Genomic DNA, 57,671 nt, shown 5'->3' on the forward strand with positions numbered 1-57,671 from the left:
ACGCTCGGCCATCGGCTGCATCGACTTGCGCTTACCGTCCAGCATCAGCCCACGCAGATACAGCTCGCCCTTGGCCCGCTGGTCCCGACGCGCCAGCGAACCAAGCATCTCCACCGCGAACGCCTCCAGGCGCGGGCGGACCCTCTCCATCTCCTCAGGTGTCACACCTGACAGGACATCACAACGTACCTGACGACGATCAACCGGGGTAGCTAACAAAGCCCTACTAGTGCCGCGACCGGCAATGTTTGCCCGGTAGGAGCGTCGACCGGTGCGTGCGATCGCAAGGCGGCCGGAAGTCCTTGTAGCGGAGCTACCAGGGCTTTTGGCCAACGCAGCGAGCGTGCGTGCTGGGCGGCGCGACGGGGCAAAGCTTGCCGGGAGGGGCACTAGTCGTCGTCCCCGAGCACCGGTTCGGGGAGGGTCCCGGCGTTGTGCTCGAGCAGACGCCAGCCCCGCGCACCTTCGCCCAGCACGGACCAGCAGCAGTTGGACAGCCCGCCGAGCCCTTCCCAGTGGTGGGACTCGAGTCCGAGCAGACGGCCGATGGTCGTCCGGATCGTGCCGCCGTGACTCACGACGACGAGCGTGCCCGCATCCGGCAGCTTGCGGACGTGTTCCAGGACGACCGGGGCGGCTCTGTCCGCCACCTCGGTCTCCAGCTCGCCACCGCCCCGGCGCACGGGCTCACCGCGCTTCCACGCCGCGTACTGATCGCCGTACCGCTCGACGATCTCCTCGTGCGTGAGCCCCTGCCAGGCGCCCGCGTACGTCTCGCGCAGTGCGGAGTCGTGTGCGACGGCAAGGCCGGTGACCGAGGCGAGCTCGGCGGCCGTGGCCGCGGCCCGGCTCAGGTCGGACGCCACGATCGCGTCCGGCCCCAGCGAGGCGAGCAGCCGGGCGGCCCGGCGGGCCTGCCCGACGCCGGCCTCGGTCAGCTCGATGTCCGTGGACCCCTGGAAGCGCCGCTCCAGGTTCCACGCCGTCTGGCCGTGGCGCCAGAGGACGATCCTGCGGCCCCTGCCGCTCCTGCTGCCGTTCAGCTCTGCTCACCTTCCGTGCCGCCGTTGAGCTGGGCGTGCTCCTCAGCCTTGCCCCGCGTCCTGACCGCGTCCTCGGGGAGGGCGATCTCGGGGCAGTCCTTCCACAGCCGCTCGAGCGCGTAGAACACGCGCTCCTCGCTGTGCTGGACGTGGATCACGATGTCGACGTAGTCGAGCAGGATCCAGCGGGCGTCGCGGTCGCCCTCGCGGCGAACCGGCTTGACGCCGAGCTCCTTCTGCAGCCGCTCCTCGATCTCGTCGACGATCGACTTGACCTGGCGGTCGTTGGGAGCCGAGGCCACAAGGAAGGCGTCGGTGATCGACAGGACGTCACTGACGTCGTAGGCGATGATGTCGTGCGCGAGCCGGTCGGCCGCCGCCTGGGCGGCGGCGGTGATGAGCTCGATGGAGCGGTCCGTGGCGGTCACATGCAGGCTTTCGTCGGCGGTCAGATCAACCTCTAGGGTCTCACGGACCGCCGACAGCCCTTACGACGTCCGCTTCGGGATCTCGTAGTCCTGGCCGAGGACCACGGAGACGTCCGCGTTGGCGGCGGGCTTGCCCTTCTCGGCGGCACTCTCCGGCAGCCCGAGGGTCTTCGCGACCTCGATCGCCTTCGCCTTGTCCTCCGCGGCCCCGTAGACCACCGTGGACGACGGCGCCGTGTCCGCCTTGCCGCCGTCGACGAAGGCATAGCCGCCGTTGACCAGCTGGACCCTGGCGCTCTCGGTACCAGCGGTGCTGCCCGTGGCGTTCTTGATCCCCACGCGCACCGCCGCACCCTGGTCCGGCGCCTTCACCTTGCCGCCCAGGACGTCCTTGACGACGCTCTCGGTGGCACTCTCGGTGAGGGTGCCGTCGTCCTGGACCGGGAGCAGCTCCGTCTTGTAGTCACCGACCTTGGCGTGCCCGGCGAGCTTCGCCAGCGAGGCCCCCAGGTCCTGCTCCGGCAGGGACGGGTCGAGGATCTGCGCGAGCGTCTCGATCGTGACGGTCGCTGCCTTGGGGTCCTCCGAGAGCTTGCGCAGCACGCCGCGCATGACCTGTCCGAAGCGCGTGAGCTGCTTGGCCTCGGCCTCCCCCGGCGCCTGGTAGGTGGCGTACGCGACGGCCGCCTGGCCGCTCAGGGTCTGCCCCTCGCCCTTGCGCACCAGCGGCGAAGCGCCCTTCTCGGCGGCGGGAACCGCCGTGTCGGTGTCGACCTCGATGTTGCCCACGAGCTCGACGAGGTTCTCGAGGTAGGGCGTGTCGAGCCGCCAGGTGCCGCTGATGCTGGTGCCGAGCAGCGTGTCGATCGCCTCGCGGGTTCCGCTGGAGCCGTCGTCGTCGACGGACTTCCCGAGGGTGGTGGTGGAACCGTCGTCCCCGGCCACCGCGAGAGAGTTGGGCAGAAGGACGGTGGTGCCCTGCCCGGTGGTGACGTTGTCGACGAGCAGCGCCGTGGAGGTACCGCCCTTCTTGGTGTTGTGCAGGTGGACGACTATGACGTCCCTCTTCTGCGGGCCGGCCGCCGCGGCACTCCGTTCGTCCTCGCCCGAGACGCCCGGGATCTTCCCGGCGAACCAGAGGTATCCCGCCCCGCCGACGACCACGAGAGCCACGACGACTATGAGCGCGACCATGCGGTTGTGCCCGCGCCGGCGTGCCTCCTCGCGCCGTTCGCTCCTGCTCTCGGTGAACTTCAGCCAGTCGATGACATCTTCGGAGTTCTCGTCGGGCTCTTCGATGAAGGAGAACTGCTCGGTGCGGTAGTCGCCGTCGGCACGGCGCGGTCCGGGAACGCCGGGGCCTGCCTGCGGCTCGGGCTCACGCCGCTGCTCCGGCACCGGCGTCTCGGCGGTGATGGCGGTAGCGGGGGCCGGAGCAGGAGGGGCAGGGGCAGCGGCGGCCCACTGCTGGGTGGAGTCATCCACGACGGGTTGCTGTCCGGTGTCGTAGCCGTACCCGGTGTAGCCCTCGTAGCCGTACCCCTGCTGGGCCGCCTGCCCCTGCTGCTGCGTGGGCTGGGCCGCGTACGGGTCGTACTGCTGCGTACCGGCGTACGGGGCGTACTCATAGCCCTGCTGGGACTGCCCGTCCTGTTGTGTCTGCTGCGTCTGCTGGGTCTGCTGTTGCGCGTACGGGTCGTACTGCTGCTGCCCCTGCTGCTGGTAGACCGGCTGCCCGTACTCGTCGTAGCCGATGATCTGCGGCTGCTGCTGGTAGTACGGGTCGTACGGGTTCTGGCGGTCGGTCACAGGTGCCCCTCTCCGTGGCTCATTCGCCGCGGTACAGCTGGCGCTTGTCGATGTAGCGGACGACACCGTCCGGCACCAGGTACCAGACCGGCTCCCCTTGCGCGACCCTCGCCCGGCAGTCCGTCGACGAGATCGCCAGGGCGGGCACCTCCACCAGCGAGACACCGCCCTCGGGCAGTCCGTCGTCCGTCAGCACGTGGCCCGGACGGGTCACACCGATGAAGTGGGAGAGCGAGAACAGCTCTTCGGCGTCCCGCCAGGTGAGAATCTGGGACAGGGCGTCGGCGCCGGTGATGAAGAACAGGTCCGCGTCGCCGTGGGCCCTGCACAGATCCCGCAGCGTATCGATCGTGTACGTCGGACCGCCACGGTCGATGTCACTGCGGCTCACCGAGAACTGCGGGTTGGACGCTGTGGCGATGACCGTCATGAGGTAGCGGTCCTCGGCCGGGGACACCTGCTTGTGGCTCTTCTGCCACGGCTGCCCCGTCGGGACGAAGACGACCTCGTCCAGATCGAAATGGGCGGCCACTTCACTGGCCGCCACGAGGTGGCCGTGATGGATCGGGTCGAATGTCCCGCCCATCACGCCGAGTCGGCGCTTGCCGCGCCCGGTAGGCACTTTCTGCTCTCCCATGCGTGCAGACCCTACTGGCACAGCTGTTCGCCCTCCGCCTCAGCGGTCCCGGTTGAAGCGGGTGGTGACCCAGAGCAGGAGCAGCAGCACGAGGAGCGCGCCGCCTCCGGTGAGGTACGGGCTGAGGCTTTCGTGGTTACCACCCTGCTCACCTTCGGCGGCGAGGTTGACCAGCTGGTGCGCGGTGCTCGTGAGGCTCATCTTCTGCAGGACCTATCCATCGGGGATCTGGAGGGAGACGTCGCGCACATCGTATGCGGGCGTGGCGGGCACGCTCACGCCGACTCAGTCGTTGTTGTCGTCGTTGCGGTATCCGCGCAGCAGGAACCAGCCGAGCAGGGCGGCTCCCACGAGCGCGACGAGGAGCACGACGCGGAGCGTGTCGCCCGGTCCCTGGTCCTCGGAGACGGCGGCGAGCAGTACGGCGGTACGCGGCATTTCGGGCGCTCCTCAAAGTTATCCACAGCCCCCCGCACACCGTAGCGCCAGCGCATACGCTGGCTTTTGTCAGGGGGACGAGCGACGTCTCGTACGAACAGGGGGCATCCATGACCGACACCGGCCACGAGAGCGTGCCGAGCAGGCAGCGCAAGCGATTCCCGGGCATCTCGTCCCGGGCGTACGAGCACCCGGCGGACCGCTCGGCCCTGGTGGCACTGCGGAAGCTGAGCGGCTTCGACACCGTGTTCAAGGCGCTCAGCGGCCTGTTGCCCGAGCGCAGCCTGCGACTGCTCTTCCTGTCGGACTCCGTCCGGGTGAGTGACGCGCAGTTCGCCCATCTCAACGACATGCTGCGGGACGCCTGTTACATCCTGGACCTGAAGAAGGTCCCGCCGATGTACGTCACCCAGGACCCGAAGCCCAACGCCATGTGCATCGGCCTCGACGAGCCGATCATCGTGGTGACGACAGGGCTGGTGGAACTGCTCGACGAGGAGGAGATGCGGGCCGTCGTGGGGCACGAGACGGGCCACGCCCTCTCTGGTCATGCGGTGTACCGCACGATATTGCTCTTCCTCACCGGTCTCGCGCTCAAGGTCGCGTGGATCCCCCTGGGCAACGTCGCGATCATGGCCCTCGTGACCGCGTTGCGCGAGTGGTTCCGCAAGTCGGAGCTGTCTGCCGACCGGGCCGGACTGCTGGTGGGCCAGGATCTGCGTGCGTCGATGCGCGGCCTGATGAAGATCGCGGGTGGCAACCACCTCCATGAGATGAATGTGGACGCCTTCCTCGCCCAGGCCGACGAGTACGAGAAGGGCGGAGATCTCCGTGACTCCGTGCTCAAGATCCTCAATGTGCTGCCCCGGACGCATCCGTTCACCACGGTGCGTGCCGCCGAGCTGAAGAAGTGGTCGGAGTCGCGGGACTACCAGCGCCTCATGGACGGCCACTACCCAAGGCGGGACGAGGACAAGGACACCTCGGTGACGGACTCCTTCCGGGAGTCCGCCGCCCACTACGCGGACACGGTGCGCACGAGCAAGGACCCGCTGATGAAGCTCGTCGGTGACATCGCGGGTGGCGCCGGCGACCTCGGGGGTAAGCTCCGGGACAGATTCACAGGGGCGAGCGGTGGCAGCGCGGCAGGCGGCGGCGCCGCCGGCAAGGGCGGCGCGTCCGCCTCGGACACCACGACCGGCGCGGACGCTACGGAGGGCTCGGAGGGGACTTGGCGGCGCCCGGACCCCGAGGAGGGGCCGGGGTCCGGGGGCTGACCGCCAGAGTGCCGCAGAGGGCGCCCGTGGGCACCCCTGTGGCGTAGGGATCGGTGCCGGCGGGGCCCCGGGTGTCCGCCCGCTCGCCCGCGAGCAGCGGGCGCAGGACACCTGCCACAGCGGCGGAGCATGACTGAGGTCCGGCCTGGACGTAGGCGCTGCGCACCTCCAGCCGGTGGAGCCGGATGTCCTCGCGGTCGAGGAGGAAGCGCAGCACGCGGCGCACGGTGAACAGCGAGGCCCCGTCGGCCCGGTGGGGGCCGGCTGCGGCGGGGCGCAGTGTGTACGTGAAGGTGTGGTCGGACACCACCTCCAGGGTGTCCGCCCCCGCCTCCGCGTAGGTGAAGGTGCCCTGGACCCGGATCTCGGGATCGGCCAGTTCCACCTCGGCCGGGTCGAACCGCACCAGCCAGCCGGTCGCCAGGTGCTTGCCGTCGGCGACCGGTGAGCCCACGCTCTGGTCGAACTGGGCCGTCTGGTCCGGATCGAGGAGTCGTCCGACCGGCCGGACGACTCCTCCGGTGAGCACGTCGGGGTCGAGTGCGGATGCCACCAGGTAGTCCTTGACCGTGGTCAGGGCCATGGTCACCTGGCTGTCCGAGAAGTTCTTGGTCCTCCGTACGGCCGGAAGGTTGATGCCGGAGGCACCGGCGCGGAACCCCGCGGCCGGGCCGTCGTCCAGGAGCGACTCCGGCGTTCCCGCCGGAACGGATCCCTGGGGGGCGAGCGGGACGACGGTCGTCTGCAGCGGTTCGGCACGCCTGCCGACGGGGGCCGGATAGGGATTGCGGAAGCCCATGTAGACGGCTGTGGCGAACGCCAGGGCGATCAGCACGACGAGGACTATGCCGGCTCTGGAGCGGTGTCGGCGGGCCGCCCTGCCAGGGCGGGAGCGCACGGCGCGGGCCGGTTCGCCCATGCGTTCCCTGGCGGAGAACTCCTGCAGCCGGGCGGCGCGCACAAACGATTCGTCGAAGACGAGAGAGCGGTACTCGTCCTCCCCGCCCGAAGGGTTCTCGGGCGTCTCTTCCGGCGGATCTCCGCGGCCTGCCATGACTCCTCCCGATCTCCGCGCGCCACCGGTGAGCGCGGGCGCTGGGATCCGTCTCAGCCAGGCGGCTGTCTGCGGACCTGTCCGTCACGGGTGCGGCATCTGACCCTCTCCCCGGAGACGGGGACGGGAGGAGGGGTCACAAGGTCGTACCTTCAGATTGGGTCGATCGTCATCACGGTAAACGCCCAGCAGGTGGGAGCGCAGTCGGAAGCCCGGCCGTGACGCGGGCCGGCCGCCCCGCACCGCCCCGCCGGCCGGGTCCCCCTCCGCGCCGGTGTACTGCGTCCGGACGGGTGTCACTCACCATTGCCAGGCGCCCGCGCACCGGGGAAACGTGCCCCGGCGGATGTGGAATGCGCGGGCGGGGGGTACGTACGGACGGGCCCGGCGGTCCACTCACTCCTGCGCTCGGAGCTTGCGTGAGCCGCCATGTGCCCGAAGAGCCTGGGCCCGCGCCTGGACCGTGTGGCCGCCCGGCCCCGCAGTGTGCCCGCTGACCGTGCGTGCTCACGGAGCCGAGGGCGCATCGGGCGACTGGGGGCGAGTCGGCCTCACGGCGGCCGTTCTCGCGCCGACGCACACGCCGCCGTTGCTCCATTCGGGTTGCCCCGCCGGCCTGCGGTGCCGTGCCCGGGCCTTCGGCTCCTTGCGCTCCTGGGCACCGTGCGCGGCTCCCGAGGCACCGAGCGTCCCGGGAGGCCTCGACGCGTTGCGTCCGGCCGGGCGCGTTGAGGTCCGACCGCTGGACAGCCGTGGGGCAGGGACGGCTGCACGGGGAGCTGGTCGGCTCAGCGGGAGCGCGGGACCACGGAGACGGCCGGGCGGGAGTGCTCGGCAGAGAGCGAGGGGGCCGGGCCCGGCTTGTCCACGCCACTCGTGGCGGGCGGAGGCACCTGGTCCTGCCGGTTGTTCGCCGCGCCGCGGTAGATGGCGCTGAAGGCCAGCGCGATCATCCCGATGCCTATGAGCACGGCGAGCAGCCAGGCGATCGGCCGGTGCCAGCGTGCTGTGCCTCGGTAAGGCCGCAGAGCACCGCCATGAGGCCCGTAGGGGCCGTCGGTATCTCCGCGGGCACCGTCAGGGTCGTCGGGGTCCCAGAAGCCGCCAGGAGCCCTCTCGCGGCCGTACCCGCCGTCCGGCCCGTAGCCGTCCTCGTAGAGGTCGTCGTCGAGGGCCCCGCGACGTGAGCGTGCCCTGCTCGCCTCGGCCTCGGCGCGGGCCTCCGCGGCGGCGAGGAGGCGCTCCACCGCGCTGGGTTCGTGGATCTCGGCGGACCGCACGAAGTCCTCGTCGAACACCACGGAGGCGAAGTCCTCGTCCGCGCCCCCGCGGTCGTCGTCGGGCTCCCAGCCGTCCTGGAACGGCCTGCCCCCCACGTCGTCCGGCACGGAATCAGCCTAGCCCCCGGCAGGGCGATTCGGGCAGAGAGCGCACAAAATCGCCCGCACCGCCGAGGCCGCGCTGCTAACGGATGTGACCGTCCCCGGTGACGATGTACTTCGTCGACGTCAGCTCCGGGAGTCCCATCGGGCCCCGGGCGTGGAGCTTCTGGGTGGAGATGCCGATCTCGGCCCCGAAGCCGAACTGGCCGCCGTCGGTGAACCGCGTGGACGCGTTCACGGCGACCGTCGTGGAATCGACCAGCTGGGTGAAGCGGCGGGCCGCGGCCTGCGAGGTGGTGACGATCGCCTCCGTGTGGCCGGAGGACCAGAGCCTGATGTGCGCCACGGCTCCCTCCAGCGACTCCACGACAGCGGCCGCGATGTCGTACGAGAGGTACTCGGTCTCCCAGTCCTCGGGTGTCGCCGCCACCACCGTCGCCTTCGACCCCTCGGCGTACGACAGGACCCGCTCGTCGCCGTGCACCGTCACACCGGCGTCGGCCAGGGCGTCGAGGGCCAGGGGCAGGAACTCCGCGGCGACGTCCTTGTGGACCAGGAGGGTCTCGGCGGCGTTGCAGACGCTCGGGCGCTGCGCCTTGGAGTTGACGAGGATCTCGACGGCCATGCCGAGATCGGTCTGCGCGTCCACGTACACGTGGCAGTTTCCGGTGCCGGTCTCGATGACCGGGACCGTCGACTCCTCCACGACCGTACGGATGAGGGAGGCGCCGCCTCGCGGGATCAGCACGTCGACCAGGCCGCGGGCCCGCATCAGTTCCCGCACCGAGTCGCGGTTCTCCCCCGGCACGAGCTGCACCGCGTCCGCCGGAAGACCGGAGCCGCCGACCGCGTCACGGAGGACCCGCACGAGGGCGGTGTTGGAGGCGTACGCCGACGACGAGCCGCGCAGCAGCACCGCGTTGCCCGACTTGAGGCAGAGAGCGGCGGCGTCGACCGTCACGTTGGGACGGGCCTCGTAGATGATGCCGACCACTCCCAGCGGTACCCGGACCTGGCGCAGGTCGATGCCGTTGGGGAGGGTGGAGCCGCGGACCACTTCGCCCACCGGGTCGGGCAGGGCCGCCACGTCACGGGCGTCCGCGGCGATGGCGCGAATTCGCTCCGGCGTGAGCGTGAGCCGGTCGACGACGGACTCGCTCGTCCCGGCTTCCCTGGCCCGCTCGACGTCCTCGGCGTTGGCCTCGATGATCTCGCCGGTGCGTACCTCGAGCGCGTCCGCGATCGCCAGCAGGGCGTCGTCCTTCGCCGCGCGCGGGAGTGGCGCGATGTCGTCGGCGGCGGCGCGAGCCCGGTAGGCGGCCTGGGCGACCGGGGACATGTTGTCGTACGGCGAAAGCGTGGTCATGCCCGCAGGGTAGTGCGCACACTGCGGGCATCCGTCACGTATCCCGTGATGCGAGACAGGTGCGTCGGCGCCTGTGCACCCGGTCCGGTACGCCCGGTCAGTACGGGTGCACCCCGACCGGGGCCGCTGGTGGCGGGCCGTAGCCCTCGGCGATGCGCAGGTGGTACGTCTGCCGGTCGATGACCTCGAGGCCGACGATCTCCCAGGGTGGCAGCTTGGCGCTGGAGCGGTGTTCCCCCCACAGCCGCAGTGCCACGGCCGCCGCGTCGTGCAGGTCGCGGGCCTCTTCCCAGTAGCGGATCTCGGCGTGGTCGTTGGCATAGCGGCTGGTCAGCAGAAAGGGGTGATCGTGCGCCAGCTGCTCCAGTCCGCGCCTGACCTCGCTCAGCGGCGTCTCGCTGCCGGAGACACTGAGGGTGATGTGCCACAGCCTGGAACGGATCTGTTCCTCGTCCGTCCCCACCGGTTCCTGCTCGAGCGTCTGGTCGTCGGGGGCGTCGACGAAGTCGGCCCCCGCTCCGACGCTGGTCAGGGCGCGGCTGCCCGTCCCGCGGGGGAGCGCCCCCGGGCGCGCTCGTCTCACCGGCGGCCTCCTGTGAATGTGTAGCTGTGCTGACCCCTTTGTGTCCCCGTGACAAAGTTGACCAGTCCGGAGCGGGGTGTGGGGCGGTTTTCGTGAAGGTCTCTTCCCGAAGGCCGGACTTTCAGCCGTTTCGGGGGCCCGGGTGGGGCGTGAGGACGACGAGATCGTCCCTGTGTACGACCTCCCGCTCGTAGGCGGGCCCGAGTTCACGCGCGAGGTCGCGGGTGGACCTGCCGAGAAGCTGCGGGATCTCCTTGGCGTCGAAGTTGACGAGTCCGCGGGCGACCGCGTGGCCGGCGGGGTCCCGCAGCTCGACCGGGTCGCCGGCGGAGAACTCGCCCTCCACCGCACTGATCCCGGCGGGCAGCAGGGACGTACGGCGCTCGACGACGGCACGGACCGCCCCAGCGTCGAGGGTCAGGGCGCCCCGGGGCGTCGAGGCGTGGGCCAGCCAGAGGAGCCGGTCGGCCGAGCGGCGTCCCGTGCGGTGGAAGTGCGTGCCTGTGTCCCGCCCCGAGAGGGCGTCCGCCACCCGGCTGGCGGACGTGAGGACCACCGGAATCCCGGCGGCCGTCGCGATGCGGGCGGCTTCGACCTTGGTGACCATCCCCCCGGTGCCGACGCCCGCCTTGCCCGCACTGCCGATGACGACGCCCTCCAGATCGGCGGGGCCGCTCACCTCGGCGATGCGGGCCGTACCGGGCGTGCTCGGGTCCCCGTTGTAGAGACCGTCCACATCGGAGAGCAGGACGAGGAGATCCGCGTGCACGAGATGGGCGACGAGGGCGGCGAGCCGGTCGTTGTCACCGAACCGGATCTCGTCCGTGGCCACCGTGTCGTTCTCGTTGACGACGGGGAGGGCGCCCATCTCGAGGAGCTGGTCGAGCGTGCTGTAGGCGTTGCGGTAGTGCGCCCGCCGGCTGGTGTCGTCGGAGGTGAGCAGCACCTGGCCCACCCGGACGCCGTAGCGGGCGAAGGAGGCGGTGTAGCGCGCCACGAGCAGCCCCTGGCCGACGCTGGCGGCGGCCTGTTGGCGCGCCAGGTCCTTGGGCCGGCGGACGAGTCCGAGGGGAGCGAGCCCCGCCGCGATGGCGCCGCTGGAGACGAGGACGATCTCTCGTTCCCCACCGCTCCTGACCTTGGCGAGCGCGTCGACCAGTGCGTCGACCCGGTCGGCGTCGAGGCCTCCCGCGGCGGTGGTCAGCGAGGAGGACCCCACCTTGACGACGATCCTGCGGGCACCGGTCACGTCCGGCCTGAGCCCGGCGTCGCCTTCCGGGGGTGCGCCGAGTGCGCCTTCGGAATCCCTTGCCCCTGACACGTACGCCCGTCCCCATCACGTCGTCCTGCGCGGTTCCCCTCAATCTACGCGAGGGGCACGACCCGCACCGAGCCGTCTCAACTGCTGACGCAGCACAGAGACCGCAATACGGGTGCGCCACTCCAGCCGTCGTTCCGGCATGCCCCCGAATGGAGTCATTTACGCAATCTCCACGGGGCGTTCATCGGGCTACCCTCATCAGGTGACTGATGAACCCACCAGCCAGCGACGCATTCTTCTCCGATCGGGCAAAAGTCCATTCGATGTGGACACACTCGAACAATCGCTCCACAGAGATGTCTTCGCCACCAATACGGGCAACCTGATCTTCAGCGACGCGTCGCACAAGATCCTGACGACTCCCCGGGCGGAAGTCTTCTCCAACGGCATCCGGACGGATCCGTCGGCGGCCGAACGCATAAACGAGGAGTTCGACGTATTCGTCGTGCCTCTGGCGAACGCGTTCCGTCCGACCTTCGAGCGGCCTCTGAAGCGGATGACGCAGCTGATCAAGAAGCTGCGCATCCCCGTCGTCGTCCTGGGTGTCGGCGCGCAGGCGGACCTGAAGTACGACGCGGCCCGGCTGAAGCCCATGGAGCCGACGGTCAGGGCATTCGTCACCGAGGTGCTCAACCGCAGCGCGTCCATCGGCGTGCGGGGGGAGTTCACCGAGCAGTACCTGAAGAACATGGGCTTCCGGGACGTCGAGGTCATCGGCTGCCCCTCCATGTTCATGAACGGCGAGACGTTCACAGTCGAGAAGAAGTCCGAGTCACTCAGCGCGGAATCCCGCATCTCCGTGAACGGCTCGCACAGCGCGGTTCGGTCCCACGGCCTCGACGCCATCATCCGGCAGGCCCACGAGCGCTACCCGCATCTCCGGTTCGTCGGCCAGAACCTCCTCGAGGCCCAGCTGCTCCACTGGCGGGAGACGTCGAACCCGATCGGCGCCCAGACCTCGATGCCGACCCACCCGTCCCACCCGATGTACCGCGAGGGCAAGGTCCGGCTCTACATCGACCCGGCCACCTGGATCGAGGAGCTACGCGCGTTCGACTTCTCGTTCGGCTCCCGCATTCACGGCAACATCGCGGCACTGCTGGCCGGAGTCCCGAGCACCGTGCTGTGCAGTGACTCGCGGACCTTGGAGCTCTGCCGGTACTTCGGCATCCCGCACCGCAAGATCTCCGAGACGCCGAAGAACATCGATCCCGCCGAGCTGTACGAGGCGGCCGACTTCGGCGACCTGGTGAACGGCCACAAGGAGCGGTTCCTCCGGTTCACCGGCTTCATGGAGAAGAACGGCCTGGAGAACACCTTCCACCACGGCGACGGGGGCAAGGCGTTCGACGCTCTGCTCGCCAAGCGCGCTCTGCCGGCCGCCGTGCGGCCGTGGACCGACACCGATCCCGATTCGATGAGCAGCCGCTTCAGCTTCATGCAGAGCCGGATGGACGAACTGGCCGCGCAGAACGTCGCGCTGCGCAGCCAGCTCGATGCGAAGCCAGGCCACGTCAGCTTCAAGGTGCAGGCGAGCGAAGCAGAACCGGCATGGCCGTCGGCCTACCGGCGCGCCCGTCGCGTCGTGGGGCGCCCGGTCAGGCGGCTGCTGCGCCCCGAACAGTAGGGAGTACGTCCACCGCCGCGACCTCGCGTCGCCTCAGACCTCGTGGGACCGCCTCGGGGTGCGCAGGACGGCCCGGGCCGTCCTGCGCACCTTGTTGACCAGGCGGCGCGCGAAGGCGGCGGTGGACTGGCGCCCCGGGACGTCGATCCGTTTACCGCCGATCCACTCGGGCACGGTCAGCTCGTACGCGGAGTACGGCAGTTCCTCGCCGAAGTGCGGATAGACCAGGTAAAGCCGGCCGCGGAGACCCTTACGGACCGTTCTCGGCTTCTTCTTGTCCCTCACGAACTCCAGGATGTCCAGCAGCAGGTCGAGCCTGCCGTTCTCCAGGCAGAGCAGACGGAGCCGTTCCTGGACCTTGAGGCGCCGGGCCATTCCTGGTGACGAGTAGGCCTCCACCAGCGGTGCGGCCAGTTTCATCTTCTCCTGCCGCACCTTCTCGGACTGCCGCAGCAGCCCGGGACCGAACTGCGGCAGCAGGGTGATGACGAAGGGGCGGACCATCAGGGCGTCCCGCTTCGGACCCGGTGGGACGTGTGCGGCGATGAGCCCCATGAGCGCCCGCGCAGAGTCGAAGCGCAGCCGGTAGCTACCGCTCTTCGTGACGTGCTTGCCGTCGTCCCGGCCCACCAGGTAATAGCAGGTGTAGTCGGCCACGACGGAGACGCCGTCGCCCCGCAGATACGCCTCCATGGTGAAGAGCGCGTCCTCACCCGTCTTCAGGCCCTCGTCGAAGCGCATCCCGAGCCGTACGAGAAGGTCGCGTCGGAACAGTTTCTGGGCGCTGAGGGTGAACTTGATGTTGGAGGAGTAGAGGTCGGCCCGCTCGACGGTCTCCTTCCACATGGACTTCGCCGCCCCGCGGTTGACGCCGACGACCTTGCCCAGCACCACGTCCGTACCGGCACGGTCGCCCATGGCGACCATTCGCTCCAGGGCTTCCTCACCGAAGTAGTCGTCCGCATCGAGGAAGAAGACGTACCGGCCGCGAGCGAGCCCGAGGCCGACGTTGCGGGGGCCGCTGGGGCCGCCGGAGTTCTTCTGGCGGATGACACGCATGTCGATCGCGGTACGGGCGGCGAACTCCTCCAGGTACTCCCCCGTGCCGTCCGTGGACCCGTCGTCGACGGCGACGATCTCGATGCGCCCGGCCGGAAGGGTCTGGGCCTCGACGGACTCGAGGCAGCGGACCAGATACGGCATCGCCTCGTAGGCGCCGATGATGACGGTGACATCCGGCGCGTCGCCACCTGGTGCGCTGCTGGTCATCTCTCTCCGATTCGTACAGATCGGCACTTGTCAGAAGAAATGATAGAACGCCAATATACGACTCGTTCCATGCACGGACACGCAGAACGGCCCGTACGTTCCCCTCCCCGAGGAGGAGACGGACGGGCCGTCGTGGAGGTTGTGTCGGCAACCGGAGGTTCTTCGAACGACTGGATGGCAATCGGATCACACCCGGCTGCCACCCTTCACCGCGGGGCATGACCCTGTGGCCAGTGGTCAGTGGACCGCCGACGGCCCCGCACCTATTTCCGCGTCGGCCTCCTGGCCGGCCGCTACATCGGGGTCGACGGCCGCCTCGGCCTGGGCGACGATCTCCGCCGCCCCGTCACCGACGCCGCTGGACTGCGCCTCGGGGTCCGGCAGAGGCGCGGCCTGCTGCTCGCCCATTCGCTGCGCGACACCCGCGTTGCGAGCCTCGGCCTTTGCCGCGAGTGCGTGCACAGCGGCATTGAACTGCTCCATCGAGGTCGGCTCGTCCGGCCCCAGCAGGTAGCTCTTCAGCTCATGACGGGCCTCGGCCAGCACGTCGGCCGCCGGGTCGGCGACGGCGCCCAGCAGCTCGTCGATCTCCTGCGCGCCGTTGGAGAGGATGACGGCGGCGCGTACGGCGGTGTTCTGGCGCTTGAACTCCTCCACTCCGAGCTTCGCCGAGTCCGTGACCGCGTACGGCTTGCCGCTCGCGATGAAGTCGGAGACCACGCTGGAGATGTCCGAGACCATGGCGTCGGACCGGTTGAAGCAGTCGTAAAGCTTGGGCTGCGCGCCCGCCACGGTTTTATGCTCCCACCAGCCGAAGGAGCGCCAGTAGGCGTCGTTCCACTCGGCCCGCAAGGTGGCGAGCTCGGCCTGGCGGGCCGGGTCGGCGAGCGAGACCCGCGACTCCTCCGACTCGTCGCCCCCGGCACGGCCGGGCATCGCCAGCTCTGCCAGCCTGGCGTCGATACGTGCAAGCTCCGCCTTGGCGGCGAGCTGCCCGGCAGCGGCGGCCGATGCCTCCTTCGCCCAGCGCGGGTCGGCGGCGCGCTCCTGCGCGGCCTTGCTGATCAGCGCCTTGATCCGGGCGTTCACGGCCTTGGCCTTGGCGCTGCGGATGCCCGTGAAGGGGTGGGGCTTGTAGACGACGCGGACGGGGCTGTCGGCCTTCAGCAGCCTACGGACGATGTTCTCACCGGCCAGCAGCAGCGAGGTGTTGCCGGGGTTGTCGTCCCAGCCCTCCCAGGTGGGGGCGTACAGCACCGTCGGGATGGGGTTCTTCGTGGTGCCGGTCCAACTCTCGATGGGCGCGAGCTGGGGGCGTCCGACCTCGACGATGTCCTCGTCGCGGACACCGACGTCGGCCAGGGCGTAGCGGTCGCGGCCCGCGCGGCCGGCCGTCCACACCTCGTCGTACACCTTGGAGTACGGGTTGACGCTGGCCAGCTTGTCGCTGTCGCCGTGGCCGATGAAGACGTGCTTCATGGTCGGGACGCGCAGCATGTGGATGTTCTTGCCGACGTTGGCCGGGTACAGGCACACCCGGACCGTGGAGAGGTCCAGGTTCATCAGGTGGGTGCCGCCCGGTACGCACACGACGGGTACGGACGTCTCCGCGAGCTGCGCGACGAGGTTGCGCTCGCGCATGACGATCAGCGGACGCCCCTCGACGGCGGCCATGGTGTCGAGCCACATGTTGCCCTGGTAGGCGGACTCGACGGAACCGGAGAAGTAGAGCACGACCGTCGGCTGGTACTCGCCCAGCCAGGTGTCGAGGGCCTTCATCACCGCGGGGGCGGAGGGGACCAGCCGCTTCTTCCTCAGATAGGGGACGAGCAGGAGGGTGTAGAGGCCTGCGAGCAGCAGCGTGACACCGGCACCGACATATCCGACGACGTCCTCGCCCGTGCCGGCCGCGATCAGGACACCGACCACCGCGGGGAGGTCGAGGTGCAGCATCTTCTCGCTGGAGCGGTGCAGCAGGGCGCGCGGCGGAGCGTCGGGGATGCGGACGGCGTGCAGGTCGACGTTGCGGGTGACGATCGGCAGGCTGCGGCGCAGCCGGATGAGTGCCGTCAACGCGCCGTGCGGGGCCTGCAGTCCGTAGAAGACCAGGAAGCAGGCGACCGCCGCGTAGTAGAGCGGTTCCTCGGCGAGGTCCAGCCGGGCCAGCAGGAGGAGGATCATCAGCTGGCGGAGGAGGAAGCGGATGGGCAGCCCCGCCCGCACCTTGCTGAGCCGGTTGACGAGATAGCTGCCGCGCTGGTGGAGGAACCAGTCAGCGAGGTACGTGACCGCCGTGGCCGCCGCGAAGAACCAGATATCGGGGAGAAGCGCGGCGATCATGACGCAGGGATAACCCAGCGTCATCAGTATTGCCGCCGCCAGTTCTGACCGGCTGCCCACACGGGCCAGGCGAATGGCTGTCGAAATCACGAAGAACCTGCTCCAGGGGGTGCCGGTTGTTTCACGTATAGAGGGAATTGTGAAGGTGCGGCTTCACGCAGTCGGGCCTCTGTACACGCCGTTCGGCGTGTACAGAGGCCCGTAAAAGTCCATTTGTCAAGAATTATTACACATCTTCCTGACGGTCCAGAACCGAGGCCAGCGCCTGCTCGAACCCCGACGCCTCGGAAACGTCAGCCGTCGGGTCCTGCTGCCGTACGTCGATGACGTGGCCCGTCATCGCGGACAGAAGCACGTCGAGCGACGTGCGCGCCACGGCCTCGGAGGAGAGCAGCGAGCCCTCCGGCTCCTGGCCGAACGCCTTGGTGCGCATGGGGGTCGCGGTGCGCTCCGGGTTCACACAGTTCACCCTGACGCCGTCGCCGGCCCACTCGTCGGCGAGTGCCTGCGTGAGGTTCACCATCGCGGCCTTGGTGGAGGAGTAGAGGCTGTACTCGGCGCGGCCCCGGGTGTAGCTGCTGGAGGTGTAGAGCAACAGCTGGCCCTTGGTCTCCGCCAGGTACTTGTACGACGCGCGCGCGATCTGCACGGGGGCCAGGTAATTGACGTTCAGTGCTTCCTGGATCGTCGTGTTGTCCGTCTCGGCCAGCTTGCCGATGCGCAGGACGCCCGCGGTGTTGATGACGTAGTCGATGCGGCCGGTCTCCGCGTAGGCCTTGGACAGCGCGTCGTCGATGTGTTCCGGGTTCTCCACGTGCGTGCCGGTGGTGGAGCGGCCCAGCGCGTACACCTTGGCACCGTACTGCTCGGCCAGCCTGCCGATGTCGGCGCCGATGCCGTACGAACCACCGAAGACGACCAGGGTCTTGCCCGAGAGCAGCTCACGGTACGCGGCCTCGTCGGCCTGGCGGGGGGCAGCGGTGGAGGCGAGCTGGAACAGCTTGTCGGTGATGAAGACGTCGACCGGCTGCGTCACCTTCATGTTGTACTCGTCGCCCGCGACGACGTAGATCGGCACGTCGGGGAGGTAGCGCAGGACAACCGAACAGTCGTCTGTGGCCTGGAAGTTCGGGTCGCCGGCCGCGACGTCGTACGCCTTGCGGATCGTGGACAGCTTGAACGCCTGCGGGGTCTGACCGCGGCGCAGCCGGGAACGGTCCGGGACCTCGGTGATGAACTCGCCGTCCTCGCCGTGGGTGCGGGTGACGATGATCGTGTCCGCGGACGGAATGGCGACATCGACGGCCTGGTAGCGGCCGAGGGCCTGGACACAGTCCTTGATGACGCGCTGCGACAGCAGCGGACGGACCGCGTCGTGGAAGAGGACGTTGCGGTCCTCGCCCTCCGCGAGCCCTTCACCGAGGGCCTTGATGGCGCGCTCGGTGGTCTCGTTCCGGGTGCTGCCACCCTCGATGATCTTGCTGACCTTGGTCAGGCCGGCCTTCGCGACGATCTTCTCGACCTCCGGCACGAAGCCCGGCGCCATCAGCACGATGACATCGTCGATGTCCTCGGCGTTCTCGAAGATGCTGAGCGTGTGCTCGATGACTGCCTTACCGGCGATCTTCAGCAGCTGCTTGGGGATCGCCAGTCCCACGCGCTGACCGGTCCCGCCGGCCAGCACGACAGCTGTGGTCCGGGGCTTGGCTTCATGCGGCACAGAAGACACAGACGACCTACCTTGCGACGACGCGGGGGACAGTGTGATGGTCGCACTCTCCGTGACCGTCTCGCAAGACGGACGTTTACGGCTGCTCGCCCCTGGGAAACCCGCAGTTCACCGCCTGGCCAGGGCGATTGGCCCCTCCCGGGCCCGCACCCCGAGTGACGGACTCCACAGACGTGTTACGCAATCCGCACATCGTCGGTCCCCGTACCGCCCGCTACCTGGCATTTCTCTGTGAAAGCGGCCGCTCCCGCGAGCTGCGGGAGCGGCCGGAACACTGTCTAGTGCCGCGACCGGCAATGTTTGCCCGGTAGGAGCGTCGTCCGGTGCGTGCGATCGCAAGGCGGCCGGAAGTCCTTGTAGCGGAGCTACCAGGGCTTTTGGCCAACGCAGCGAGCGTGCGTGCTGGGCGGCGCGACGGGGCAAAGCTTGCCGGGAGGGGCACTAGAAGGGGTCGAACTGGTCGTACTCGCGCTGAGCGTCGTCCCGGTCCGACTCGCGCTCACGGCGGCGCTGGGCGGCGGGGCGCGGAGCTTCCAGGCGGTGGTCCTCGCCCCGACGGCCGAGCATCTCGGCGCCGGCGGCCATGGTCGGCTCCCAGTCGAAGACGACCGAGTTCTCCTCGGCACCGATGGCAACGCCGTCGCCGGCCTGGGCACCCGCCTTGCGGAGTGCGTCCTCGACACCGAGACGGTTGAGCCGGTCGGCGAGGTAGCCGACGGCCTCGTCGTTGTTGAAGTCGGTCTGACGGATCCAGCGCTCGGGCTTCTCGCCGCGCACGCGGTAGATGCCGTCCTCGTCCAGGGTGACCGTGAAGCCGGCGTCGTCGACAGCCTTGGGGCGGATGACGACCCGGGTCGACTCCTCCTTGGGCTTGCTGGCACGCGCATCTGCGATGATCCCGGCAAGGGCGTAACTGAGGTCGTTGAGGCCCTTGTGGGCGATGGCCGAGACCTCGAAGACGCGGTATCCGCGGGCCTCCAGGTCCGGGCGGATCATGTCGGCGAGGTCCTGGCCGTCCGGGATGTCGACCTTGTTGAGGGCGACGATGCGCGGCCGGTTCTCCAGGCCGCCGTACAGCCGGAGCTCCTCCTCGATCATGTCGAGGTCGGAGACGGGGTCACGGTCCGATTCCAGCGTGGCGGTGTCCAGGACGTGCACGAGGACGGAGCAGCGCTCGACGTGCCGCAGGAACTCCAGGCCGAGGCCCTTGCCCTGGCTGGCGCCCGGGATGAGCCCCGGGACGTCGGCGATGGTGTAGACGGTCGAGCCCGCGGTGACGACGCCGAGGTTGGGGACGAGCGTCGTGAACGGGTAGTCCGCGATCTTCGGCTTGGCCGCGGAGAGCACCGAGATCAGCGAGGACTTCCCGGCGCTCGGATAACCGACGAGCGCGACGTCGGCGACGGTCTTGAGCTCCAGGACAATGTCCCGGCTCTCCCCCGGCTCGCCGAGCAGCGCGAAGCCGGGCGCCTTGCGGCGGGCCGAGGCCAGCGCCGCGTTGCCGAGGCCGCCGCGGCCGCCCTGGCACGCCACGAAGGTCGTCCCCTGCCCGACGAGGTCCGCGAGGACGTTGCCGGCCTTGTCGAGGACGACGGTGCCGTCCGGGACGGGCAGCACGAGGTCCTGGCCGTCCTTGCCGGAGCGGTTGTCACCGGCGCCGGGCTGGCCGTTCGTGGCCTTGCGGTGAGGGTGGTGGTGGTAGTCCAGCAGCGTGGTCACGGCCTGCTCGACGACGAGGATCACATCGCCGCCGCGCCCGCCGTTGCCCCCGTCGGGGCCTCCGAGCGGCTTGAACTTCTCACGGTGTACGGAGGCCACGCCGTGGCCTCCGTTACCCGCGGCGGCATGCAGCTCGACGCGGTCCACGAAGGTGGTCATGGGTGGGTGCCTCCTGGTACTGCGGAAAAATACGGGAATGTCTCTTGACGTAACGCGCCGAGGGCGGACCCGCTTCCCCGTCTACCGGGAAAGCTGAGATCCGCCCTCGGAAGGTGCTGTGTCGTTCGGTCGTCGCCTGACTCAGGCAGCGACGGGAACGATGTTCACGACCTTGCGGCCACGGTGCGTACCGAACTCCACCGCACCGGCGGTCAGCGCGAACAGCGTGTCGTCGCCGCCACGGCCGACGCCCGTGCCCGGGTGGAAGTGGGTACCGCGCTGGCGGACCAGGATCTCACCGGCGTTGACGGCCTGACCGCCGAAGCGCTTCACGCCGAGCCGCTGAGCATTGGAATCGCGCCCGTTCCGAGTGGAGGATGCGCCCTTCTTATGTGCCATGTCTCCTCAGTCCCTTACTTCGCAGCCGCGGGGATACCGGTGACCTTGATCGCCGTGTACTGCTGGCGGTGGCCCTGGCGACGGCGGTAACCCGTCTTGTTCTTGTAGCGAAGGATGTCGATCTTCGCGCCCTTGTGGTGGTCCACGATCTCGGCCTGGACCTTGATGCCGTCCAGCACCCAGGGGTCGCTGGTCACGGCGTCGCCGTCGACAACGAGCAGGGTCGAGAGCTCGACCGTGTCGCCAACCTTGGCGGTGGGAATCTTGTCAACCTCAACGATGTCGCCGACAGCAACCTTGTGCTGGCGACCACCGCTGCGCACGATGGCGTACACGCGGATCTCTCTCTCACTCGGGACGGATCCCCTGATGCCAGCCGCCCGCATGGGCCGGGGCCCACGACAGTCCGGAAGGATGAGCGGCCTCCCCCGGGGACGGATCACCGGGAGGGATGTGCTCAGGGGGTAGGCGCACAGAACGACGCCGAGGGTCAAGGCTACGCGGCGGGGTCCGGGGGGTCAAACCGGGTCCTGTGCGAACGGGAGGGACCCTCGCCCCCCGGTTGAACGGAGCTGGGCGGCCGGACCCCCTGCGTAGCCGCTCCTTCGTCCCTGCCCGCACACGGCAGCCGGGCCGTCGAACTCGTATGCTCTCCTGGCAAGTCCGCCCGCCAGGAAGGCACAGCACGTGAACTACAGGGTCCAGCCCAGCGCCCAGGTCGACGAGACCGCCGAGATCGGGGACGGCAGCAGCGTGTGGGAGCTCGCCCAGGTCCGCGAGGGCGCCAAGCTCGGCGAGGGCTGCGTGATCGGCCGCGGTGCGTACGTCGGCACCGGCGTGCAGATCGGTAACAACGTCAAGCTGCAGAACTACGCCCTGGTGTACGAACCGGCCGAGCTGGGCGACGGCGTCTTCGTGGGTCCCGCCGTGGTCCTCACCAACGACCACAACCCGCGCTCCGTCGACCCCGAGGGCAAGCAGAAGCGCGGCGGCGACTGGGAGGCCGTGGGCGTGAAGGTCGCCGAGGGCGCCTCGCTCGGCGCGCGCTCGGTGTGTGTCGCCCCCGTACGGATCGGCCGCTGGGCCATGGTCGCGGCCGGCGCGGTGGTGACCAAGGACGTCCCGGACTTCGGCCTGGTCGTGGGCGTGCCTGCCCGCAGGGTCGGCTGGGTGGGCCGCAGCGGCGTCAAGCTCGTCGAGCGGACCGACGAGCCGGGTGTCTGGGAGTGCCCGCAGACGGGCGCGCTGCACGAGGAGCACGACGGTGTTCTCGCAGAGCGGGCGGTCTGATTCGGTGGCACGCCGTTACCGCGGACCGGACGTACCTGCGCTGTCGCGGAATTCACTGCCGGCGCCCTCCCTGCCCGGCCGAAGAAAGTGGTGACCCCGGTGCCGGCGGAACGAGTACCGAGCGTCGGCACGCGCGACCGGCTGGCCTCACTCACCGGGCTGCGTTTCTGGGCCGCCCTGGCCGTCGTCCTCTACCACCTGTCCCGCCAGACCGGGACGCTCCCCTGGATCAGTGACGTCACCTGGTACGGCCGCAGCGGGGTCACCTTCTTCTTCGTACTGTCGGGCTTCGTCCTGGCCTGGACGTACGACGGCAAGACCGTTCCCGCAGTGGTCTTCCTCTGGCGGCGGTTCGCCAGGATCTGGCCTCTGCTGGCCGTCTCGACCGCGGTCTCCGTCCTGGTGTGGCACGTGCTGGGGACGGACATCTCGCTCAGGGGCGTCGCCGCCACCCTGGGGCTCGTCAACTCCTGGATGCCCGGGCGGGAGTACCTCGTCGGTGGCAACCCCGCCGCTTGGTCACTCAGTGACGAGGCCTGGTTCTATCTGCTCTTCCCCGTCCTGCTGGTACTGCCCTTCATGCGAACGGCACGAGGCCGGCGGAACAGTGCCGTGGTCCTCTCCGTCGCCTGCGTGGCCGCCTGGCTGGCCGGGGCCATGATCGCCGAGCCGGCGATCCGCCTCTGGGCCCTGGACTACTTCCCGCCCACCCGCACCCTGCAGTTCGTCCTCGGTGTGACTGCCGGTCTCGCCGTGAAGCGCGGGTGGCGTCCACCGGTCGGCCTCGGCGCTGCCGTCGCCCTGGTCGTGGCGTGGCACGTGGCGCTCGTGCCGTGGTCCCGGGCCGTACCCGACACCCTCTGGTACAGCCCGTACAGCGCCTCCCAGATGCTGTCGGCGCCCCTCTTCGCCCTGCTGGTGGCAGCCGCGGCCACAGCTGACCTGGACGGACGGCGGACCTGCCTCGCCGGTCCCTGGATGGTCCGGCTCGGACACTGGTCCTTCGCCTGGTACCTCTTCCACGAGATCGTGATCAGGGCGGCGGTGGGAGGAGTCGGCAGACCCGACACATGGGGCGAGACCGCGGCGCTCTGGCTGACCGTCCTGGCGGTGAGCCTTACGGTCGCCGCCATTGCCTACCATGGCGTGGAACATCCGCTCGAACGTCTGCTTCGGCGCAACGGCCCGGGCGGCGCCAACCGTCCGCCCGCGTCCCGCAGGCCGAGGACGGACGCAGCAGGACATCCGGACCCGAGCCCGCCAAGACCCATGACTGAGAAGAAGAGTATTCAATGAAAGTCATCAGCATCGTCGGTGCCCGTCCGCAGCTGGTAAAGCTGGCGCCTGTGGCAGCAGCGTTCGCCCAGACCGACCACCAGCACGTCATCGTCCACACAGGGCAGCACTACGACGCGGACCTTTCGGACGTCTTCTTCTCCGGACTGGGCATCCCCGACCCGGATGTGCACCTGGGTGTCGGTTCCGGCAGCCACGGCGTGCAGACCGGGTCCGTGCTCTCCGCCCTCGACCCGGTGCTCGACGCCGAGCAGCCCGACTGGGTCCTGGTGTACGGCGACACGAACTCGACGATCGCGGGGGCGCTCTCGGCGGTCAAGCAGCATCTGCCCGTCGCCCACCTGGAGGCGGGGCTCCGGTCGTTCAACCGCCGGATGCCCGAGGAGCACAACCGTGTGCTCACCGACCACTGTGCGGATCTCCTACTGGCTCCCACCGAGGAGGCCATGCGTCATCTGGCCGACGAGGGTTTGGCGGAGCGCGCCGAGCTGGCCGGCGACGTGATGGTCGACATCTGCCTGCGCATCCGGGACTCGGTGCTGGCGGGCGAGCACCCCGCCCCGGCGCTGCCCGAGGGCATCGACCCCGCACAGCCGTTCCTGCTGGCCACCCTGCACCGTCCGGACAACACCGACGATCCGGCCCGGCTGGCCGCCATCGTGGAGGCGCTGGCCGGGCTGCCGCTGCCGGTGGCCCTGCTCGCGCACCCGCGTCTGACGGCGCGCGCGGAGCAGCACGGCATCGACCTGGCCCAGGGCTCGGTCCACGTGGGGCGCCCTCTTCCGTACGCGGGGCTGGTCGCCGCGGTGCTGGCCTCCTCCGGCGTGGTGACCGACTCGGGCGGCCTCCAGAAGGAGGCGTTCCTCCTGGACCGTGTCTGCACCACTATCCGTCCGGAGACAGAGTGGGTGGAGACCCTGGAAGACGGGTGGAACCACCTGGTGCCCAACCCGCAGGACATGGCTCCCGCCGAGTGGGCCGCGCTGGCGACCCGCCGCGCACCGGAGGCTCCGCACGGCGCTCCGTACGGCGACGGTACCGCCGCGCAGCGTGTGGTCAAACTGATGGAGCAGGCCCTTCCCAAGGGCTGATCCCGCTCCGCAGAAGCACGAAGGGCTCACCCGCCTCGCGCGGGTGAGCCCTTCGGCGTCGCGGTATCAAGTCGTACGGGGTCAGGCAGGCCGCCGGGCAGAACGTATCGTCCGGACCGGCGGCGCGGTCAGGCGAGGTCCTTCAGCAGTCGCTCGTAGAGGAGAACGTACTTCTCCGCCTGGGCTTCCCAGCTCCACTCGTCAAGCATGCCGCTGCGGTCGTACGGCTTCGTGTAGCGGGCCCGGTCGTTGAGGACCATCCCTACGGCCCTGGCCAGGTCCTTGGCGTCCTCGGAACGGAAGATCTCGCCGTTGCCGACGCGGGTGACCTCGTCCGACATGGCCTTGACATCGCTGACGACCACCGGCAGCCGAGCCTGCATGAACTCGAAGAACTTCGTGCTCAGCGCGACCTCGTGGTTGACGGGACCCTTGCGCAGCGGGTGGATGCCCACGTCCGCGGTGGACAGGAAGCTCACCAGGACGTCGTACGGAACGTACGGCATCAGGTGGATCCGGTCGGACACGCCCAGGTCGGCGGCGAGAGCCCGCAAGGAGTTCACATAGTCGCCGTCGAGGTTGTTGATCATGAAGGCCGCGTGGACCCCCGGGGAGTACTGCAGCGACTCCACGATCGTGTGCAGGCAGCGCTGCGGCGCGGCTCCGCCGCAGTACACCGAGAGCGGGGTGTCCGGCCCCAGCCCGCAGGCCTGGCGGACGTCCTTCGCCCCTTCGGGCGTGGTCCAGCCAGTCCCGTCGTCCGCGCCGGGTACGAGCTTGGGCGGAGCGTTGAGCGTGACGATCGGGCGCTCCGACAGGCCGTGCGCGGTCTCCAGCATCTCGGCGAGCGCGGGAGACACGGTCACGATCGCGTCGACGTAGCCGATGTGCTCACGCTCGTAGGCGACCTGCGAGGCCAGCCACTTCTTCGAGCGGTTGGCCTGCGCGAGACCGGGCACGAACTCGTGCGCGTCGTAGATGACCCGCACGTTGCGTCCCGCCCTGCGTGCCCGCACCGCGGCCCGGGCCGCGACGCCGATCATGCGGAAGTCGTGCGCGTGGATCAGGTCCGGCTGCAGCTCCTCGATCTTGTCCCGGTAGCTGAGCTCGTAACGGAGCGGCAGGGGGTCCAGACGCCGCCAGGCGCGGTCCCCCATCGTGGTGCTCCAGAAACGTCGCTCCACCTCTTCCCAGGCGCCGTCCTTGTCACCCCAGTTCGCAGTGCGGTGCTTCGTCTGCTGAACCCGGGCCTTGATCGTGCCGCGCCGCAGCCTTCCCGCGGTGCGCTGCGCGACCAACGGCAGCTGGGCGGTTCGCGGGCGCCGGGCGATACCGGTGCGCGCCCCGTCACCCGCGGTGCTCATCTCGAGCTCGGCCCAGTCGACCTTGATGCTCCGGGACATGAGCAGCGCCTGGTCCTGGTTCTTGTAGGACAAGGGGTAACGGAGTTTGGACACCCGCCTGCGGAGGGTGGGGCGGGGAGGGAGACGCTTCAGAGACAGCCGGTGGATCTGGGCCTCACCGATCGGGTACATGTCGGGACCCGATGCGGGGGCACGCCCGATGAGGTGCACCTCCCAGCCCGCGTCCGCCATGGCCCGTGCACTCTTCTGAACCCGTGAGTCACCGTCGATGGTGTTGTCGACGAGCATCACAACTCGTCCGGGGCGACTTCCTGACATGTCTTTGGTTCCTCTGCTGTTCTGCATTTCAGCCGCCGATGACGACGCGGCGTACGCCGGCCCAGTTGGCCGGGTCCGTCGTGCGGCGCCCGTCGACCAGGACACGGACGTCCGGCAGGTCGGAGGCGGCCAGTTCGCGGTATTCGGCGTGGTCCGCCTGCAGGATCGCGGCGGTGACGGCCTGGCCCTCGTGCGGCACGAGGCCGTGCGCGGTCAGTTCGTCGGCGGTGTACATGGGGTCCGAGACGAACGGCACCGCGCCGCGCGCCTTGAGGGCCTCAACGACTCCGAAGACGCCGGAGAAGGCGGTCTCCTTCACGCCACCACGGTAGGCGGCGCCCAGCACGAGGACCCCGACGCCGTCCAGGTCGCCGTAGGCGGCGGCCAGCAGGTCGACGGAGTACTCGGGCATCGCGGCGTTGGCCTCACGGGCCGAGCGCACGACCGTCGCCTCCGGGTCGTTCCACAGGTACATCCGCGGGTAGATCGGGATGCAGTGACCGCCGACGGCGATACCCGGCTGGTGGATGTGGCTGTACGGCTGGCTGTTGCAGGCCTCGATGACCTTCTTGACGTCGATGTCGTTCTTGTCGGCGAACCGGGCGAACTGGTTGGCCAGACCGATGTTGACGTCGCGGTAGGTGGTCTCGGCGAGCTTGGCGAGCTCGGAGGCCTCCGCCGTGCCCAGGTCCCAGACACCGTTCGGCCGCGGCAGGTCCTCGCGGTCGTCGAAGTCAAGCACGGCCTCGTAGAACTCCACGCCCCGCTGCGCGGACGCCTCGTCGATACCGCCGACGAGCTTGGGGTAGCGGCGCAGGTCGGCAAAGACGCGGCCGGTCAGCACCCGCTCAGGCGAGAAGACCAGGTGGAAGTCGCGCCCCGGGGTGAGCCCCGAACCCTCCGCGAGCATCGGCGCCCAGCGGGTACGCGTGGTGCCGACCGGCAGCGTGGTCTCGTAGCTGACGAGGGTGCCGGGCTTCAGACCCGCGGCGATGGCCTTCGTCGCCGAATCCATCCACCCGAAGTCCGGGGTGCCCTCGGCGTCCACAAACAGCGGGACGACGACCACGACGGCGTCGGACGCGGCGACCGCAGCCGTGGTGTCCGTCGTCGCGGAGAGCAGGCCGGCGCCCACGGTCTCCTTGAGCTTGACGTCCAGGTCGTACTCGCCGGGGAACGGCTCGGTGGCAGCGTTGACCAGCTCGACGACCTTCTCGTTGACGTCCGCGCCGATGACCTTGTGGCCCTTGGCTGCGAACTGCACGGCGAGCGGAAGGCCGATCTTGCCGAGCGCGACTACACAGATGTTCATCGGTTTACTTTCCTCTTCAGCCTGGACAGCTTGCGGCGCAGGCGCCTGAATACACCGGACTTGGTCTCCCACAGAGGAGCCGTCGTGATGACGACGCGCCCCTTGGGATTCACGTTGGCCGCCACGCGGTACGGGACGCCCCGCCCCCATCGACGCGCCAGGGGCATCGGCAGCCCGCCGGACTTCACGGGGATCTCATAGGTCGAGCCCGCCAGTTCGGCATAGACGCGGACCCCGCGCTTGGCGTTGACCTGCTCGATCGGGATGCGAGCGGTGAGCCGTGTCCTCGTACCGTCCTGCACGAGCTCTCTGCCGAACTCACCGACGGATCGCGTTCGTCGCGCTTCGGCGGAAAGCCGACGGGCCCCGGGCTTGTCCGCGCCCTTCGGCATCGCGCCCTTCGCCAGGGCGACCGTCGCGGCAGACGTGTCCCCCACGATACCGAGCCGCACCGACAGCACGAGCGACAGCTGTGCGCCCCCCTGCTCCCACTCGACCGACTCCAGCTCCGTGTGCTTCGCGAGCCGGCCCGCCACTCCCTCGTCCAGCACCTCGTAGAAACGGTCGGGCAGCCCGACCGCAGAGTCCCGGAAGCCCGGGTAGGCCGCGAAGGCCCGGCCGTCCTCCAGCAGGAAGGGTGGAGCGCCGTGCTCGGCTTCGTCCCTGAGCGCGCGGCAGAGTTCGTCGACGGCGCCGCGCTGGGCGAGACCGAAGCGGACCCGCCGGGTGACACCCGTTCCGTCGCGCAGACCGTCCGTGAAGTACTCGTCCAAGAGCGCGCCGATGCCCTCGCACACCTGGCGTTGGGTTGCGGGATCGAGCGTGAGGAAGTCCGCCAGCAGAAGCTTGGAGAGCTCCCACTCGAAATGACGCTTGAACACTGCGTCGCGGTCCGGCCCCGGAGCGATCAGGCCGGCCGTGTGCTTCATGATCTTCTCGGTGCAGCGGAGCCGCGCCAGGTGATCGGCCCTGTAGGTGATGTTACTGGCGTCCCCCCGCTTCACCGCGTAGTAGTACGTGTAATCGGCGAGGACGGAAATCTTCCGGGCCCGGACGCACGCCTCGATCGTGAACGGCTGGTCGCTTCCGACCGGAAGGTCCTCCGGGAAGCGGAGGTGGTGCTCCTCCACCAGTTCACGGCGGAACAACTTGGTGTTCGCCAGCGTGTAGGGCAGGGCCGAGTCGTACAGGCTGATGTCCGGGGCTGTCGCGGCGTAGAGCTTCTGGTGGACGTAACGGCCGTTCGTCCCCACCATCTTGCCCACGACCACGTCGGAACCGTGCTCGTCCGCGCACGCCACCATGCGTTCCAGTGCCTCTGGGCCGAGGTAGTCATCGGAGCCGATGAAGTACACGTAACGGCCGGTCGCCAGGTCCAGCGCACGGTTGCTCGGCGCCGCCGGACCGCCCGAGTTCTCCTGGTGGATCACCCTGACGGTGTCCGGATACTTCGCGGCGAAGCGGTCGAGTTCCTTGCCGCTCTCATCGGTCGATCCGTCGTCCACGGCGATGACTTCGAGCCGGTCCGTGCCGATGCTCTGCCCCACGAGCGAGTTGAGGCACTCGGTGAGGTACGGCATCGTATTGAAAACGGCTACGACGACGGTGACATCGGGTTCGGTCAATTCGCCACGACCTCGGGCAACGTCTCTCTGTCATCCAGGCGCACGGAACGCCCGGTCGATGCCGATTCCAGAACGGCTGCCGCCACCTCGACCGTACGCAACCCCTGCCGCAGCGTGCAGATGTCGGCCGACTGGCCCAGCACGGCGTCCCTGAAGAGCTCGTGCTCGACGAGCAGCGGCTCCCGCTTCGGGATCGCGTAGCGGATCATGTCGCCCTCGGACACCCCGCGGAACGCGCGCAGCGCCTCCCACTCGGTGGTCACCGCTGCGTTCGAGTGGAACGTGAGGTCGGCGGTGAGCGTGTCGGCGATGTAGCAGCCGCGCTCGCCCGTGACCGAGGTGAAGCGCTCCTTGAGCGGGCTCAGCCAGTTGACCAGGTGGTTGACCATGGTGCCGTCGGAGAGCTGGCCCACCGCGGAGACCATGTCCTCGTGCGGGCGGCCGGACTTCGAGACGGTGTGGGCCGCGATCGAGGTGTACGTCTGGCCGGTCACCCAGCCCGTGAGGTCGATGTCGTGGGTGGCGAGGTCCTTGACGACGCCGACGTCCGCGATGCGGTGCGGGAAGGGGCCCTGGCGGCGGGTGACGACCTGGAACACGTCGCCCAGCTCACCTGCCTCCAGGCGGCTGCGCAGGGAACGCAGGGCCGGGTTGCAGCGCTCGATGTGGCCGACGCCGGCGACCAGGCCGCGCGACTCGAAGGCCTCGACGAGGCGGCGGGCGCCCTCGATGGTGTCGGCGAGCGGCTTCTCGATCAGCGCGCACACGCCGGCCTCCGCCAGCTGCAGGCCGACCGACTCGTGCAGCGCGGTGGGGCAGGCCACGACCGCGTAGTCGATGCCGAGGGCGATGAGCTCCTCGACGGTCGACAGCACGGGGGCGCCCTGCGCCCAGCCGTTCTTGTCGCCCATCGGGTCGACGACGCCGACCAGGTCCACGCCTTCGAGCCCGGCGAGCACACGGGCGTGGTGACGCCCCATGGAGCCGAGCCCGACGAGACCGGCCTTCAGGACTGCGGCGCTCACAGGCTCTCCCCCAGTGCGTTCACGGCGTTGGCGATCCGCTCCAGGTCACCCTCGCCGAGCGACGGGTGCACGGGGAGCGACACGACCTCGGCGGCGGCCCGCTCGGTCTCCGGGAGGTCCCAGTTCCGGCCGGCCTTCTGGTCCGGCTCCCAGTACGGCTTGAGCCGGTGGATCGGGGTCGGGTAGTAGACGGCGTTGCCGATGCCCGCCTCGGTGAGTTTGGCCATCGCGGACTCGCGGTCGCCCTGAACCCGGATCGTGTACTGGTGGTAGACGTGGCGGGCGCCGTCGGCGACCGGCGGCGTCGTCACGTTCGGGGCGCTGATGTGCGCGTCGAGGTACGCGGCGTTGGCGCGGCGCTGCTCGGTCCAGCCGCCGACCTTGGCGAGCTGTACGCGGCCGACCGCGGCGGCGACGTCCGTCATCCGCATGTTCGCGCCGACGATCTCGTTGGCGTAACGCTGCTCCATGCCCTGGTTGCGCAGAAGGCGCAGGGTGCGGGCGAGCTCGGCGTCGGCCGTGGTGACCATGCCGCCCTCGAGGGCGTGCATGTTCTTGGTCGGGTAGAAGCTGAACGTTCCGCCTTCGCCGAACGCGCCGACCGGGGTCCCGTTCAGAGCGGCCGCGTGCGCCTGGCACGCGTCTTCGACGACGGCGAGCTTGTGCTTGGCCGCGATGGGCATGAGCTTGTCCATGGCCGCCGGGTGACCGTAGAGGTGCACCGGCATGATGGCGGCCGTGCGCGGAGTGATCGCCGCTTCGACGGCAGCCGGGTCCAGGCCGTAGCTGCCGGGCTCGATGTCGGCGAACACTACGTCGGCGCCGACCAGCCGGACGGCGTTGGCGGAGGCCGCGAAGGAGAACGAAGGGACGATCACCTCGTCGCCCGGGCCGATGCCCAGGGCCAGAAGGAGCATGTGCAGCGCCGAGGTGCCGGAGTTGACGGCGACGCAGTGACGGCCGTCGACCAGCTCCGAGAACCCCTCCTCGAACGCCGCGACCTCCGGCCCCTGCACCACGCGACCGCTGCGCAGCACGCGTACCGCAGCCTCGATCTCTTCTTCACCGATAACCGGGCGGGCAGCAGGAATCGGCTGCTCGTTGATGCTCGTCATGGACGTCCTCCTTGAACACCGCAAGAGCTCTTCACAGGCAGAGGTCCGGGGTGCGGGACGTCCTACGAGGCCGCGCATAACCCCACCGGCACAATGCCGACGCCCCACCGAGGAATCTGGGCCCGGTCTGTCCTGAACCGGGTCGGTCACCGACCGTGACGTCCATCCAGGAACCTCACAGGCAGCGACCGCCGTCACATTATCAGGGATTTCTCAGGCGATTTCAGGCCCGTTGAGCCGCTACTGCATCAGTTCTGAAACAAAGCCCGTGTCCCGCCCCCAATGCTCGGGAGCGGGACACGAATGGCAGTGCAGCCGATCACGAAATACTCAGTCGGCGGTCGGCCCGGAGTCGGCGGGCGAAGCCGAAGCCGTCACCGAAGGCGACGACTGCTCGGCCGCGACGGTCTTCTTCACCGCTGCCTTCTTCGTCGTCGTCTTCTTCGCGGTGGTCTTCTTCGCGACCGTCTTGGCGGCGGCCTTCTTGGGGGCCGCCTTCTTCGCCGTGACCTTCTTGGCCGTCTTGCGCGCAGCCGCCTTCTTGACCGGAGTACCGGATTCCGACACCTCGGCCTCGGGGGCCTCGGGCGTGTCGGAGCCGTCACCGGTGACCACGATGGCCGCGGCTTCTTCGGCGCCCGCCGGTGACCCGGCGGGAGCGGTGGCCTTACGGGTCGCACGGCGGCGCACTCGCGGCGCCGGCGCCTCTGCTTCGGCCGCCTCGTCCGATGGGGCGGGCGCCGGGGCCTTGACGACCGGGTCCTCGACCGCGACGGGGTCCGCCGCGGGCTCGGCCGGGTGCACCGGGGGGGTCACATCGGCCTGCTTCGGCGAGCCTGCGGGAGCGGTCGCCTTGCGCGTCGCCCTGCGACGGGTACGGGCCACAGGTGCGGCCTCCGCCTGGGGGGCCGCCTCCGTCTCGGGGGCCGCAGGTGCCGGGGTCTCGGCCTCGACGGCGGGCTCCGCCTGCGGCTTCTCCTCGGCCACCGGCGCCGGAGTGGGCTCCGCCACCGGGGCGGGAGCGCCGGCCGGAGCCGTGGCCTTACGGGTCGCGCGCCGGCGGCCACGACCGCGTCCCGCTGCCGCCTCGGCCTCGGCGGGGCTGCTGTACAGCTCCTCGTCGGCGACGAACTCCGGCTCGGGCAGCGCCACCGGGGCTGCGACCTCGGCCGCCACCTCGGCTTCGGTCTCGGTCTCGATTTCGCCCGTGTGGTCGGCCTGGTCATGGTCGTGCTCGTGTCCCGCGCCACCGCGACCGCGCTTCTTGGACCGCTTGCCGCCACCGCCTCCACCTGCGGACGCCGGCTGCTCCATGTGGACGATCACACCGCGCCCGTTGCAGTGGACGCAGGTCTCGGAGAAGGACTCCAGCAAACCCTGGCCGACCCGCTTACGCGTCATCTGGACCAGCCCCAGCGAGGTGACCTCGGCGACCTGGTGCTTCGTACGGTCGCGTCCCAGGCACTCCAGCAGACGCCGCAGCACCAGGTCCCGGTTGGACTCCAGCACCATGTCGATGAAGTCGACGACGACGATGCCTCCGAGGTCGCGCAGCCGCAGCTGGCGCACGATCTCCTCGGCCGCCTCCAGGTTGTTCTTGGTGACGGTCTCCTCGAGGTTCCCGCCCTGCCCGGTGAACTTGCCGGTGTTGACGTCGACGACGACCATCGCCTCGGTCTTGTCGATCACCAGCGAACCGCCGCTCGGCAGGTAGACCTTGCGGTCCAGCGCCTTCATCAGCTGCTCGTCGATGCGGTACGTCGCGAAGACGTCGACCTCGGAGGTCCAGCGCGACAGACGGTCCGTCAGGTCCGGTGCCACGTGAGAGACATAGCCGTAGATGGTCTCCCAGGCGTCGTCACCGCTGACGATGACCTTCGAGAAGTCCTCGTTGAAGATGTCCCGGACGACCCGCACCGTCATGTCCGGCTCGCCGTAGAGCAGCGTCGGCGCGTTGGAGCTGCTGGTGTTCTTCGACTTCTTCTGGATCTCTTCCCACTGCTGCTGCAGCCGCTCGACGTCACGGCGCAGCTCGTCCTCGCTCGCGCCCTCGGCGGCGGTGCGCACGATGACACCCGCGTCCTCGGGAACGATCTTCTTCAGGATGGTCTTAAGCCGTGCGCGCTCGGTGTCGGGCAGCTTGCGGCTGATGCCGGTCATCGAGCCCTCGGGCACGTACACCAGGTAGCGTCCGGGCAGCGAGACCTGGCTGGTCAGGCGGGCGCCCTTGTGGCCGATCGGGTCCTTCGTCACCTGGACGAGGACCGACTGGCCGGACTTCAGCGCGGTCTCGATGCGGCGGGGTCCGTGCGCCATGCCGAGCGCCTCGAAGTTGACCTCGCCGGCGTACAGGACGGCGTTGCGTCCCTTGCCGATGTCGACGAAGGCCGCCTCCATGGAGGGCAGGACGTTCTGCACCTTGCCCAGGTAGACGTTGCCGACGTAGCTGGTGGCCTGCTCCTTGTTGACGTAGTGCTCGACGAGCACGTTGTCCTCGAGGACGCCGATCTGGGTGCGCTCGCCGCTCTGGCGGACGACCATCACGCGCTCGACGGCCTCGCGGCGCGCCAGGAACTCGGCCTCGGTGATGATCGGGACGCGGCGACGGCCCTGCTCACGGCCCTCGCGGCGGCGCTGCTTCTTGGCCTCCATGCGGGTCGAGCCCTTGATGGACTGGACCTCGTCGAAGCCGGTGCCGGGCTCGCGCTCGGCCGCTTCCCTGGCACGCCGTTCACGCGGCTCGCGGACCTTGACGACCGTGCGCTCCGGGTCGTCCGTACCGCCGCCCGAGTCCTCGCCGGAGGCGTCCCCACTGCGGCGGCGACGACGGCGACGGCGACGGCTGCTGCTGGAGCCGGAGGAGGACTCGTGATCGTCGTCGTCCTCGTCGTCCTGCGCCTGCTCGTCATCGGCGTGGTCCGCCGAGGCGTCGTCCTGCTCGACGTCGTCCGAGTCGCTGGCCTCACCGCGACGGCGGCGGCGGCCACCGCGACGGCGACGGCGCGAGGGCCGGTCCCCGTACTCGTCCGACTCGTCGCCCTCGTGCTCGGCGTCCGTCTCGGCCTCGTTCTCGTCCTCGACGGGGGCTGCGGCCGGGGCCGCCTGCTCGGCGGGGAGCGTGACCGGGGTCGCGGCAGGCTCGGTCTCGACGGCTTCGCCGCGGCGACGGCGCCGACGGCGCGAACCGCCCTGCGGTGCGGCCTCCGCCGACTCCGCGGGTTCAGCGGCCTTCACCGGCTCCGCCGTGCGGGGCGCGCGCTCCGTGGACTTCTGCTCCTCGGCCTCGTCGCTCTCGTCGTACGCCGGTGCGGAACCCGCGGCAGCCGCTGCGGCGGCCGCCGTCTCGGGGGTCTGGAACATCGGCTCGGCGAACACGGGGGCCTGGAACACGGCCACGGCGGGGCGCGTCGCACGACGCCCCTTGCGGGCCGGCTCCTCGGCCTTGCCCGTGAACTCGGGGCGGCCGGCCGCGGCGGTGGCGCGGCGGCGCTGACGGCCTCGCGGCGCGGCCTCCTCGACCTGCTCGGTCTCGGTGGCCAGTTCCTCGGCCACGGCGGCGGGAAGGCTCTCGGCGTTCTCGGCGGTCGCCTCGGCGACCTCCTCGACGGGCTGCGGGGAGCCGGCCGGGGCGCTCGCCTTACGGGAAGCGCGGCGACGGCCACGCGGCGCCTCGGTGGGCTCGTCGGCCGGAGCGGACTCGGCCGCCGGAGCGGCAACGGGCTCGGCCGGCGCCTCCGCCTGGGAGGTCCGGGCGTCCTGTCCGGCCTCGGCAGTCTGCGGCGCACCGGCCGGAGCCGACGCGCGGCGCCGCGTCCGGCCACGCGGCGCGGCGGCGGGCTCCGCGGTCACGGCCGCTTCGGCGACGGGCTCGTCGGCCTGCGCGGGCTCGTCCTGTGGGACTGTCTCGGCCTGCTGCGGGGCGCCCGCCGGGGCGGTCGCCTTGCGAGTGGCGCGGCGCCGGCCACGCGGGGCCTCGACGACGGGGGCCTCGTCGGCCTCTTCCTCCGCCGGAGTCTCCACGACGGGTTCGGCGACGGTCTCGGCGGCCTGCGGCGCACCGGCCGGAGCCGTGGCCTTGCGGACCGCACGGCGACGCGCGCGGACCGGCGGGGCGGCCTCGGCCGGCTCCTCGGCCTCAGGGGTGGCCGGGGTCTCGACGACGGGTTCGGCGACGGTCTCGACGACCTCGGCGGCCTGCGGCGCACCGGCCGGAGCCGTGGCCTTGCGGACCGCACGGCGACGCGCGCGGACCGGCGGGGCGGTCTCCGCCGGCTCCTCGGGAGCGGCCGCTGCCGGCGTGACCTCCTCGGCGGGGGCCGTACCCGGCGCGCCCGACGGCGGGCCGGCGGGGCGGGAAGCCGCACGGCGCCTGCGGCGCGGCGGCAGCTTGTCCCCGGGGGTGTTGTCTTCGCTGTTTCCGGTCGTGCCGGATTCGTTCTGCTCGTGCATGCGGGCGGTTCTCCCGTCGCGTTCCCGGGCGCCACACCTGATTCCGGTCCGACGCGATTCGCGCGATGTGCGCGGTACCGCCGTCCGGGGCGCGGGCGCCGCACGGGAACTGATGTCTGGCTCGCCGGTTCCGTACGCGCTACGCACGGCCTGGCGAAAGTCTTATGGGGCGGTGCGCGGCCCGACCCAGATGGCTCCCGAGTCAGAGGGCTGCGCTACGACGACCGCCTTACGCGGAACCTGCACCTTCCGGCGCCGCCGCGGCGGCGGCCGGATCGGCCGTGGAAACGGCCGGGGCTGCCTCGCGGTCGGGCGCGAGCGGGTCGGTCACCGTGCCGGACTCCTCGTCGAAGAGCCCCTGCGCCAGCCTGGTCACCGCTGCGGGGACCGGCGGCGTCAGGTCGGCCACAACTCGGAGACCTGAAAGGACGTCGTCGGGTCGCACGGCAGGTGTCACGTGCCGCACTACCAGCCGCAGTATCGCACAGGGCCTGTCCCCGGGCCTATCAGACTGTGGATCAAGAGCCTGCAGGTCGGCGACGGCGGCGCGGGCGTCGAAGCTCCGCATGCCGTTCTTGGCCCGGCGCTGGACCTCGACGGTCCCGGCGTCCAGGAACGCGGCCACGGCCTTCTTCGCGTCCTCCACGCCGACCCCGTCCAGCCGCATCTCCCATACGGAGGCGGTCAGCCGTTCGGCCAGGCCGGAGGTGCGGACCTCCACCGCGTCGATCACGTCGAGCCCGTCGGGCATCGACGCGTCGAGCAGCTTGCGGAGGGTGTCGGGATCCCGCGCCTCGGTGAGGGCGATCTCCAGGAACTCGGCCTCGCTGCCCGTACCCGTGGGGGCGGCGTTAGCGTACGACACCTTGGGGTGCGGGGTGAATCCGGCCGAGTAGGCCATGGGCACCTCGGAGCGGCGCAGCGCCCGCTCGAAGGCACGCTGGAAGTCTCTGTGACTGGTGAACCGGAGGCGGCCCCGCTTGGTGTAGCGCAGTCGGATGCGCTGCACCGCCGGTGCGGGCGGCGGGCCTTCGGGCTGTCGCTTGCCCAGTGGTTCTTCTCCTCGGTGCGGGGCGGCCGCGGTGGCGTGCCGCCCACGAAGTACAGGGTGCCCCGGGGTGCCGTTCCGGTTCACCCCCGCTCGGCGGTTCTGCCGTGCTGCGGGGAGATCTCGGACGCGGGCGCCGCGCTGGGGACAGTCGTTGTCCTACCCAGGGTACGCGCAGCGGACCCTTCCGTTTTCCGCGCGTCCCCGACCTGCGGCGGTCCCACCAGTGCACGCCACGTGTCCCGCCGCGCCGCGCGCAGCGTCTCCCGTGCCGTGGACAGCGCGCCACGGACCGCGCGGCCCGTGTCCAGTGCCGCCCGTCGGGCGGGAGCCCAGACCGCGTCGCGCAGGAAGTGACCCACCGGTGTGCACACCGCGCGGAAGACCCACGCCGCCGGAGCAGCGACCAGATGCCGCACCAGCCAGGCCAGTACCCGGCCGACGGCGCGCGAGATGAACCCCGCGATCGGGCCTTGACCCCGGATGTTGGACACACGAGACACTGGATCCTGAGGATCTGAGAACGGACATCTCGTGGTCATGAAGAACTACCCGCCGCAGTTCAAGGCGGACGCGGTCGCGCCCACCACGGTTCGGCCAGGGGCCGCTGATGCCCAGAGAACGCAAAAGGCGTCCGGCTCTGTGTCAGGCCGGACGCCCTTTACCTAGATCCACTCCACGGCAGAGACGATGCGCGCGTCTTGCCGAGGGGCAGGGAGCGGCGTGCGCCGCGATGGGCGAGGAAGCTGCTCACGCTCCTTCGCCCCGAGCCCTCGAAGAATCTCGTCACGCTCAGCATCGGTCGTGCCGGCCAGCGCCTCAGCCATCCGCCGGACGGCATCTCCGCTGGTCACTAGGGCTTCTTGACCGTGAGCGGAAGCATCTTTTTACCGCTCTCACTCAGTTGTGGCCATGTGTCGAACTGCGGGCACACGCCACAGTCGAAGCACGGCGTCCAGCGGCAGTCCTCGACCTCGGTCTCGTCGAGTGAGTCCTGCCAGTCCTCCCAGAGCCAGTCCTTGTCGAGGCCGGAGTCCAGGTGGTCCCAGGGCAGGACCTCCTCGTACGTCCGCTCGCGGGTGGTGTACCAGTCGACGTCCACGCCGAAGGCGGGCAGCGTCTTCTCGGCGCTCTTCATCCAGAGGTCGTAGCTGAAGTGCTCGCGCCAGCCGTCGAAGCGGCCGCCGGACTCGTACACCGCGCGGATGACGGAACCGACGCGGCGGTCACCACGGGAGAGCAGGCCCTCGACGATGCCCGGCTTGCCGTCGTGGTAGCGGAAGCCGATGGAGCGCCCGTACTTCTTGTCGTCCCGGATCTTGTCCCGGAGCTTCTTCAGCCGGGCGTCGGTGTCCTCGGCGCTGAGCTGCGGGGCCCACTGGAAGGGCGTGTGGGGCTTGGGCACGAAGCCGCCGATGGAGACGGTGCAGCGGATGTCGTTCTGGCCGGATACCTCGCGGCCCTTGGCGATCACGTTGACCGCCATGTCGCCGATCTGGAGGACGTCCTCGTCGGTCTCGGTGGGCAGGCCGCACATGAAGTACAGCTTCACCTGGCGCCAGCCGTTGCCGTACGCGGTGGAGACCGTGCGGATCAGGTCCTCCTCCGAGACCATCTTGTTGATGACCTTGCGCATGCGCTCGGAGCCGCCCTCGGGGGCGAAGGTGAGTCCGGACCTGCGGCCGTTGCGGGTCAGCTCGTTGGCCAGGTCGACGTTGAAGGCGTCGACCCGGGTGGAGGGCAGCGAGAGGCCGATCTTGTCCTCGGTGTACCGGTCCGCGAGGCCCTTCGCGATGTCACCGATCTCGGAGTGGTCCGCGGAGGAGAGGGAGAGGAGGCCGACCTCCTCGAAGCCGGTGGCCTTGAGCCCCTTCTCGACCATCTCGCCGATGCCGGTGATGCTTCGCTCCCGCACGGGGCGCGTGATCATGCCGGCCTGGCAGAAACGGCAGCCGCGGGTGCAGCCGCGGAAGATCTCGACGGACATCCGCTCGTGGACGGTCTCGGCGAGGGGGACGAGCGGCTGCTTGGGGTACGGCCACTCGTCCAGGTCCATGACCGTGTGCTTGGACACACGCCACGGCACGCCGGACTTGTTGGGTACCACGCGGCCGATGCGGCCGTCGGGGAGGTACTCGACGTCGTAGAAGCCGGGGACGTAGACGCCGCCCGTCCTCGCGAGGCGGAACAGCACCTCCTCGCGGCCTCCGGGCCGGCCCTCGGCCTTCCATGCGCGGACGATCTCGGTGATCTCCAGGACCGCCTGCTCGCCGTCGCCGATCACCGCGCAGTCGATGAAGTCCGCGATCGGCTCGGGGTTGAACGCGGCGTGGCCGCCCGCCAGCACGATCGGGTGGTCCACGGTCCGGTCCTTGGACTCCAGCGGGATGCCCGCGAGGTCCAGGGCCGTGAGCATGTTGGTGTAGCCGAGCTCGGTGGAGAAGCTCAGGCCGAACACGTCGAAGGCACCGACGGGGCGGTGGCTGTCCACGGTGAACTGCGGCACCTGGTGTTCGCGCATCAGCTCCTCGAGGTCCGGCCACACGCTGTACGTGCGTTCGGCGAGGACGCCGTCGCGCTCGTTGAGCACCTCGTAAAGGATCATGACGCCCTGGTTGGGCAGCCCGACCTCGTAGGCGTCCGGGTACATGAGTGCCCAGCGGACGTCGCATTCGTCCCACGGTTTGACGGTGGAGTTCAGCTCACCGCCGACGTACTGGATGGGCTTCTGCACATGCGGGAGCAGAGCTTCGAGCTGTGGGAAGACCGACTCGGCAGACATCTGAGGACCTTCGTAGCTGGCAGGGGTGACCATCTAGCGTAACCCGGTGCTCAGCCTTCCAGTGCCGCCCGCAGCCGGGGCAGCGACGCCCGCGCCCACACTTCGGGCAGTTCCCGTTCCCGCGCCTGCGCCGCCGCTTCCTCACGGCCGTACAGGAGTCCCCAGGTGAAGGCGGACTCCCCCGCTCCGTGAGCCTGGACCGCGAGTGCGCGCAGGGCGTCCCGGGCCATGACGCTGTCCTGGTGGTCGCCGAGGACCGACTGCACGGACTTCATCCGCCGGGAGAACTCCTTGGCGGGCGCGCCCAGCGCCGGCCTCGCGAGGTCGGCGGCGTAGCGGACACGTTTGGTGGCCTTGCGCGCCTCGTGCATCGCCAGGTCACGCTCCGGGCCGGCCGGCTGTTCGAGGGCGTGGCCGACGCGGTCGGCAAGGCGGGCGTAGTCCTTGAGCACCGCGCGGGGCAGCTCGTCCTTGGGGTCCTTGGCGGCAGCGCGCCTGAGCGGGGGATCTTCGATGAGGGCGTCCAGAGCGTCCAGCAGGTCGAGATAACGCTCGCTGTCGAGTACGTCGGCGACCCGGCGCCGCGCCCCGGCGCCCGCGGCGACAGAGGCCAGGTCCAGCCGGGCGGTCACGGGACCCAGGACCAGGGTGTCGGGCAGCCCGGCGACACGGGAGCGGAGCCGGGCGTCGAGGACTTCCTGGTCGCGTCCGGTCCCGAGCTCGCCGGCCAGCCACTTGAGTTCGTCGCGGAGCGGATCGGTGACGGTGTGGTCGAGGATCCTGCGGTACGTCCTGAAGGCACTGCGCAGCCTCCGCGTGGCGACCCGCATGCGGTGGACGGAGTCGGGAAGGTCGCGGCGCACGGCGGGATCGAGCCGGACGACGGCTTCGGTCTGGCGGCGTACGTAAGCGAGCACGTGGTCGCCCGCAGTGCGCGGGGGCCCGGCCTTCCGGGCCTTCGGCCGCTTCTCGGGAGCCGTCTCGGCCAGTGCCCTGGCGAGCTTGGACGGGGAGGCGGAGGAGTGGACACCGGCCTTGCGCAGCCGGCGCTCCACGGCGTCGAGTACGGCGGGGTCCACGTCGTCGGCCAGCTCGACCTCCAGCTCCGTCCAGGCCGAGGTGGTGCCGCGGCCCTCCTCGGTGAGGCGCTCGGCGAGGACTTCGTCGACGCTCAGTTCGGCGAGCAGGGCGCCGTCCTCGTCGAGGAGGTGATGGACGTCGCGCGCGGAGAGGATCCGTACGACGGGGACCACCTTCGCGTTGCGCACGCGGGATCGGAGCAGTCCGGCGAATTCGGCCGGCAGGTCGTCGCCGAGGGGGGCCCGGATCTCGTCGCGGACGTCGGCGGACACGGGGAACTTGAGGTGCCACCCGGCGTCGCCGCCTCCGGTCCGGCGCCTCAGCGTGAGGGAGCCGGCGGCCAGTGCGAAGTCCTCGGTGTCGTAGTAGACGGCGTCGAGTTCACTCAGGCCCCGGTGGACGACGGACGAGACCCCGGCTGCGCGGGTCAGGTCCGGCAGCCGGGTCTCGGGAGTCGCTTCGTACTTCCGCTCGACCTCACGCTTCGAGTCCGCCATAGGACGAATCTATCCACGATCGGCGCGGTCATGCAGGACAGCTCGTGGGCTCAGGCCGTTATCGGCCGCTGCACCCGGATCGACTGGAGCAGCCCGATGGCCACCCAGACGGCGAACATCGAGGATCCTCCGTACGACACGAAGGGCAGCGGGAGTCCCGCCACCGGCATGATCCCGAGCGTCATGCCGATGTTCTCGAAGGACTGGAAGGCGAACCAGGCGATGATCCCGGCGGCCACGACGGTCCCGTACAGCTCGGTCGTCTCCCGGGCGATCCGGCAGGCGCGCCACAAAATGACGCCGAGCAGGACGATGATCAGTCCGGCTCCGAGGAACCCGAGCTCCTCACCGGCGACGGTGAACACGAAGTCGGTCTGCTGCTCGGGGACAAACTGGCCCGTCGTCTGCGAACCGTTGAAGAGGCCGGTCCCCGAGAGTCCGCCGGAGCCGATCGCGATGCGGGCCTGGTTGGTGTTGTAGCCGACTCCGGCCGGGTCGAGCGCCGGGTTGGCGAAGGCCGCGAAGCGGGCGATCTGGTAGTCGTCGAGCACACCGAGCTGCCAGACGGCCACCGCGCCCGCCGTGCCCGCGCCGAGGAGTCCGAAGACCCAGCGGTTGGACGCCCCCGAGGCGAGGAGCACGCCGAGCACGATGACGACCATGACCATGACGGAACCGAGGTCGGGCATCAGCATGACGACCGCCATAGGGATGACGGCCACTCCGAGCGCCTTGGCGACCGTCCGGTGATCGGGGTGCTGCTGGTCGCCGGCGTCGACACGGGCGGCGAGCAGCATGGCCATGCCGAGGATGATCGTGATCTTGGTGAACTCGGAGGGCTGGAGGGAGAACCCGCCAGGCAGGAGGATCCAGGCGTGCGCGCCGTTGACGGTCGCACCCAGCGGGGTGAGGACGGCGAGGACCAGCACGACCGAGATGCCGTAGAGGACCGGCACCGCGCCCCGGAGGGTGCGGTGGCCGAGCCACACGGTGCCGATCATCAGCCCCAGGCCGATTCCGGTGTTCAGCGCGTGCCGGAAGAGGAAGTAGTACGGGTCGCCGTGCGTCAGCGAGTCGCGGCCACGGGTCGCCGACCAGACGAGGAGCGAGCCGACGAACGACAGGGCGACCGCCGAGCCGAGCAGTGGCCAGTCCAGCCGCCGCACGACGGAGTCGCGGGCGGTGAGTTTGGCCCAGGAGGAACGCTCGGGGGCGTAGCGCGAGACGGAGAAGCCTGCCATCAGTCCCGCCTCCCCGGGGCTCCGGCGAGGACTGCGGCAAGGGCCTGCGTACCGTCCTCGGCGGGCGGCTCGGGGACGTAGGGCTTGATCTTCGGCGACTCGATCTGGCCGTCGGGCTTGATCCTGGGCAGTGCCTTCTGGGGCTTGGGCAGCAGGGCCTTCTTGAGGTTCTGCTTGCCGGCGGAGTCGAGTCCGTAGAGCGCGTTGTAGATGTTGCGCACGGCGGGACCGGAGGCCCCGGAACCCGTACCGCCCTGAGAGATCGTCATGACGATCGAGTAGTCCTTGGTGTACGTGGCGAACCAGGAGGTCGTCTGCTTGCCGTAGACCTCGGCCGTGCCCGTCTTGGCGTGCATCGGGATCTTGTCCTGGGGCCATCCGCCGAACCGCCATGCGGCACTGCCCCGGGTCGCGACTCCCGCGAGGGCTTCGTCTATCTCGTCGCGCGTGTCTCCCTTGAAGGGGAGCTTGCCGTGCGACCGGGGCTTGATCTCCTGGACGGTCTTTCCGTCGCCGCTGACGATCGCCTTGCCGACGGTCGGGTCGTACAGGGTTCCGCCGTTGGAGATCGCGGCGTAGATGGTCGCCATCTGGATCGGGGTGACGAGCGTGTCGCCCTGGCCGATGGAGTAGTTGACGGAGTCACCGGCACGCATCTTGTAGCCCTCGATGCAGCCTTCGTACGCGATCTTCTCGACGTAGGTGCCGTCCTTCTTGCCCTGCTTGCACCACGACGTCTTGTTGGCGTCGTAGAAGCTCTGCTTCCACTGACGGTCGGGGACCCGGCCGGAGACCTCGTTGGGGAGGTCGATGCCGGTCTCCTTGCCGAGGCCGAACTGGTGGGCCGTCTTGTAGAACCAGTCGCCCGGGTTCTTCTTCGGCTTGTTTCCGCCGTCCTTCTGCCACTCCTTGTGCGCCAGGCCGTAGTAGACCGTGTCGCAGGAGACCTCGAGCGCACGGCCGATGGTGATGCTGCCGTAGCCCTGGGACTCGAAGTTCTTGAAGGTCTGGCCCCCGATGGAGTACGAGCTCGGGCACGGGTAGTTGCCGTCGAACGGGTAACCGGCGTTGACCGCGGCGGTCGAGGAGATCACCTTGAAGATGGAGCCCGGGGCCGCGGTGCCCTGGATGGCCCTGTTCAGCAGCGGGAAGTTGGACTTCTTGCCGGTGAGCTTGGCGTAGTCCTTGGCGGAGATGCCGCCGATCCAGGCGTTGGGGTCGTACGTCGGCAGGGACGCCATCGAGACGATGCGGCCGGTCTTGGCCTCCATCACGACGACGGCGCCGGAGTCAGCCTTGTAGAGCTGGTTGGTGTTGCGGTCCATCTCCTTGCGGGCCGTCTCCATCGCCTTGTTGAGTTCGTACTCGGCGACGGACTGGACGCGGGCGTCGATGGAGGTGATGACGCTGGCGCCGGGCTCAGCCTCGTCGTTCTGCGCCTGGCCGATGACCCGGCCGAGGTTGTCGACCTCGTAGCGGGTGACACCGGCCTTGCCACGCAGTTCCTTGTCGTAGGTGCGCTCCAGGCCGGAGCGGCCGACCTGGTCGGAGCGCAGGTAGGGCGACTCGGTGTCCTGGGCCTTGGTGACCTCGTCGTCGGTGACCGGCGAGAGGTAGCCGAGGACCTGGGCGGTGTTGGCCTTGCCGGGTGCGGCGTAGCGGCGTACGGCGGTGGGTTCGGCGGTGATGCCGGGGAAGTCCTCGGCGCGCTCGCGGATGGTGAGGGCCTGCTGTGTCGTGGCCTCGTCGGTCACCGGGATCGGCTGGTAGGGCGAGCCGTTCCAGCAGGGCTGCGGGGTCTTGGCGTCGCAGAGCCGGACCTTGTCCTGAACGTCCTTGGCCTTCATGTCCAGGACATCGGCCAGCCGGGTGAGCACGCCGACGCCGTCGTCCTTCATCTTCATCAGCTCGGTGCGGCTGGCGGACACGACGAGTCGGGTCTCGTTGTCGGCGAGGGGCACGCCCCGTGCGTCGAGGATCGCTCCCCGGACGGCGGGCTGGACGACCTGCTGCACGTGGTTGTTCTTGGCCTCGTCCGTGTACTCCTGCCCGTTGCGGATCTGGAGGTACCAGAGCCGCCCGCCGAGCGTCAGGAGCAGGGAGAAGACGAGGACCTGGATGACGACGAGACGGATCTGGACCCGCTGGGTCCGTCCGGTCTCCGGAATGTTGCTCACGGGGCGCCCCCGGTGGTGGTCTGGCCGGGGTCACGGGGGTCGCCCCCGGTGCTCGTCCGGTGCCGGTACGGCCTCACAGTCGCTTGACCCCCTTGATCCTTCCCGCGCGTGCGGCGCGGTTCCGGGCGGCCCTCAGGCGCATCCCGCCCCGCTGGCTGCCGATCCGCAGCCCGGTGCCCGTGGCCAGCCAGCCGGCGGCGACGTCTCCGCTGCCGGAACTGTCGGCCACGGGGTCGTTCTCGGTACGTCTGGCGAGCGCCATGATCAGCGGAACCGTGAACGGCGCGAGGAGCAGGTCGTACACGGCGGCGGTGAACAGCAGGCTGCCCAGGCCCACATGGCGGGCCGCGGTGTCGCCCACGAGGGCGCCGACCCCGGCGTACAGCAGAGTCGATCCGATGGCCGCGGCCACCACGAAGGCCATCGGGGTGAACGCCGACTTGAGCTGGCCCTTCTCGGGCCGGGCCATTCCGGCGACGTAGCCGATGAGGCAGAGCACCAACGCGTAGCGCCCGGCCGCGTGGTCGGCGGGCGGCGCCAGGTCGGCGAGGAGGCCCGCGCCGAAGCCGATGAGGGCGCCGCTGACGGGTCCGTAGACGAAGGCGAGCCCGAGGACGACGAGGAGCACCAGGTCAGGCGTGGCGCCCGGGAGCTGGAGGCGGGCGAGTACGGAGACCTGGATGACGAGGGCGACCACGACCAGGGAGACGGAGAGCAGCGTCCGGTTGATACGCATGGGGATCAGCTCTATTCCTGGTCGTTCGCCGCGTCACCGGCGGGTGTGTCGGCGTTCGCGGAGGGGCTGCCGGAGGCATCCGGGTCGGGCTTCTCGTTGACGTTCCCGACGACCTTTCCGCCGGCGTCGACGAGGTCGCCGTTCGGCTGGACGGTCACCGTGACGGTCGGGGTGGGCTTGGGCTTCTCCGGCTTCTTGGGCTGCTTCGGCAGGACCATGTCGCGGGGGTTCTCGCGGGGTGCCTGGACGACGACTCCGACGATGTCGAGCTTGGTGAAGCCCACGAACGGGCGGACGTAGACGGTCCGGGTCAGGTCACCACCCGAGGGGTCCACACGCACGACCTGGCCGACCGGCACGCCGGGGACGAAGGGCTTGTCCTTGCTGGACCCGAAGGTGACGAGGCGGTCGCCCTTCTTCACGTCGGCCTTGCCGTTGAGGAACTGGACCGAGAGCGGCCGGGAGCCCTGTCCGGTCGCGAAGCCGAGCTCGTCGGTCTTCTCCAGCCGGGTGCCGACGGTGAAGTCGGGGTCGTTGGCCAGCAGGACGGTCGCGGTGTCCGGGCCGACCGTGGTGACCCGGCCGACGAGCCCCTCGCCGTTCAGTACGGTCATGTCGCGCAGGATGCCGTCGTGCGTCCCCGCGTCGATGGTGATCGTCCAGGAGAAGCCCTGGGCCGCTCCTATGGCGATGACCTGGGCGCCCTTGATGCCGTACTGGCCGGCTCCGGCGCTCTTGAGCATGGTGTCCAGCTGACGGACCTTGCTGGTGTTGCGGTCGTCGCTGCCGAGCCTGGTCTTCAGTGCGGCGTTCTCCTGCTCCAGGGCCGCGATCCGGTCGTGCCGGTCACCGGACTCCCGTACGGCGCCGATGGCGTTGCCCACCGGGTCCACCGCTGCCGCGACGCCGTTCTCGACCGGCCCGAAGACCGTGGCGGCGGCCTGCCGGGCTCCGTCCACCGGTGACTCCTCGCCACCGCGGATATCGACCGTGATCAGGGCGAATGCGATGGCGATCAGCAGCACCAGGAGCAGCCGGCTCTCTCGTGTGTCCCTCACGTGCGGCGGCCGTGCCTTCCTCGTCGGAATATTCGTGCCTGTATACCGACGTTCCGCCGTACGGGCGGTTTGCGCCCGTACGGCGGAACATCATTTTCTACCTTCGGGGCTGGGCGTCCAGCACCTGCTGCAGCGCCTCGAACTCCTCGACGCACTTGCCGGATCCGAGTGCCACCGAGTCAAGCGGGTCCTCGGCGATGTGGATCGGCATGCCCGTCTCGTGGCGCAGCCGCTCGTCGAGACCCCGCAGGAGCGCGCCGCCGCCGGTGAGGACGATGCCGCGGTCCATGACGTCACCGGAGAGCTCCGGCGGGCACTTGTCGAGCGTCGTCTTCACGGCGTCGACGATCGCGTTGACCGGTTCCTCGATGGCCTTGCGGACCTCGGTGGCCGAGATGACGACGGTCTTGGGCAGGCCCGAGACCAGGTCCCGGCCGCGGATCTCGGTGTGCTCGTCCTTCTCCATCTCGAAGGCCGAACCGATGGTGATCTTGATCTGTTCGGCGGTGCGCTCACCGAGGAGGAGGGAGTACTCCTTCTTGACGTGCTGGATGATCGCGTTGTCCAGTTCGTCACCGGCCACCCGGATCGACTGGGCAGTGACGATTCCGCCGAGCGAGATCACCGCGACCTCGGTGGTGCCGCCACCGATGTCGACGACCATGTTCCCGGTGGCCTCGTGGACCGGCAGTCCGGAGCCGATGGCCGCGGCCATGGGCTCTTCGATGATGTGCACCTGGCGCGCGCCGGCCTGCGTCGACGCCTCGATGACGGCGCGTCGCTCGACTCCTGTGATGCCGGAGGGCACACAGACGACGACCCGCGGGCGGGCCAGGTAGCGGCGCTTGTGGATCTTGAGGATGAAGTAGCGGAGCATACGCTCCGTGATCTCGAAGTCGGCGATCACACCGTCCTTCAGCGGCCGCACGGCAACGATGTTGCCGGGCGTGCGGCCGATCATCTTCTTGGCCTCGGAGCCGACCGCCAGGATGCCGCCGGTGTTGGTGTTGATGGCCACGACGGACGGCTCGTTCAGTACGATGCCGCGCCCCCTGACGTACACCAGCGTGTTGGCAGTCCCGAGGTCGATAGCCATGTCACGGCCGATGAACGACATTGAGTTCCCCTTGTTCCCCATGAGGATGCGTCGGGCCTTCCCGGAAAGCGAAGAATGGCTTGTTCAGGTAGGCGAGGGTTGGCGCTGCGGGCGTGGAAGCTTCCATCGTAGTGCCGTATGCACGGACACAGCGCGAGGGTCCTTCGCCATGGCGAGCAGAACGGCTTCCCGTTCCACCCATGGTGACGTTACGTCGGAGGGATGCGTTCCCGCGATACGGGACCCTATGCCGAAGGGCGACCGAATTACTTCGGTCGCCCCAGGTCATGAGCGCTGTTTGGCGGAGCCGAAGTCAGGAGAGGCCGGGAAAGAAAAGCTTGAGTTCTCGCTCTGCGGACTCCTCGGAGTCCGAGGCGTGGATGAGGTTCTCCCGGGTGACCGTGCCGAAGTCGCCGCGGATCGAGCCGGGCGCGGCGGCGATCGGGTCGGTCGGGCCGGCCAGGGCGCGGACACCCTCGATCACCCGCTCGCCTTCGGCCACAAGAGCGACGACGGGGCCGGAAGCCATGAACTCGACGAGCGGCTCGTAGAACGGACGGCCCTTGTGCTCGCCGTAGTGCTGCTCCAGGGTCGCGAGGTCGAGCGTGCGCAGCTCCAGCGCTGTGATCGTCCAACCGGCCTTGCGCTCGATGCGGCCGACGATCTCGCCGATCAGCCCACGCCGGACGGCGTCGGGCTTGAGAAGGACGAGGGTGCGCTGAGTCATGTGCGGCTCCTTGCAGACTTTCGGGTGCGGGTGAGGGGGAGATTACAGGGATGCGCGAGCGGCCCGACGGCCGGGCTCACTCTGCGTCATCCCTGGGCCGGAGCCTGGGCGCTCTCCTGCGCCTCGGCCTGCGCCGCCCACCGCGCCTTCGCCTCGTCGATCTTGCGGCCGTAGTGCACGGACGCCCACCACAGGGCGCCGAAGGCGATCCCCAGGATGTACATCATCGGGACGAAGAAGCCGCTCAGCACCAGCGCGATTTGCAGCGCCCAGCCGAACTGGACGCCACCGGGCCTGGTGATCACCCCGCACAGCAGGACGGACAGCAGCATCCCGACTCCGCAGACCGTCCACACCGTGCCCATGGACATACCGTCGAGTTTCATCGCCACGAGTCCGGCGAAGCCGATGACGAAGAACTCACCGATCAGCGTCGATGCGCAGAGCGTACGCACAGGTCAGCGCCTTCCCAGAAGCAGCCGGGCCTCGCCGACCGTGATCACGGAACCGGTCACCAGGACGCCCGCGCCCGCGTATTCGGCATCCTCCTCGGCGAGGGTGATGGCCGCCTCCAGGGCGTCGTCCAGACGGGGCTCGACCTGGACGCGCTCGTGGCCGAAGACCTCGACGGCGATCGCGGCGAGCTCGTCCGCGTCCATGGCGCGGTCGCTGGAGTTCCGGGTGACGACGATCTCGGCGAAGATGGGCTCGAAGGCTTCGAGGAGCCCCCGGACGTCCTTGCCGTCACTGGCGCCGACGACCCCGATGAGCCGCGTGAAGCTGAACGCCTCGCTGACCCCCTCCGAAGCCGCGAGGGCGCCGGCGGGGTTGTGCGCCGCGTCCAGCACGATCGTCGGGCTGGAGCGCACGACCTCCAGCCGGCCCGGTGAGAGCACCGAGAGGAATGCCTTGCGGACCACCTCGACGTCGAGGCTGCGGGCCTGCTCCGCGCCGATGCCGAAGAACGCCTCGACGGCCGCGAGCGCCACCACCGCGTTGTGCGCCTGGTGGGCGCCGTACAGCGGCAGGAAGATGTCGTCGTACTCGCCGCCCAGGCCCCGAAGCGTCAGGAGCTGGCCGCCGACCGCGATCTCCCGCGAGACGATGCCGAACTCCATGCCCTCGCGGGCCACCGTGGCGTCCACCTCGACGGCCTTCTTCAGCATCACCTGCGCGGCGTCGACCGGCTGCTGGGCCAGGATCACCGTCGCGTCCTGCTTGATGACGCCGGACTTCTCCTCGGCGATCTCGGCCGGGGTCGTACCGAGCCGGTCGGTGTGGTCGAGGGAGATCGGTGTGATCACGGCGACCGAACCGTCGATGACGTTCGTCGCGTCCCAGGTCCCGCCCATGCCGACCTCGACGACAGCGACGTCGACCGGCGCGTCGGCGAAGGCCGCGTACGCCATGCCTGTCAGCACCTCGAAGAAGGAGAGCCGGTAAGGCTGCTGGGCGTCGACCATCTCGACGTAGGGCTTGATGTCGTTGTACGTCTCGATGAAGCGCTCGGCCTCGATCGGCGCACCGTCCAGGCTGATGCGTTCGGTGACCGACTGGACGTGCGGCGAGGTGTAGCGGCCGGTACGGAGCTCGAAGGCGCCGAGCAGCGCCTCGATCATCCGGGCGGTGCTGGTCTTGCCGTTGGTCCCCGTGATGTGGATCGAGGGGTAGGCGCGCTGGGGCTCGCCGAGCACGTCCATCAGGGCGGCGATCCGGGTCACCGACGGCTCGAGCTTGGTCTCGCCCCAGCGGCCGGCGAGCTCCTGCTCCACGGCGCGCAGCGCCCTGTCCGTCTCGGGGTCGGCGGGGCGGTCGGGGACCGCCTCACCCTGCGGCGCACCGGACTGGGTGCGCAGCGTGCGGCTCCCGGCCTCGATCACCGCCAGGTCGGGGTCGCGCTGGGTCTCTTCGTCGACGATCTCCGCGAAGGTGTCGTCGGGATCTGACGCGTCGTGCCGGTCTGAAGGGCGGGGCTCACTCACAGGGCCAGTCTACGGATGGCTTCGGACATCGCGCGCAGCGCCCGCCGGGGTGCGTCACCGGGGCACGGCGAAGCCCCCGCACTCCCGGTCGGTCGGCGCGCGGGGGCTTCGTGCTCAGGTCATCAGCCCTGGGGCAGATTCGCCAGCTGGCTGGTGATCCGCTCGATGTCGGCCTCCGCCTTGGCGAGCCGGCCGCGGATCTTGTCGACCACGTTGTCCGGCGCCTTGGCCAGGAAGGCTTCGTTGCCGAGCTTGCCCGTGGCCTGGGCCTTCTCCTTTTCGGCCGCGCCCAGGTCCTTCGTCAGGCGCTTGCGCTCCGCCTCGACGTCGATCGTGCCGGACAGGTCGAGAGCGACCGAGGCTCCGGCGACCGGCAGCGTCGCCGTGGCGTGGAAGCCGTCCCCGGCGGGCTGCAGGCGCGTGAGCTGACGCATGGCCGCCTCGTGGGGGGCGAGCGCCGTGCCCGTCAGGGAGAGCTCGGCAGGGACCTTCTGACCTGGCTGAAGACCCTGATCGTTGCGGAATCGGCGGACCTCCGTGACGACCTGCTGGACGAGTTCGATCTCAAGCTCGGCCGCGTCGTCGCGGAAACCGGAATCCGCCGGCCATTCGGCGATGACGATCGACTCGCGTCCGGTCAGTGCGGTCCACAGCGACTCGGTGACGAAGGGGACGATCGGATGCAGAAGTCGCAACATCACGTCGAGGACCTCGCCCAGGACCCGCCCTGAGACATCGGCCGGACGACCGCCCGCGAAGAAGGTCGTCTTGGAGAGCTCGACGTACCAGTCGAAGACCTCGTCCCAGGCGAAGTGCCGCAGCGCTTCACTGATCTTGGCGAACTGGAAGTCGTCGTAAAACGCGTCGACGTCCGCGACCGTCTTGTTCAGCCGCGAAAGGATCCAGCGGTCGGTCACCGACATCTCGTCGGCGGACGGCAGTTCGCCCTCGATGGTCGCGCCGTTCATCAGCGCGAAACGGGTGGCGTTCCAGATCTTGTTGGCGAACTTCGCCGAACCCTGGACCCAGTCCTCGCCGATCGGGACGTCGGTGCCCGGGTTGGCTCCGCGCGCGAGGGTGAAGCGCAGGGCGTCCGAGCCGTACTTGTCCATCCAGTCCAGCGGGTTGACCACGTTGCCGAAGGACTTCGACATCTTCTTGCCATGCTCGTCGCGGACCATGCCGTGCAGGACGATCGTGCCGAACGGCGGAACACCGTCGTTGACGTACAACCCGAACATCATCATCCGGGCGACCCAGAAGAACAGGATGTCGTAGCCGGTGACGAGGACGGAGTTGGGGTAGAACTTCGCAAGGCTGTCGGTCTGTTCGGGCCAACCGAGCGTGGAGAACGGCCACAGACCCGAGGAGAACCAGGTGTCCAGGACGTCGCTGTCCTGCGTCCAGCCCTCGCCGGTGGGCGCCTCGTCGTCCGGTCCGACACACACCATCTCGCCGTCGGGCCCATGCCAAACCGGGATGCGGTGCCCCCACCAGAGCTGACGTGAGATGCACCAGTCGTGGAGGTTGTCGACCCAGTCGAAGTACCGCTTCTCCATTTCCTGAGGGTGAATCTTGACCTTGCCCTCGCGGACGGCGTCACCGGCCGCCTTGGCGAGGGGAGCGACCGCGACCCACCACTGCATGGACAGACGCGGTTCGACGGTGGTCTTGCAGCGCGAGCAGTGGCCGACGGAGTGGACGTACGGCCGCTTCTCGGCGACGATCCGACCCTCGGCACGCAGGGCGGCGACGATGGTGGAGCGGGCCTCAAGCCGGTCCAGCCCCTCGAAGGGGCCAGGGACGGTGATGACGGCGCGCTCGTCCAGGACGGTGAGGAAAGGCAGGCCGTGGCGTGTGCCGATCTCGAAGTCGTTCGGGTCGTGCGCCGGGGTCACCTTGACGGCGCCGGTTCCGAACGCGGGGTCGACATGGCGGTCGGCGACGACCGGGATCGTCCGGTCGGTCAGCGGCAGCTTGATCTGCTTGCCGACGAGATGCCTGTAGCGCTCGTCGTCGGGGTGGACGGCGACGGCTGTGTCACCGAGCATTGTCTCGGCCCGGGTGGTGGCGACGACGATGGTCTCGTCGCCCTCGCCGTACTGCATGGAGACGAGCTCGCCGTCGTCCTCCTGGTACTCCACCTCGATGTCGGAGATGGCCGTGAGACACCGCGGGCACCAGTTGACGATGCGTTCCTTGCGGTAGATCAGCTCGTCGTCGTACATCTGCTTGAAGACGGTCTGGACGGCCTTGGACAGGCCCTCGTCCATCGTGAAGCGCTCACGGGACCATGCGACACCCTCGCCGAGACGCCGCATCTGTCCGGAGATCTGGCCGCCAGACTCGTTCTTCCACTGCCAGACACGCTCGACGAAGGCCTCGCGCCCCAGGTCGTGGCGGGACTTGCCTTCCTTGCCGAGCTCACGCTCGACGACGTTCTGGGTGGCGATGCCGGCGTGGTCCATGCCCGGCTGGTACAGCGCCTCAAAGCCCTGCATCCGCTTACGGCGGACCAGCGCGTCGATCAGCGTGTGCTCGAAGGCGTGGCCCAGGTGGAGTGATCCGGTGACGTTCGGCGGCGGGATGACGATGCTGTAGGGCGGCTTGTCGCTGTTCTCGTCAACTTCGAAATACCCGCGCTCTACCCAGCGCTCGTACAGCTTCCCCTCTACCTCGGCCGGCGCGTACTGGGTCGGCAGTTCGGGGATGCTGGCTGGCTGCTGCACTGGGTTCTCGGTCACGCCACACAGTTTAGGGGCGTCACAGTCGTGCACTGAAACCGGTTTGTTGAGTAACGGTGTGCCGCCGGATGCCCTGTGCGGAGGTCGCTTCCGTCAGGATGTGCGGAACGCATAAGCATTCTGGAGGGGGACAGCACCATGAGCCACAACCAGCCGGGGCCGTACGGCGGTCAGCCGCCGCAGGGCCAGCCCGGACCCTACGGTCAGCAGCCGGGCCCCTACGGCCAGCAGCCCGGCCCGTACGGCGGTCCGCCGCCGCAGGGCCAGCCCAGCTACGGCTACCCGCAGCAGGCCCCCCAGGGCGTTCCGCCGCAGCAGCAGCCCCCGCAGCCGGGCTACGGCTACCCACAGGGCCAGCAGCCGGGGCCGTACGGCCAGCAGCCCCCCACTCCCCCGTACGGCGGCCAGCCGGCCTACCCCGGCATGCCTCCGCAGCCGGGTGCCCCGAAGAAGAAGACGGGCCTGATCATCGGCTCGGCCGTGGTGGCGCTGGCCGTCGTCGCGGGCGGTGTGTACTTCTTCACGTCGGGCGGAGGCGGCGGCAACAGCGACGTGGCGGACTCGACGAAGGGCTACAGACTGACGCCCGCCGCCTCGGTGGACGACTACAAGAGGGACTCCAAGGAGATGTCATCGGGCCCGATGACGGGCAAGGAGAAGAAGGACGCCGAGGCCCTGGGCATGAACAACCCCCAGAAGGCCGAGGCCCAGTACGCGAGCGGCGACCTCGCGAAGAATCCGCTCACGACCAAGATGCTGATGCTCAGCGGCGCCTGGGGCGAGGTCTCGGATCCGGCGAAAGCCGTCGACGGGATGTTCGAGCAAGCGAAGAGCGGGGTCTCCGAGAGCGACAAGGACGCGGAGATCTCCCTGGTCGGCAGCCCCAAGAACGTGACGCCGCCCGGTTTCAAGGGTGCGCTGATGAAGTGCCAGGACATGAAGATGCTCAACTCCAAGGCCGACGGCACCCCGGCGGGCGGTCCCAAGGAGATGGTCATGCCCGTCTGCATCTGGGCCGACTACAGCACCGTCGCCGCCGTGATCGGATTCGACATCGGTGCCGCGATGACCAACAAACCCGTTTCGCAGGACGAGGTGGCGGCCCTCGCGGCCAAGCTCTACAACACCTCACGCACCAAGATCTGACCTGACCCGCAAAGCCGAAGGGGCGCCCAGCCGTTGGCCGGGCGCCCCTTCGGCGTGTGTGCCGCCGCCGCTACGCGGACTTCTCGTGGCGGCCGCCGTCGTTCTTGCCGATCGTGCGCGGCTCGCGCGGGACCAGCGTCGGGTTGACGTTGTTGCGGACGACGTCCGAGGTGATGACCACGCGGGCCACGTCCTTGCGGGACGGGACCTCGTACATCACGGACTGCAGGACCTCTTCCATGATGGCGCGCAGCCCGCGCGCGCCCGTCTGGCGGAGGATCGCCTGGTCGGCGATGGCTTCGAGGGCCTCTCGCTCGAAGTCCAGCTCGACGCCGTCGAGTTCGAACAGGCGCTGGTACTGCTTGACCAGTGCGTTGCGCGGCTCGACCAGGATCTGGAGCAGCGCCTCGCGGTCCAGGTTGTGGACCGAGGTCAGCACGGGGAGGCGGCCGATGAACTCGGGGATCATCCCGAACTTCACCAGGTCCTCCGGCATGACCTCCTGGAACTGGTCGCTCGCCTGGATCTCAAGCTTGGAACGGATCGTCGCGCCGAAGCCGATGCCCTTGGCACCGGCCCGCGACTCGATGATCTTCTCCAGGCCCGAGAAGGCACCGCCCACGATGAACAGCACGTTCGTCGTGTCGATCTGGATGAACTCCTGGTGGGGGTGCTTCCGTCCGCCCTGCGGCGGGACGGAGGCGGTGGTGCCCTCCAGGATCTTCAACAGGGCCTGCTGGACGCCCTCGCCGGACACGTCCCGCGTGATCGACGGGTTCTCGCTCTTGCGCGCGACCTTGTCGATCTCGTCGATGTAGATGATCCCCGTCTCGGCCTTCTTGACGTCGTAGTCAGCGGCCTGGATCAGCTTGAGCAGGATGTTCTCGACGTCCTCGCCGACGTAACCGGCCTCGGTCAGCGCCGTCGCGTCCGCGATGGCGAACGGGACGTTGAGCATGCGGGCCAGCGTCTGCGCGAGGAGCGTCTTGCCGGAGCCCGTGGGGCCCAGCAGCAGGATGTTGGACTTGGCGAGCTCGATCGCGTCGTCACGGTTCGAACCGCTGCCGTTCTCGCCCGCCTGGACCCGCTTGTAGTGGTTGTACACGGCGACCGAGAGGGCCTTCTTCGCGGGCTCCTGCCCGACGACGTACCCCTCGAGGAACTCGTAGATCTCACGGGGCTTGGGGAGTTCCTCCCACCGCACCTCAGAGGTCTCCGCGAGTTCCTCCTCGATGATCTCGTTGCAGAGATCGATGCACTCGTCGCAGATGTACACACCGGGTCCCGCGATGAGCTTCTTCACCTGCTTCTGGCTCTTTCCGCAGAACGAGCACTTGAGCAAGTCGCCGCCATCACCGATGCGTGCCACGAGGTGCTTCCCCTTCGCCTGGGAGCAGCCTGGTACAGCGGCTCCTGGTGCCTCTATCCGACGGTACCTTGCCTGGCCCCCCGTTCGGGCCCCCCTTGGCACGGTTCACACGGCCGTGGCCGTGAATACGGAATGTGCCAAGGGGAAAGACCGACGTCAGAGGGACGCGCCGGCCGTGGTCTTACGGGTGGAGACAATCTGGTCCACCAGACCGTACGCGAGTGCGTCCTCCGCGGTAAGGATCTTGTCCCGCTCGATGTCCTCGCTGATCTTCTCCAGCGGGGTCGTGGAGTGCTTGGCCAGCATCTCCTCGAGCTGCGTGCGCATCCGCAGGATCTCGTTGGCCGCGATCTCCAGGTCGGAGAGCTGCTCACGGCCGGTCTGCGAGGACGGCTGGTGGATCAGCACACGGGCGTGCGGGAGTGCCATGCGCTTGCCCGGGGTGCCCGCGGCCAGCAGAACGGCCGCGGCGGAGGCGGCCTGGCCCATGCAGACCGTCTGGATGTCCGGCTTCACGAACTGCATCGTGTCGTAGATCGCGGTGAGCGCGGTGAACGAGCCGCCAGGGCTGTTGATGTAGATCGAGATGTCGCGGTCCGGGTCCATCGACTCCAGGCACAGCAACTGCGCCATGACGTCGTTGGCCGAGGCGTCGTCGATCTGGACGCCGAGGAAGATCACGCGCTCCTCGAAGAGCTTCGCGTACGGGTCGTACTCACGCACACCCTGCGAGGTGCGCTCCACGAAGCGCGGGACGACGTAGCGGTTGTCCACCTGCGGGCCGGTGTAGAGGCCGCTCGCGGAGGCGCCGGAGAAGTTGTTCATGTGGGTGTTCACCATCCTGGTGGCGTTCATGGGGCTGGAGGTCTCGGCGTACGAGAGGGTGCGGGGTGGTGCACGCCTGGGTCAGGCGCCGGTACCGCCGCCGCCCGGGATGCCCGACGCGAACGTGATGATCTCGTCGATGAGGCCGTAGTCCTTGGCCTCCTCGGCGGTGTACCAGCGGTCGCGGTCACCGTCACGGATGATCGTCTCCACGGTCTGGCCGGAGTGGTGGGCCGTGATCTCCGCCATGCGCGTCTTCGTGCGGAGGAGGTACTGGGCCTGGATCTTGATGTCCGAGGCGGTACCGCCGATGCCGGCCGAACCCTGGTGCATGAGGATGTCGGTGTTCGGGAGCGCGAAGCGCTTGCCCGCGGTGCCACCGGTGAGCAGGAACTGGCCCATCGAGGCCGCCATGCCCATACCGATGGTGACCACGTCGTTCGGGATGTACTGCATGGTGTCGTAGACCGCCATGCCTGCCGTCACCGAGCCGCCGGGGCTGTTGATGTAGAGGTAGATGTCCTTGTCCGGGTCGGCGGCAAGGAGCAGAAGCTGCGCGGTGATCTTGTTGGCGATGTCATCGTCGACCTGCTGGCCGAGGAAGATGATGCGCTCGCCGAGCAGTCGGCTGTAGACCTGGTCACCGAGGCCTCCACCGAGGGACGGCTCTCCGGCGGCGTAGGGCATCAGATTCGTCACGTATCCACCTGCTCGTCTCTGACGGCTCCGGCCGTCTCAGCGTCTTCGTACCGGGTGGGCCGGGACTACCCGACCCTTCCTCTTCATGGACCCTAACGCGCAGGTGGGACAACGCCATCCCGCTTCCCCAACTGTTCGCTGGGAGCGCAAGGTCGGCAGTCCGGACATGGGTCCCCAGGCGCGGGCCGATACGGCGGCGGGCCCCGGACGCGGTACGTCCGGGGCCCGCCGTGCGGATCAGATCAACGATCGGAGCGGGGCTCAGGCCTCGTTCTTCTCGTCCTTCTTCTCGTCGTCGGCGGTCTCGGCGTCACCCTCGGCGGCCTCGACCGTCTCCGTGGCCCCCTCGACGTCCTCATCGTCCTCGAGCTCGACGATCTCACCGTTGGTGTCGGTGACCTTGGCGGCCTCGACGACGACGGCGAGCGCCTTGCCGCGGGCGACCTCGCCGACGAGCATCGGCACCTGACCGCCCTCGACGACGGCCTGGGCGAACTGGTCGGGGCTCATGCCGGAGGAAGCCGCACGCCGCATGAGGTGCTCGGTGAGCTCCTCCTGGTTGACGTTCAGCTTCTCCTTGTTGACGAGCTCGTCAAGGATGAACTGGGTCTTGATGCCCTTGATCGCCTGCTCGTAGGTCTCGGCCTCGAACTCCTCGAGCGTCTTGCCCTGGATCTCCAGGTACTTCTCGAGGTCGAGACCCATCTGGCCGAGCTGGTGGTGCTCGAGGTTGTGCTTGCGGGTCTGGACCTCGTCCGCGAGCAGCTTCTCGGGGATCGGGACCTCGGCCAGCTTCAGCAGCTCGTCCAGGACGCGCTCCTGGGCCTGCGTGGCCTGGTCGTACTGCTTGGTGTTCTCGAGGCGCTTGCGGCTGTCCTCGCGAAGCTCGGCGAGCGTGTCGAACTCGCTCGCCATCTGCGCGAAGTCATCGTCCAGCTCAGGCAGTTCCCGGGCGGCGACGGCGGTGACCTTGACGGTGACCTCCGCTTCCTTGCCCTC

At 69.4% G+C, this 57,671-nt stretch carries 47 protein-coding genes (1 of these 47 running past the window's edge); 6 read left to right on the forward strand and 41 right to left on the reverse strand.

Translation table 11 applies throughout. The features are described 5' to 3' along the window. The 7 genes from ACFU5K_RS01765 to ACFU5K_RS01795 form a co-directional block, all read right to left on the reverse strand. Positions 1-150: transposase (locus ACFU5K_RS01765; protein WP_384055646.1), on the reverse strand; the 150-nt coding region annotated here is incomplete at its 3' end. Between the two features lie 239 nt (positions 151-389). Continuing rightward, complete coding sequence (locus ACFU5K_RS01770; RefSeq protein WP_384055649.1) at positions 390-1,043, reverse strand: histidine phosphatase family protein; 654 nt, start codon at positions 1,041-1,043, stop codon at positions 390-392. Next, positions 1,040-1,471, reverse strand: coding sequence for a ribosome silencing factor (rsfS, locus tag ACFU5K_RS01775; protein ID WP_384055336.1), 432 nt, complete (start codon positions 1,469-1,471; stop codon positions 1,040-1,042). The genes ACFU5K_RS01770 and rsfS overlap by 4 nt, the downstream gene beginning before the upstream one ends. A gap of 60 nt (positions 1,472-1,531) precedes the next feature. Further along, the gene (locus ACFU5K_RS01780) at positions 1,532-3,280 is read right to left on the reverse strand and encodes an LCP family protein (protein ID WP_384055339.1); all 1,749 of its coding nucleotides are present in this window, start codon (positions 3,278-3,280) and stop codon (positions 1,532-1,534) included. Between the two features lie 19 nt (positions 3,281-3,299). Then, positions 3,300-3,917 carry a nicotinate-nucleotide adenylyltransferase gene (gene nadD / locus ACFU5K_RS01785; protein WP_384055342.1) on the reverse strand — a complete coding sequence of 206 codons (618 nt, stop codon included), beginning with the start codon at positions 3,915-3,917 and terminating at the stop codon, positions 3,300-3,302. Between the two features lie 39 nt (positions 3,918-3,956). Next, entirely contained in the window at positions 3,957-4,118 is a 162-nt protein-coding gene (locus ACFU5K_RS01790) for a hypothetical protein (RefSeq protein WP_384055345.1), read from the reverse strand. An 84-nt stretch (positions 4,119-4,202) separates the two neighbouring features. Next, the gene (locus ACFU5K_RS01795; RefSeq protein ID WP_384055348.1) at positions 4,203-4,355 is read right to left on the reverse strand and encodes a hypothetical protein; all 153 of its coding nucleotides are present in this window, start codon (positions 4,353-4,355) and stop codon (positions 4,203-4,205) included. 110 nt (positions 4,356-4,465) lie between these two features. Here ACFU5K_RS01795 and ACFU5K_RS01800 point away from each other — a divergent pair, with 110 nt between their 5' ends. Continuing rightward, entirely contained in the window at positions 4,466-5,632 is a 1,167-nt protein-coding gene (locus tag ACFU5K_RS01800) for a M48 family metallopeptidase (protein WP_384055351.1), read from the forward strand. On the opposite strand, the gene ACFU5K_RS01805 is transcribed toward ACFU5K_RS01800, so the two are convergent. From ACFU5K_RS01805 to proB, 5 genes are all read right to left on the reverse strand, one after another. Further along, complete coding sequence (locus ACFU5K_RS01805; protein ID WP_384055353.1) at positions 5,565-6,686, reverse strand: hypothetical protein; 1,122 nt, start codon at positions 6,684-6,686, stop codon at positions 5,565-5,567. The genes ACFU5K_RS01800 and ACFU5K_RS01805 overlap by 68 nt on opposite strands. A gap of 788 nt (positions 6,687-7,474) precedes the next feature. Then, on the reverse strand, positions 7,475-8,074 hold the full coding sequence (locus ACFU5K_RS01810) for a hypothetical protein (RefSeq protein WP_384055356.1): 600 nt from the start codon (positions 8,072-8,074) through the stop codon (positions 7,475-7,477). Positions 8,075-8,150: 76 nt separating this feature from the next. Further along, positions 8,151-9,434: a glutamate-5-semialdehyde dehydrogenase gene (locus ACFU5K_RS01815; RefSeq protein ID WP_384055359.1), complete on the reverse strand. Its 1,284-nt coding sequence runs from the start codon at positions 9,432-9,434 to the stop codon at positions 8,151-8,153. Positions 9,435-9,531: 97 nt separating this feature from the next. Continuing rightward, a complete protein-coding gene (locus tag ACFU5K_RS01820) occupies positions 9,532-10,017 on the reverse strand; it encodes a hypothetical protein (RefSeq protein ID WP_384055362.1) in 486 nt (161 codons plus the stop codon). A 121-nt stretch (positions 10,018-10,138) separates the two neighbouring features. After that, the gene (gene proB / locus ACFU5K_RS01825) at positions 10,139-11,266 is read right to left on the reverse strand and encodes a glutamate 5-kinase (RefSeq protein WP_384055652.1); all 1,128 of its coding nucleotides are present in this window, start codon (positions 11,264-11,266) and stop codon (positions 10,139-10,141) included. A gap of 274 nt (positions 11,267-11,540) precedes the next feature. On the opposite strand from proB, the gene ACFU5K_RS01830 reads away from it, so the two are divergent. Continuing rightward, a complete protein-coding gene (locus ACFU5K_RS01830) occupies positions 11,541-12,965 on the forward strand; it encodes a polysaccharide pyruvyl transferase family protein (RefSeq protein ID WP_384055365.1) in 1,425 nt (474 codons plus the stop codon). Between the two features lie 33 nt (positions 12,966-12,998). Here ACFU5K_RS01830 and ACFU5K_RS01835 read toward each other — a convergent pair whose 3' ends face one another. The 6 genes from ACFU5K_RS01835 to rplU form a co-directional block, all read right to left on the reverse strand. Next, the gene (locus ACFU5K_RS01835) at positions 12,999-14,234 is read right to left on the reverse strand and encodes a glycosyltransferase family 2 protein (RefSeq protein ID WP_384055367.1); all 1,236 of its coding nucleotides are present in this window, start codon (positions 14,232-14,234) and stop codon (positions 12,999-13,001) included. Positions 14,235-14,471: 237 nt separating this feature from the next. After that, entirely contained in the window at positions 14,472-16,574 is a 2,103-nt protein-coding gene (locus ACFU5K_RS01840; RefSeq protein WP_384055370.1) for a hypothetical protein, read from the reverse strand. A gap of 226 nt (positions 16,575-16,800) precedes the next feature. Then, entirely contained in the window at positions 16,801-18,258 is a 1,458-nt protein-coding gene (locus ACFU5K_RS01845; protein ID WP_384055655.1) for an SDR family NAD(P)-dependent oxidoreductase, read from the reverse strand. Between the two features lie 486 nt (positions 18,259-18,744). Then, positions 18,745-20,181, reverse strand: a complete 1,437-nt coding sequence (obgE, locus tag ACFU5K_RS01850) for a GTPase ObgE (protein ID WP_384055372.1) — start codon at positions 20,179-20,181, stop codon at positions 18,745-18,747. Between the two features lie 141 nt (positions 20,182-20,322). Then, positions 20,323-20,580 (reverse strand): 50S ribosomal protein L27, encoded by a 258-nt coding sequence (gene rpmA / locus ACFU5K_RS01855; RefSeq protein ID WP_014045902.1) that lies wholly within the window; start codon positions 20,578-20,580, stop codon positions 20,323-20,325. 14 nt (positions 20,581-20,594) lie between these two features. Continuing rightward, positions 20,595-20,915 (reverse strand): 50S ribosomal protein L21, encoded by a 321-nt coding sequence (gene rplU, locus ACFU5K_RS01860; protein WP_018551604.1) that lies wholly within the window; start codon positions 20,913-20,915, stop codon positions 20,595-20,597. Positions 20,916-21,267: 352 nt separating this feature from the next. Between rplU and ACFU5K_RS01865 the strand changes: the two genes are divergently transcribed. The 3 genes from ACFU5K_RS01865 (at position 21,268) to wecB (ending at position 24,257) form a co-directional block, all read left to right on the forward strand. Then, a complete protein-coding gene (locus tag ACFU5K_RS01865) occupies positions 21,268-21,870 on the forward strand; it encodes an acyltransferase (protein WP_384055375.1) in 603 nt (200 codons plus the stop codon). 99 nt (positions 21,871-21,969) lie between these two features. Continuing rightward, complete coding sequence (locus tag ACFU5K_RS01870; RefSeq protein ID WP_384055378.1) at positions 21,970-23,166, forward strand: acyltransferase family protein; 1,197 nt, start codon at positions 21,970-21,972, stop codon at positions 23,164-23,166. After that, entirely contained in the window at positions 23,163-24,257 is a 1,095-nt protein-coding gene (wecB, locus tag ACFU5K_RS01875) for a non-hydrolyzing UDP-N-acetylglucosamine 2-epimerase (protein ID WP_384055381.1), read from the forward strand. Before ACFU5K_RS01870 ends, wecB begins: the two co-directional genes overlap by 4 nt. 128 nt (positions 24,258-24,385) lie before the next feature. Here wecB and ACFU5K_RS01880 read toward each other — a convergent pair whose 3' ends face one another. The 19 genes from ACFU5K_RS01880 to ACFU5K_RS01970 all read right to left on the reverse strand — a co-directional run bounded on the left by ACFU5K_RS01880 (position 24,386) and on the right by ACFU5K_RS01970 (position 52,633). Then, a complete protein-coding gene (locus ACFU5K_RS01880; RefSeq protein WP_384055384.1) occupies positions 24,386-25,939 on the reverse strand; it encodes a glycosyltransferase family 4 protein in 1,554 nt (517 codons plus the stop codon). Between the two features lie 28 nt (positions 25,940-25,967). Next, the gene (locus tag ACFU5K_RS01885; protein WP_384055386.1) at positions 25,968-27,251 is read right to left on the reverse strand and encodes a nucleotide sugar dehydrogenase; all 1,284 of its coding nucleotides are present in this window, start codon (positions 27,249-27,251) and stop codon (positions 25,968-25,970) included. Next, positions 27,248-28,876, reverse strand: a complete 1,629-nt coding sequence (locus ACFU5K_RS01890) for a glycosyltransferase family 2 protein (protein ID WP_384055389.1) — start codon at positions 28,874-28,876, stop codon at positions 27,248-27,250. The genes ACFU5K_RS01885 and ACFU5K_RS01890 overlap by 4 nt, the downstream gene beginning before the upstream one ends. Continuing rightward, a complete protein-coding gene (locus ACFU5K_RS01895; protein ID WP_384055392.1) occupies positions 28,873-29,901 on the reverse strand; it encodes a Gfo/Idh/MocA family protein in 1,029 nt (342 codons plus the stop codon). The genes ACFU5K_RS01890 and ACFU5K_RS01895 overlap by 4 nt, the downstream gene beginning before the upstream one ends. Beyond that, the gene (locus ACFU5K_RS01900; RefSeq protein WP_384055395.1) at positions 29,898-31,016 is read right to left on the reverse strand and encodes a DegT/DnrJ/EryC1/StrS family aminotransferase; all 1,119 of its coding nucleotides are present in this window, start codon (positions 31,014-31,016) and stop codon (positions 29,898-29,900) included. The genes ACFU5K_RS01895 and ACFU5K_RS01900 overlap by 4 nt, the downstream gene beginning before the upstream one ends. Positions 31,017-31,346: 330 nt before the next feature. Continuing rightward, positions 31,347-35,465 carry an Rne/Rng family ribonuclease gene (locus tag ACFU5K_RS01905; RefSeq protein ID WP_384055398.1) on the reverse strand — a complete coding sequence of 1,373 codons (4,119 nt, stop codon included), beginning with the start codon at positions 35,463-35,465 and terminating at the stop codon, positions 31,347-31,349. A 229-nt stretch (positions 35,466-35,694) separates the two neighbouring features. Further along, complete coding sequence (locus tag ACFU5K_RS01910; protein ID WP_384055401.1) at positions 35,695-36,474, reverse strand: TIGR03936 family radical SAM-associated protein; 780 nt, start codon at positions 36,472-36,474, stop codon at positions 35,695-35,697. A gap of 122 nt (positions 36,475-36,596) precedes the next feature. Continuing rightward, positions 36,597-37,007 (reverse strand): hypothetical protein, encoded by a 411-nt coding sequence (locus ACFU5K_RS01915; protein ID WP_384055404.1) that lies wholly within the window; start codon positions 37,005-37,007, stop codon positions 36,597-36,599. A 359-nt stretch (positions 37,008-37,366) separates the two neighbouring features. Further along, positions 37,367-39,295 carry a TIGR03960 family B12-binding radical SAM protein gene (locus ACFU5K_RS01920; RefSeq protein WP_384055407.1) on the reverse strand — a complete coding sequence of 643 codons (1,929 nt, stop codon included), beginning with the start codon at positions 39,293-39,295 and terminating at the stop codon, positions 37,367-37,369. Positions 39,296-39,345: 50 nt separating this feature from the next. Continuing rightward, positions 39,346-40,872: a CHAD domain-containing protein gene (locus tag ACFU5K_RS01925; RefSeq protein ID WP_384055410.1), complete on the reverse strand. Its 1,527-nt coding sequence runs from the start codon at positions 40,870-40,872 to the stop codon at positions 39,346-39,348. A gap of 50 nt (positions 40,873-40,922) precedes the next feature. Next, positions 40,923-42,113 (reverse strand): rod shape-determining protein RodA, encoded by a 1,191-nt coding sequence (gene rodA, locus ACFU5K_RS01930; RefSeq protein WP_384055413.1) that lies wholly within the window; start codon positions 42,111-42,113, stop codon positions 40,923-40,925. Further along, positions 42,113-44,290, reverse strand: a complete 2,178-nt coding sequence (gene mrdA, locus ACFU5K_RS01935; protein WP_384055416.1) for a penicillin-binding protein 2 — start codon at positions 44,288-44,290, stop codon at positions 42,113-42,115. Before mrdA ends, rodA begins: the two co-directional genes overlap by 1 nt. A gap of 73 nt (positions 44,291-44,363) precedes the next feature. Continuing rightward, a complete protein-coding gene (gene mreD, locus ACFU5K_RS01940; protein WP_384055419.1) occupies positions 44,364-45,026 on the reverse strand; it encodes a rod shape-determining protein MreD in 663 nt (220 codons plus the stop codon). An 11-nt stretch (positions 45,027-45,037) separates the two neighbouring features. Beyond that, on the reverse strand, positions 45,038-46,084 hold the full coding sequence (mreC, locus tag ACFU5K_RS01945; protein WP_384055422.1) for a rod shape-determining protein MreC: 1,047 nt from the start codon (positions 46,082-46,084) through the stop codon (positions 45,038-45,040). A 97-nt stretch (positions 46,085-46,181) separates the two neighbouring features. Next, the gene (locus ACFU5K_RS01950) at positions 46,182-47,201 is read right to left on the reverse strand and encodes a rod shape-determining protein (RefSeq protein WP_015577137.1); all 1,020 of its coding nucleotides are present in this window, start codon (positions 47,199-47,201) and stop codon (positions 46,182-46,184) included. 292 nt (positions 47,202-47,493) lie between these two features. Next, a complete protein-coding gene (gene ndk, locus ACFU5K_RS01955) occupies positions 47,494-47,907 on the reverse strand; it encodes a nucleoside-diphosphate kinase (RefSeq protein ID WP_360992056.1) in 414 nt (137 codons plus the stop codon). Between the two features lie 86 nt (positions 47,908-47,993). Then, positions 47,994-48,362 (reverse strand): DUF4233 domain-containing protein, encoded by a 369-nt coding sequence (locus tag ACFU5K_RS01960; RefSeq protein ID WP_384055427.1) that lies wholly within the window; start codon positions 48,360-48,362, stop codon positions 47,994-47,996. A gap of 3 nt (positions 48,363-48,365) precedes the next feature. Beyond that, the gene (locus ACFU5K_RS01965; protein ID WP_384055430.1) at positions 48,366-49,889 is read right to left on the reverse strand and encodes a bifunctional folylpolyglutamate synthase/dihydrofolate synthase; all 1,524 of its coding nucleotides are present in this window, start codon (positions 49,887-49,889) and stop codon (positions 48,366-48,368) included. 122 nt (positions 49,890-50,011) lie between these two features. Continuing rightward, complete coding sequence (locus ACFU5K_RS01970) at positions 50,012-52,633, reverse strand: valine--tRNA ligase (protein ID WP_384055433.1); 2,622 nt, start codon at positions 52,631-52,633, stop codon at positions 50,012-50,014. A gap of 138 nt (positions 52,634-52,771) precedes the next feature. Here ACFU5K_RS01970 and ACFU5K_RS01975 point away from each other — a divergent pair, with 138 nt between their 5' ends. Continuing rightward, a complete protein-coding gene (locus ACFU5K_RS01975; RefSeq protein ID WP_384055436.1) occupies positions 52,772-53,779 on the forward strand; it encodes a hypothetical protein in 1,008 nt (335 codons plus the stop codon). Between the two features lie 70 nt (positions 53,780-53,849). Here ACFU5K_RS01975 and clpX read toward each other — a convergent pair whose 3' ends face one another. The 4 genes from clpX to tig form a co-directional block, all read right to left on the reverse strand. Next, positions 53,850-55,148, reverse strand: a complete 1,299-nt coding sequence (gene clpX / locus ACFU5K_RS01980; protein ID WP_384055440.1) for an ATP-dependent Clp protease ATP-binding subunit ClpX — start codon at positions 55,146-55,148, stop codon at positions 53,850-53,852. A gap of 156 nt (positions 55,149-55,304) precedes the next feature. After that, on the reverse strand, positions 55,305-55,988 hold the full coding sequence (locus ACFU5K_RS01985) for an ATP-dependent Clp protease proteolytic subunit (protein WP_384055658.1): 684 nt from the start codon (positions 55,986-55,988) through the stop codon (positions 55,305-55,307). 66 nt (positions 55,989-56,054) lie between these two features. Continuing rightward, positions 56,055-56,660 (reverse strand): ATP-dependent Clp protease proteolytic subunit, encoded by a 606-nt coding sequence (locus ACFU5K_RS01990; protein WP_327122356.1) that lies wholly within the window; start codon positions 56,658-56,660, stop codon positions 56,055-56,057. Positions 56,661-56,933: 273 nt separating this feature from the next. Continuing rightward, positions 56,934-57,671, reverse strand: partial view of a trigger factor gene (gene tig / locus ACFU5K_RS01995; protein ID WP_384055443.1) — the 3' portion only. Its footprint extends 669 nt past the window's final position; only the last 738 of its 1,407 coding nucleotides appear in the window; the start codon falls outside the window, past its right edge — the gene reads right to left on this strand; its stop codon occupies positions 56,934-56,936.

The organism is Streptomyces sp. NPDC057428, assembly GCF_042803195.1.
Classification (GTDB): domain Bacteria; phylum Actinomycetota; class Actinomycetes; order Streptomycetales; family Streptomycetaceae; genus Streptomyces.

What these genes read in the sequence shown, in the direction of transcription:
- rpmA (WP_014045902.1), bottom strand. Translation starts at nt 20,580, where the DNA reads ATGGCACATAAGAAGGGCGCATCCTCCACTCGGAACGGGCGCGATTCC.
- ACFU5K_RS01835 (WP_384055367.1), bottom strand. Translation starts at nt 14,234, where the DNA reads ATGACCAGCAGCGCACCAGGTGGCGACGCGCCGGATGTCACCGTCATC.
- ACFU5K_RS01805 (WP_384055353.1), bottom strand. Translation starts at nt 6,686, where the DNA reads ATGGCAGGCCGCGGAGATCCGCCGGAAGAGACGCCCGAGAACCCTTCG.
- ACFU5K_RS01985 (WP_384055658.1), bottom strand. Translation starts at nt 55,988, where the DNA reads ATGGTGAACACCCACATGAACAACTTCTCCGGCGCCTCCGCGAGCGGC.
- ACFU5K_RS01840 (WP_384055370.1), bottom strand. Translation starts at nt 16,574, where the DNA reads ATGATCGCCGCGCTTCTCCCCGATATCTGGTTCTTCGCGGCGGCCACG.
- ACFU5K_RS01815 (WP_384055359.1), bottom strand. Translation starts at nt 9,434, where the DNA reads ATGACCACGCTTTCGCCGTACGACAACATGTCCCCGGTCGCCCAGGCC.
- ACFU5K_RS01790 (WP_384055345.1), bottom strand. Translation starts at nt 4,118, where the DNA reads ATGAGCCTCACGAGCACCGCGCACCAGCTGGTCAACCTCGCCGCCGAA.
- nadD (WP_384055342.1), bottom strand. Translation starts at nt 3,917, where the DNA reads ATGGGAGAGCAGAAAGTGCCTACCGGGCGCGGCAAGCGCCGACTCGGC.
- ACFU5K_RS01990 (WP_327122356.1), bottom strand. Translation starts at nt 56,660, where the DNA reads ATGCCCTACGCCGCCGGAGAGCCGTCCCTCGGTGGAGGCCTCGGTGAC.
- ACFU5K_RS01795 (WP_384055348.1), bottom strand. Translation starts at nt 4,355, where the DNA reads ATGCCGCGTACCGCCGTACTGCTCGCCGCCGTCTCCGAGGACCAGGGA.
- ACFU5K_RS01880 (WP_384055384.1), bottom strand. Translation starts at nt 25,939, where the DNA reads ATGTCAGGAAGTCGCCCCGGACGAGTTGTGATGCTCGTCGACAACACC.
- wecB (WP_384055381.1), top strand. Translation starts at nt 23,163, where the DNA reads ATGAAAGTCATCAGCATCGTCGGTGCCCGTCCGCAGCTGGTAAAGCTG.
- obgE (WP_384055372.1), bottom strand. Translation starts at nt 20,181, where the DNA reads ATGACCACCTTCGTGGACCGCGTCGAGCTGCATGCCGCCGCGGGTAAC.
- ACFU5K_RS01885 (WP_384055386.1), bottom strand. Translation starts at nt 27,251, where the DNA reads ATGAACATCTGTGTAGTCGCGCTCGGCAAGATCGGCCTTCCGCTCGCC.
- ACFU5K_RS01905 (WP_384055398.1), bottom strand. Translation starts at nt 35,465, where the DNA reads ATGCACGAGCAGAACGAATCCGGCACGACCGGAAACAGCGAAGACAAC.
- mreD (WP_384055419.1), bottom strand. Translation starts at nt 45,026, where the DNA reads ATGCGTATCAACCGGACGCTGCTCTCCGTCTCCCTGGTCGTGGTCGCC.
- ACFU5K_RS01920 (WP_384055407.1), bottom strand. Translation starts at nt 39,295, where the DNA reads ATGTCTGCCGAGTCGGTCTTCCCACAGCTCGAAGCTCTGCTCCCGCAT.
- ACFU5K_RS01800 (WP_384055351.1), top strand. Translation starts at nt 4,466, where the DNA reads ATGACCGACACCGGCCACGAGAGCGTGCCGAGCAGGCAGCGCAAGCGA.
- ACFU5K_RS01925 (WP_384055410.1), bottom strand. Translation starts at nt 40,872, where the DNA reads ATGGCGGACTCGAAGCGTGAGGTCGAGCGGAAGTACGAAGCGACTCCC.
- ACFU5K_RS01950 (WP_015577137.1), bottom strand. Translation starts at nt 47,201, where the DNA reads ATGTCGTTCATCGGCCGTGACATGGCTATCGACCTCGGGACTGCCAAC.
- ACFU5K_RS01900 (WP_384055395.1), bottom strand. Translation starts at nt 31,016, where the DNA reads ATGACGAGCATCAACGAGCAGCCGATTCCTGCTGCCCGCCCGGTTATC.
- rodA (WP_384055413.1), bottom strand. Translation starts at nt 42,113, where the DNA reads ATGGCAGGCTTCTCCGTCTCGCGCTACGCCCCCGAGCGTTCCTCCTGG.
- ACFU5K_RS01975 (WP_384055436.1), top strand. Translation starts at nt 52,772, where the DNA reads ATGAGCCACAACCAGCCGGGGCCGTACGGCGGTCAGCCGCCGCAGGGC.
- ndk (WP_360992056.1), bottom strand. Translation starts at nt 47,907, where the DNA reads ATGACTCAGCGCACCCTCGTCCTTCTCAAGCCCGACGCCGTCCGGCGT.